Source organism: Bacillus sp. N3378-2at (assembly GCF_033412715.1).
Classification (GTDB): domain Bacteria; phylum Bacillota; class Bacilli; order Bacillales; family Bacillaceae; genus Bacillus; species Bacillus subtilis.
Genome location: NZ_CP117986.1, coordinates 1,714,115 through 1,771,785 on the forward strand (window position 1 = coordinate 1,714,115; position 57,671 = coordinate 1,771,785).

Below are 57,671 nucleotides of genomic sequence, written 5' to 3' on the forward strand. Positions count from 1 at the left end.
TATTTTAAAGAAAAATAAAGGCTGTCGAGATTTTCTCGACAGCCTGAGCTTAGCCTAAACGGCTAAGCTTTTTTTGCTTTCTCAAGATTTACCACACAATTCTCCGCATGAGTTTCCGGCCATTTTAACATAATACGTAGTAACAAGCCGGCAAAGCATTGGGTTACGCCGAGGCGGCAGTGACACCCGAGAAGGGTTCACAGATTGGTGCAACTCCAGTTAACCCAACCATACTAAATAAAAAGGAGATTTTACACATGGCTAACCAAAACTCTTCAAATGACTTGCTAGTTCCTGGCGCAGCTCAGGCTATCGATCAAATGAAACTTGAAATCGCTTCTGAATTCGGCGTTAACCTTGGAGCGGACACAACTTCTCGCGCTAACGGTTCTGTCGGAGGAGAAATCACAAAACGTTTAGTATCTTTCGCTCAGCAGCAAATGGGCGGCAGAGTTCAATAACAATTCAATATATGGCTATAGAGGGCGCGGTTTCCGCGCTCTCTTTATTTTGTCACCCTTTTTTCCTACTCCACATATCCTAGAAAAAAAGGGAGGGAATCGGGGTGTCATTCATCACCATTGTGAATTGGGAGCTGGTTCAGTTCGTAAGTGTATCCATGATTCATGAATATGTTTCCCATCGTTCTGTTTATTTGTACAGGTATTCTTTCCCGCGCTGTTCAAACTGAGAACATCCTTTTATAATGAAAGGCGAGGAGGTTTTTTGATGAAAATCGCTTTATTAGGAGCCAGCGGCCGCGTCGGACAAGCCTTTTTAACACAAGCTGCAGCAGATGAAAGATTTGATATTTTCGCTCTGATCAGATCTCAACATGCTGATTTTCCCCTTTCAAAAGACAGAACCATCATGGGGAACGCCCGCCGCTTAGAAGATGTGAAAAAAATAATGGAGAATGCTGAAATCGTGATCAGCTGTCTAGGCACAGATGGTGATGATACCTTGTCAACTGCTATGGCACACATTCTCTCCGCTATGGAGGAACAGCATATCAAACGGCTTATTACGATCGGCACCGCAGGGATCCTAGATTCCCGATATGAACCGGGGAAATACCGGTTTGAAACAAATGAATCGAAACGAAAGCAGACCCGCGCAGCCAAGGAGCATGCAAAAGTATACGAAATGCTTAAAGAATCATCATTAGACTGGACAATCATCTGCCCCACTTACCTCCCGGACGGAACAGCAACCGGCGTTTATCGTACGGAGCGTAACGTTTTGCCTGAGGGCGGCACAAGCATTTCGGTCGGCGATACTGCGGACTTTTTATATCGTGAGCTCGTTACAGGTGAGTATGTCGGATACCGTGTCGGACTGGCTTATTGACTACATAAACCAAAAACCCAAAACCCGATTGTTTTGGGTTTTTTGAGCGTTATGCAATGGAATGTTTCTGTCCCTTTTGCAGTTCATACATTTGATAATATCGGCCTTCTAATGCCATCAATTCCTCGTGGTTCCCTCTCTCAACAATTTCTCCTTTATCAAGAACCAAAATCTGATCAGCATTTCTGATTGTTGAAAGCCGGTGAGCGATGACGAAGGTGGTGCGTCCTTGTTTGACGACATCAAGCGCCTTCTGGATCACGGCCTCTGTCTCTGTATCAATATGCGCCGTTGCCTCATCTAAAATCAAGATCGCGGGATCAAACGCCAAAGCTCTAGCGAAAGAAATTAACTGCCGCTCTCCAGAGGATAGCGTGCTGCCTTTTTCAATCACGGGCTCATTAATGCCCTTCGGAAGCTTCTTAAGAAGAGGCTCAGCACCGACTTGCCGCAGTGCATTTTTTATTTCTTCTTCAGTCATTCTTTCGTCATCCAGACTTACGTTAGATCCGATTGTACCCGAGAATAAGTACGGGTCCTGAAGCACAATGCCCATATGGGATCTGAGTTCCTGTCTTGACATGTTGTAAATGCTTTTTCCATCAATTAAGACATCACCTTTTTGCGCATCATAAAAACGAAACAGCAGATTCAAAATCGAGCTTTTTCCTGATCCGGTATGGCCGACGAGCGCTACGGTTTCGCCTTTTTGCGCAGTAAAGGAAATACGCTTTAATACCTCTTCACCTTCTTGATACGCAAATGACACATCACGAAATTCAACCCGCCCCAGCGCGCGCTCCTTCGCCGGTTCACCCGGTTCTTCCGTATTCTTTTCTTCAAGCAGTTCAAAAACACGCCCGGCGGAGACCCTTGCAAGCTCCAGCTTTGAAAACTGATTGACGATGCCTGTGATCGGCTGAAATAACCGGTTCAAATAATCGACAAACGCGTACAGCACACCGATAGAAACAATCCCGGCCGCATTCAGGCTCGCACCGCCAAAATGCCAGATCAGACAGACGAACGCAAGATTGCGGATGACATTGACCAAATTATGGGACATTAAGGAGTTTAAATTCAGCATCCTGTTTTGGAAATAAAAATGTGATTCATTTAATTCCTCAAATTCTCTCATTGTTTCCTTTTGATGGCGGAAAGCCTGAATAATGGTCATGCCTTGAATTGACTCATTCATTTTTGCGTTAATGTCACTGTTGATCGAGCGGATTTTTTGGTTGTAATATGACGCATATCTCCGGTATATGACAGACCACAGCCAGATAATCGGCACAATTGCCAGACATACAAACGCAAGCTTCACATCAAGCAGAAACAAAGCCGTGAATATCCCGAACATATAGATTCCGCTTGTCACAAATGTTGAAAGCACTGTGACATATAAATCCCTGATAGCCTCCGTATCATTGGTAATCCGCGCAACGACTTTTCCGGCCGGAAGGTTGTCAAAATAGCGAATCGGCATACTCTGTATGTGCGAAAACACGTCCTGCCTCATCTTTTGAATAATCCGATTGGCGCTCATCTGCAGCAGATAATGCTGTCCGTATTGAAAGAATACCGAAAACACAAGCAAGCCCCCATACAGGCAGATCAGTAACACCATTCCCTTTATTTCCGGCTGATAGAACTGGAAAAGTTCCTGCTTAGTCAGCTTTTCGGCAGCATATGCCCGGCTCTTGTCTCCTTTTGTGATCGTCAGCTTCCCGTCAGAAACCGTTCTATTCCCGTCGAAGCTGACAGCCTGATCAACAAAATAGAACGCCATTCCCACTTGATAAATATGCGCTTCTTTTGCTTTTGAAACAGGCTCCTGCAATCGGTCCTCTCTGACATATGAGACGCCGTGAAACTGAACGGCATTTTTATCTTTTTCCGCAGCTTCATACCATGTTTTCTCAATGCCGAGGATATGGTCGTCTATCATTTTTTTGCCAATAAAGGGCCCAGTCAGTTCTGCACCGACGGCAACAGTTAGCAAAAGGACGGCTGTGATCAGCAATTTTCGATAAAGAAGTGCGTATCTCCATAACGTTTTTCCTATTTTCATGCCCCTGCTCCCCCTTCTTCCGCAGTGAACAGCTGCTGTCTTTCATATTGTTCCCGGTACCACCCATTATTGGCCAGCAGTTCTTGATGCGTGCCTCTCTCAACAATGACGCCGCCGTCCATCACAAGGATCAGGTCAGCGTGCTCAACCGCGGATAATCGGTGCGTCAAAATAAATGTCGTTTTTCCTTTGCGGTTTTCTCTGATGTTCTTGATAATTGCAGCCTCTGTTTTGGCATCTACAGCGGAAAGTGAATCATCCAGAATCAAGATTTCCGGATTCGCCATGAGTGCTCTCGCAATCGAAATTCTTTGTTTCTGTCCGCCTGACAGTGCCACGCCTTTTTCACCGACCATTGTCTCCAGACCGGACGGAAGCATGTGCAAATCTTTTTCAAAATGTGCTTCGGCAATGGCTTGCTGAACCTCTTTATCAGTTGCATCCTGTTTTCCGTATAAAATATTTTCTTTTACAGTCCGTGAAAACAGTAAATGATCCTGAGGCACATATCCGATCCATCCGCGGAGACGGTCAAGAGGGATTTGCTGAATCGGTACACCTGAAAATGTAATGCTCCCTTCACCTAGAGGATACTGGCGCAAAAGCTGCTTAATAATTGTCGTTTTTCCGCTCCCGGTTTTACCTGCAATCCCGACAGTCTGCCCTTTTCGCACCGTAAATGAAATATCCTGAAGATTGTCACTTGTTGAGCTTGGATATGTAAAGCTGACATGACTGAAAACGATATCTCCAGGCTCTTTAAGATCAGCGGGCTGTTTTGGATCTGTCACATCCGTTTCATAAGAAAGAGTTTCATTTACCCGGTCTAATGACGCATTGCCGCGCTGCATCACGTTAATGAGTTCACCGATTGCAAACATCGGCCAAATCATCATGCCGAGATAAACGTTAAAGGACACTAACTCTCCAAGCGTCAGCTCGTTCCGGAATACAAGAAACGCTCCGTAGCCGAGCCCAATCAGATAGCTTGCGCCGACAAGCAGTTTCACCGTCGGCTCAAACAGTGAATCAATAAAAGCCACTTTCATATTTTTCTGATAAACATCAGCGGTCATTTCATTAAACCGGCGAACATCGTTTGTTTCCTGAACATACGCGCGAATCACCCGCACGCCTGAAACAGATTCCAGCACTCTGTCATTCAGCGCCCCGAACGCGTTTTGGGCCTCAGTAAACCGCTCATGAATTTTACTTCCATATAGACTGATTGCAATCGCCATGACTGGAAGCGGGATAATGGCGGCAAAGGTCAGCTTCCAGCTGATCAAAAACCCCATTGTCAAAAAGATCGTCATCATAAACATCGTAGAATCAACTAACGTCAAGATGCCAAACCCTGTGGTTAAACTGACGGCCTGAAGATCATTTGTCCCTCGTGCCATTAAATCGCCTGTTCGGTTTTTTTCATAAAACGGCGGCGACATAGTCAGCAAATGCCCCATCAGCTTCGTACGAAGAATTTTCTCCATCAGATTCGCTCCGCCAAACAGCTGATGCATCCAAAAATAAGACATGATATACACGGCCGCCGTCAGCACAAAAAAGATACCGATATAAAACAGCAGCCCTTCCGCAGTAAATGCCCCTGCTTTCATATCATCTATGGCGTTCCCCAAGAGCTTAGGCGGAAACATTTCAATGACATTGACTGCTAATAAAAGGACAATCGCAATCGTATAGCGCAGCCAGTACGCCTTAAAAAACCAGCCAAGCTTTTTCAAAACTGAAAACATCTATCCCCATCTCCTCATCAGCCGCCTTCTATTTTTTCCTTGCAGCTTTTTTCATCCAATTTGGCACGAACAGCCCTCGCCTCTGTATTGGTCTTCACATCCCATACACCTGTCTTTCCTTAGATTTTGTATATAAAAAAGGCATGAAGCGTCAGCTCCATGCCTTTTTTAACCGATATGTTACGCACAGCGCTTTTCAGCGCGCGGTCCGACCTAAAAAACCGTTCACGAAAACAGAACAAAAGGTTTGCCGCGCCAATATGAAACTGTTTGATAAACACGCAAATTCCTTGGCATAGCAAACCCTCCTTCCATTCTGATTTCATCTTTTTATCATCATATAAACAAAACCTTTTATTGTCAATCATTACTTGAATAGGAAAAGGTTAATGGTGCTCAAATTCGGGTAGTAGTGTTGTAAGACGCTTTGAAAGGGTGAGAAGGATGTTCCATGCTGACCGTATCATTGTTGCGTTTGACGGAAGTGAAAATAGTAAGAAAGCGCTTCAGACAGCCATTGATCTTGCTAAAACCGTAAATGCCGCTATTACCGTCGCCCATTCACATGATATGAAAGACAATCAGACCGTCATCGACCCGCCCAGACCCGCAGCTGAGGCAAGCTATATCAGCGGAGGCATGACAAGTGTTCCTGATCCGCTGATATCGGATGTAACATCACCTGAGCCAATGATCTATGAAGACCGTACGGAAGAAGTCATCGCCGAAGCAAGAATGATGCTGAATGAACAGCAGGCAGATGGAGATATCGATATATTAGAAGGCGATCCGGCTGAATCAATTATCGAGCATGCAAACCGCATTTCTGCCGATATGATCGTAACCGGAAGCAGAGACCAAAACAGGCTGAAAAAGCTAATATTCGGAAGTGTAAGTGAAAAGCTTTCAGCGAAATCGGATATACCCGTCCTGATTGTAAAGTGAGCACGCCCTGTGCTCACTTCTTTTATATTCATAATTGTGAAAAAACATAGATTTTCGTTTTTTTCTGTTATAATGCTTTCGTGCCCAAAAGCACAAAAGCATTAAAGATAAATATGGGGTGTTATTTTGGATTCTCAAAAAAAGCTGACGTTTCCGTTAGCCGTCGGTTTATTTATATTGATGTTATGCATTATTATTTCTTGCTTATTCTTGCTTCATGTAGAACCTCATATCCCGCTGTTTTTAAGTGTTGTCATGCTTTCAGCAGCAGCTTTATGGTTTGGATTTTCCTGGAAGAGTATTGAAAAAGGGATTGTAGACGGGATCAAAAACGGCGTACAGCCAATTATTGTTCTAGCGCTGATCGGCATCTTAATCGGCGCCTGGATGTACAGCGGCGCAATACCGACTGTGACAGTTTATGCCCTATCCTTTATTGAACCAAGCCACCTTCTGTTGACTGCTTTGTTTTCATGTATGATCATCAGCACACTTGTTGGCTCAAGCCTGACAACTGTAAGCACAATCGGGGTAGCGCTGATCGGCGTATCGAGCGCGGCTAGCGTTCCGCTTGAATGGACAGCAGGCGCAGTCATATGCGGCGCTTGTTTTGGGGATAAAATGTCGCCGATGTCGGACACAACCAACTTTGCAGCCGGAATAGGCGAAATACCGATCTTTGAACACATTCGCCATATGATGGGCACAACCATTCCAGCTTTGCTCATCACTGTCGTTCTGTTTTACTTTCTCGGTTCATCAGTGTCAGCGGACGCTGCTTCAACCGAGAATATTCAGCAGGTCATAACCGGAATAAAAGATGCCGCAAACGTGACACCGTGGGCCCTTCTTTCTCCGCTCTTAGTCGTTTTGCTGGCAATAAAACGGGTATCAGTAATCCCCGTTCTGACTGCCGGAATTATTTCCTCGGGAATTTTGACTGCTATTTTTGTACCCGACAGCAGCCTGCAGGCGTTTATGACAGCTTTACAAAATGGCACAACTTTCGAAACTGACAATGAGGCAGCCGCTAAAATTATTAACAGAGGCGGACTGCAATCCATGATGGGCTCTGTCTCTCTCATTATGATTGCTTTTGCACTCGGCGGATTGATGGAGAAAATCGGATTGATTTCTGCACTATTGGAAGGCGTCATGAAAGGCATCCGCTCAAAAGGCCGTCTTGTTGCAGCAACTGTCTGCTCAAGCATCGGCGTCAACTTGGCAACGGGCGAACAGTATTTATCGATATTAATACCGGGACAATCATTTAAATCTTTATATGACAAACGAAACATCCAGCGAAAATTTCTGACAAGATCATTAGAGGACGGCGGAACATTAATTAACCCATTGATTCCTTGGGGCGTCAGCGGCGCATTTATGGCGAGCGCACTTGGTGTTCCAGTCATAGACTACATCCCGTTTACGTTCTTCCTCTATATATCGCCAATGATCTCCATTTTGATTGGATTTGTTAAAAAATAAAAAGAGCCCCGCTGTAAAAAGCGGGCTCTTTTCTTCGTTCATTTATGAAATGCTAGCAGCCTGTTGAATGCTTTCTTGAAAAGCAGCCTGAAGCTGTTTGGTCACCGGTCCGGGTTTCCCGCTTCCGACCGATTGTCCATCGAGCGTCACAACCGGAATAATTTCTGCCGTCGTTGACGAAATAAAGATCTCTTCCGCCTGTTTCAACTCTTCTTCACTGACAGGAGTCTCATCCAGTTTAATCCCATTCTTCTCAATCAGTCCTAAAATATTCATCCGTGTAATTCCATTGAGAATGAGCCGGTTAGCCGGATGTGTTCGCACCGTGCCGTTGATAACGGCATAAACGTTAGAGGATGTACCCTCCGTAACAACGCCGTCCCTAAGTAAAATGGCTTCAAATGCTCCCGCTTCATAGGCCTTTTGCTTCGTCATGACATTATACAGTAAATTCAGACTTTTGATATCACATCTTAACCAGCGAAGATCCTCATCTGTAATGGCCGCCACTCCGTATGCCTGCTCTTGCTCCGGTTTTTTCACCGTAAACGTATAGGCAGTAGTCTGCGGCTCGAGGCCGGCTTCATACTGGTGTTTTCGCGGGGCCACACCTCTTGTTGTCTGAATGTATACCGCTCCCTCACTGACCGCATTTTCCTGTACAAGCTTTTGCAGGTCCCACTCGAGATCTTCTATACTGAATGGCAGTGAAATTCCGATTTCAGCAGCACTTCTGAAAAAACGCTCTACATGCTCACGTAAACCGAACAATACTCCTTTGTACACCCTGATCACTTCATAGATGCCGTCACCAAACTGATAACCGCGATCTTCCAAATCGATTGATGCTTCACTGCGCCCAATCAGCCGGCCATTGACTAAAACCTTCATAAAAGCCCTCCCTTTTCGAGATGTCCTTGATGTCATTCAAGCTGTCATTGTCACTAATTCTACCATATTGGACAAGCTGAAAAACAGAAAGATCAAGAGATCTATAGCGGAAAGGAGTTTATTTTTTCCTTAAAATCTGACATTTCGACAACTTTTCTATGTGCTTTCCAGTTTTATTCCTGTATACTTGACTGGTAATACATAGGTTGTAAACATAAGGCATCTTCATAAGCTGCCTGCTGTACAGCATTATGTAGAGATTTTATGCCAATGGAGAGATTGTTATGCGACAAACGAGAGGAGAAGCTTCTCCTTCTGCAGTTTCGCTTGCTTTTAAATTTGCAAGTTTAGCAGTTTTATGTGTGCTGCTTTTGCTTATGGTGATTTTGGGTTATTCCAACAGTTCAACGAAAGCAAAGGAAGTCACTGTCACAACTAACGGACAGCTTCGAGATGAGAAGGAAAGCCTTAAGCTGAAAAACGACTCCCCCGATCTGCTGATAAAACATCTGCAGACAAAGCAGGACATGGGAGATAAAACGGTTTACTTAACCTTCGATGACGGCCCGTCAGCCTTTACAACCCGCTTGCTCGATGTACTGAAAAGCGCTGATGTAAAAGCGACGTTTTTTATGCTGTCACCGCGGATGAACGAATTCAAGCAGGCTGTGAAAAGAGCAGAAAAGGAAGGCCACGCACTCGGTTTACATGGCGTTACCCACAATAACAGATTGTTCTATCAAACACCTACATCTCCGCTAAAAGAAATGCAGGAGGCGCGTGACACGCTGCAGGACATTACAGGTTATAAAACCGCTCTTGTCAGAACGCCCTACGGAAGCAAGCCGTCACTAACCCCCTCACAAATCCGCAATCTTGAGAAAGACGGTTTTGTGTACTGGGATTGGACGATTGACAGCATGGACTGGAAATACCGAAATTCAAAGTATGTGACGGCCGTGTTAGAGCAGCTTGAAAATATGGAACAAAGCTCTTCAGGCCGCCCGAATGTGATTCTCATGCATGATCTTCCCGCCACCGTAAACGCGCTGCCGGTACTAATCAATAAATTAAAAGAAAAAGGCTATTCCTTCGGAGTGTTAGAGGACACAATGGTTCCTGTTCATGAATAAAAAAGTGAGGCGCATAAGGCGGCTCACTTTTTTATGCCCAAACTTCGGGCAAACTCGCCGATTTTTTGATGGATGACCATGTCAAACAAGCTGTCGCAATACGTTGGTTCAAGGTTTATGATGACTTTCTTCATGCCGGGAATCAGACTTGCATCCTCAGGCACAAATCTAGCCGGAGCCACTTCGAGAGACGTGCCGATAACCAATAAAAGATCTGCTTGATCCAGCTTTTCATAAAGGGTGTCAAAGTGCATGACGGCGTCGCCAAAGAGAACAACATCGGTTTTTAATACCGTTCCGCAAATGTCCCCATTGTTTCCGGCCGCCGTGCACTCCGGCACCTCCCGCTCCAGCAAATGGGGAAGATCATATCGGGCGCCGCATGCCGGACAAGCTGCTGTCTGGATAGAACCATGCAGTTCGTATACATGCCTGCTCCCCGCTTTTTTATGAAGACCGTCAATGTTTTGCGTAAAAATATTGACCTGCTTCCCTTGCTTCTCCAGCTCAGCTAAAAACAAATGGCCTTCATTCGGTTCAAAGCTGCCGCTCATTTTCATCTGGAACAATTCTTTGAATTTGGGCCAAAACAGCCGCGGATGACTTAAAAAATAATCAAGGCTCATTGCTTCCATTCTTGAGGCATCTTCCGTCCAAATGCCCCCTGCTGAACGAAAGTCTGGAATCCCTGATTCTGTGCTCATTCCCGCTCCTGTCAGCACAACAATTCTCTGTGCTTCATGTAGAATACTTTTGAATGTTTCCAACTCAACACCGCCTTTTTCTCTTATTTTACCATGAAAAAGACTCCGCCTCTGTCAGACGAAGTCTCTCTTTTAAGCCCGTTCCTTTTCCTCTTTATTTAGATTCACCTGGAATGGGTCGCTTTCGTGCTTTTGCTTGACAACAACCATTTGGCCGGGATATGCAAACTGGACACCTTCTGCACCTAAAATCTCAATAATTTTATAGTTGATATCCTCTCTAATATTAAGGTTTTCAGCCCAAACTGTCGTTTTTGTATAGAAGTTAAAAAATAAATTGTAGTAGCTGTCGGCAAACGTATCAAAGTTGACCATGATTGTTTCATTATCAACGCCCTCATGCTCTAAGAGCATTGTTCTGAGAGAATGAATGGAGCGTTCAAGGTTCTCAATCGGCGTAGCGTAGGACACATGGATGGAAAACGTAATCTGGCGTTTAGTCATTCTTGTCCAGTTCGTGATCGCTTCCATCGACAGCGTAGAGTTCGGGACCGTTACAAGCGCCCCCTGTGCTGTTCTGAATCTCGTGCTCCTAAAGGTAATATCCTCGACTGATCCTGTTACTGTCGACGTCTCCACCCAGTCACCAATTGTAAACGGCTTTTCAGTAATAATGATAATACCGCCAAAGAAGTTGCTGATGGTATCCTTCGCGGCAAGCGCAAAAGCCAGTCCGCCAAGACCAAGGCCCGCTACAAATCCGTTGACATCATAATTGAATTCCTGAGCGATCACACTGACACTGAGCGCAATGATCACAAAACGGAGCAATTTGGATAAAAACGGGGCCAGAATGTCATCCATGTCAAGCTCGAAGCGCTGATTCACCTTATGGAAGATAAACGACGATGTTGCGGTCAAATTACAAAGACCCCAGCACAAGAGCGCCACAATCAGTGAGCGGTATATTTTGCTGATGACCGGTATTTGCTCATCTAAAAACGGTGAATACCGGATCGCTAAAAACAGCCCAAGGGCAACAAAAAACCATCTGGCCGGCTTATCAAACGCCAGAACCACCTGTTTAAAAATTTCTGTTTTCGGCCGGTTTGTCAAATTAAAAAGCAAGTTAAAGAAATATCTTGTGAATAATTTTCTCAGTATAAGAAACACCAGCAAAATCGCCAAGCTGATGCCGATTTGTATGATGTTATCAAGCGTAAAATACTGCTGCAGATAATCCGGCATGACTGTCTCCCCTCTATCCCAATCAATTGTTTATTATACTAAAATATTCGTAAGGATGTTCATTTAAATGTCTTTTGCAGCACAAAACCCCGGCGAAACGCCGGGGTCATTTCTCATTCATCTATCAGCCAGATTCAATAGGGACAGTCACTTACCTTTTTTCGTTTGTGTCTGATCAAGGAGAGTTGCTTTTTGCATTTCAGCATCCGTTTCGGCTTTAATTCTTTCCTCCACTCTGATTCTCCCTTTTCCCATGATCTCGCCTCCTTTTTTGCTATTATAAAGGATCATATTTTGTTGTGAACATGTCGAAAGACCTAATTTTCTGACGAAATGTGTTCTGATACGCTGAGTGTCTTTTTTTAGTTATACGCATTCCTCAGCCCGGACCATTCCGATATGGCAGAAAAAATTCACCAGTTTGTATCGCGGTGCATATATGGATTTGATACAATAACAGAAATGCCCATACGAGGAGCTGACTTAGCTTGTACATCATTGCCCATCGCGGAGCATCCGGCTACGCTCCGGAAAATACGATTGCCGCATTTGACCTTGCGGTGAAAATGAATGCAGATATGATCGAACTGGATGTCCAGCTTACAAAAGACAGGCAGATTGTTGTGATACACGATGACAGGGTTGACCGAACAACAAACGGATCGGGCTTTGTTAAGGATTTTACCTTGGAGGAATTGCAAAAACTCGATGCAGGAAGCTGGTACGGTCCCGCTTTTCAAGGAGAGCGTATTCCGACCCTGGAAGCGGTGCTCAAGCGCTACCACAAAAAAATCGGCCTTTTAATTGAACTAAAAGGCCATCCGTCTCAAGTCGGAATTGAAGAAGAGGTGGGACAGCTATTAGGGCAATTTTCTTTTTCTATCAATAATATTGTTCAATCCTTTCAGTTCCGCTCCGTCCAAAGGTTCCGCGAGCTTTATCCTTCGATTCCGACAGCGGTCATTACAAGGCCCAACTTTGGCATGCTGTCCAGAAATCAGATGAAGGCCTTCCGCTCTTTTGCAAACTATGTCAATATAAAATACACACGGCTCAACCGTCTGATGATCGGCTCCGTCCATAAAAATGGCTTAAACATATTTGCATGGACTGTCAACAATCAAAAGACAGCGGCAAAATTACAAGCCATGGGCGTGGACGGCATCGTTACAGATTACCCGGATTTCATCATAAAGGATGGCAAACATGAAAATATATAGCGCGGTTTTTATCGGAGGCGCGCTTGGCGCCTGCCTCCGATACGGATTAAACTTATGGATACACACCGGTCAGTTCCCGGCGGCAACCTGGCTGGAAAATGCGGCAGGCAGCCTTCTATTAGGCATTTTGACCGGATTTTTTATGATCGGGGCAAAACGGCCTCTGCTGTCGGCTTTTTTAGGCACCGGCTTTTGCGGAGGCTTCACAACAATGTCCACGTTTTCTAAGGAAACGGTGATGCTTTTGCAAGGACAACCCTCATTGGCTCTTTTATATGTGGCAGCCTCATTGATATCAGGGATCATATTTGCACTGATTGGTGTTTTTGCGGGACGGCGCATAGCAGGCATTCAGCAAAGAAAGGGGCTGCAGGAAAGATGACACTAGCGGGTATTTTCATAGGGGGCGGACTTGGCGCAATGCTTCGGTTCTGGCTTGGCAATGTCATAACCGCCAAAACCAAAGGTCTGAGCCTGCCCATTGGCATACTGACAGTCAATATTCTCGGAGCTCTCGGGCTCGGAATATTTACAGGACTTCACGTTGCAAATGCTTCGGTCTCGCTTATCATCGGCACGGGGTTTTTTGGCGCCTTTACGACCTTTTCCACCTTCAGCGTTGAAAGTATTCAACTCCTTATGGCCAAACGTGTAATAGAAAGCATCTTGTACATCGCCCTGACACTTTGCGGGTCGCTTTTGGCATTTTGGTGCGGCTGGACAATCACAATATAAAAAAACCTTGAGCTTATTTCTCGCTCAAGGTTGCACTGTTCAGCATCACAGGCTCAGGCAGCGGCAGCTTGTGGTGCGCCGTAATCCCGGTTGTGTTGCTGGCTTCTTCTTTTATATCGATTTGCTTGATTAATCGGCCGTCCATCTTCAGCACCTTTATCGTATATGAACCGATGCGAATGGATTCACCAGCCTCAATATCGATGTTTTCTTTTAATATCAGCCCGCCGATCGTATCGACGTCTTCTTGAATCGATGCGCCAAGAAGGCTGTTCACCTGATCGATCCGAACCTTTCCATCCATCACATAATGGCCGTCGCCAAGCTTTTGGATCAGCGGCTGTTCATCTTCATCAAATTCATCTCTGATCTCTCCGACAATTTCCTCAAGAATATCCTCTGTCGTCACAAGTCCCGAGGTTCCTCCGTATTCATCCGACAATATAGCCATATGAATGCGCTCGCGCTGCATTTTAATCAGCAAGTCATGAACCGGGATCGTTTCAATCACTTCGATGACCGGCCTCACATACGGATGGATCGTCATCTTCATTCGTTCTTCTTCTGTCATAAACAGCAAATCAGAAAACAAATGCTTCGTATTGACCAAACCGATCACACTGTCTTTGTCTCCATCTGTGACTGGCCAGCGCGTGTATTTTTCCTTCAGCATGACTTCAAGCATCTCGGCCATCGTCATCTCAGTTGACACAGCAGCCATTTCCTTCCGCGGTATCATAATTTCTTTGGCGATCCGATTATCAAATTCAAAAATCTTATTCACATATTTATATTCAGACGGATTAATCTCTCCGTTTTTTAAACTCTCAGATAACAGCATCCTGAGTTCTTCCTCAGAATGGGAACCATCATGTTCTGACGCAGGCTTCAAACCGAACATCCCGCATAAAAGCCGCGCCGATCCATTGAGGATCCAAATAAACGGAAACAGGAGCAAATAAAATAAACGCAAAGGGCCCGCTATCAGTAAAGTCAGCTGTTCTGCCTTTTGAATCGCGACCGTTTTCGGGGCCAGTTCACCTACAACAACGTGCAGGAACGTGATCAAGCCGTACGCGACTGCAAAAGAGGCTGCATGTGAAACCGAGTCTGGCAAGCCGAGCGGTTCAAACAGTGGATGCAGCAGCCGTTCAAAGGCCGGCTCACCCAGTACGCCAAGCCCGATTGATGTCAATGTAATGCCCAGCTGGGATGCGGATAAATATTCATCCAAATCTGTAATGACACGCCTTGCGAGTATCGCCCGTTTGTTTCCTTCTGTGATAAGCTGATCTATTCTGGATCTCCTCACTCTAACAATCGCAAACTCGCTTGCAACGAAAAACGCGGTTAAAGCAATGAGCACGCCAATTAAAATCAGACTGTCAATATCGTCCATTTAACCCTATCCTCTCAACAAAGGATAAGGAGTCACCTCCTGATATAATCATTTTTCCTTAACATTGAGGTACGCGGTGTATTGTTGCCTAAGCAGAGGGCCCCATCATACCACCTCCAAAAGTCAAAGTTTGATTATAAATTGTATATTTTATTGTAACACAACTCATTCCAAAAATGATTTTTAATTTTTAGACTTTTATCATGAAGAAAGCCTTAACTGCATGCCTGCTTGTCAATTCTGCGCCTGTCTGGATTGGAAGAGGAAGGATTTTGTGGATATAAAAAGAAAACAGCCTTGAAAACTGTTTTCTTTTCTTTGCCTTCTTAAGCAAAATCTTTATATAAAGAAATGAAAATGTCCCGTGAGTTTTTAATCTGCTCGATCGGCACACTGAAGGATAATCGGAAATGCCCGCTCATTCCAAAACCGCTGCTCGGCACAATTAATAATTTGTATTTTTGGGCGGCATGCACGCAAAATGCAACTTCATCTTCAATCGGCGATTTCGGAAAAACAAAGAAACCTCCCTTTGGCATTTCAAATTCAAAACCGGCTTCTTTTAAAATGTCTACCATTAAATCCCGGCGCTCTTTATAAGCGCTCGCGTCTACTCTTAAATCATCCATTCGTGCCACAGCCCGCTGCATCATGACAGGGGCATTCACAAATCCAAGCGTTCGATTACAATACACAAAAGCGTTGATCAAAAGGTCCGCATCCGGCATTCGGCTGTCCAATCCGATATACCCGAGCCGCTCTCCGGCTATGCCGAGATCTTTACTGAATGAGCTGGCCAATATCACACGATGGTACGATTGAAACGGATTTGCCAGCTCTTCATCATAGATTAATTGACTGTACGGTTCATCAAACAGCACATAAATCGTCTGGCCGCTCTTCTCTTCTATTTCTTTTAATAAAGCGCCTAAATCGTCTATATTTTTCTGGCTGAGAACAGTGCCTGTGGGGTTATGCGGTGTATTGAGAATCAGCCCTTTCGTCTGTGGAGTGATCGATTGCCTTACCGCTTCAATGTCGATCTCAAACCGGCTTGTCAACGGGCAGCTGACGGCCTTTCCCCGTAGTTCTCAATATACAACTTATATTCGGCAAAATAAGGTGCGAGAATAATGACCTCTTCCCCAGGGTTTACGATGCTTTTTAACGCAACATTCAAAGCGCCTCCCGCACCCACCGTCATGACGATACGCTCCGCTGAGAAATCAGCTTCAAAACGTGACCCCAGAAATTGCGCGACTTTTTCTCTCGCTGCAGGAAGCCCTTGATTTTGTATGTATCCGTGGCTGCCTTTTTCAGCTTCCTCTATTAACGCTCTCTTAAAAGCTTCAGGCGGTTCAACAATCGGGTTGCCGAGTGAAAAATCAAATACCTGGTCTTCCCCGAACTCCTTCTTCAGCCTTGCACCTTCATCAAACAGCTTGCGAATCCATGATCCTTTATTTAAATTTTCTTCAACTTCCCGGGATAACCCAGCCAATTTCATCTGTCCCTTCCGCATATAAAAATTTGAAAATTCTATCTTCCTATGTTACTTCAATCAGATGATGAATTCCACAACTTCCAATTCCGGTCTGAAAAAAACAATAAACTTGTGCAAGACACCGTTCATATATTAAACTATTCTCATAACTATAACGTGATGGTTGGGAGGGATATAGATGGGGCTGAGACTTATCGCATCAGTGAACTAGCGGCACTCGCCGGAGTAACGAAACGGACAGTTGATTATTATACGAATCTCGGTCTGCTTACGCCGGCCAGATCCTGTTCAAATTACCGTTACTACGACGAAAATGCACTCAAACGACTTATATTTATTGTAGATTGCAAGAAGCAGCGATTGGCCCTGTCCGATATTAAAGATCGACTGGAGAACCAGTTTCCCTCTTCAGCTAAACTTGATGATGAAATTGGAAATCTGGCATTAGAAATTGATCATATGAATCAAAACATCTCCGGAATCTTGCATCGGTTTGAACGGCTGAAGCCCGAGGATCGTGACAAGCTGAAAAGCAAACTCCCGCCTGAAAAGCTCGCCGTGTTCCAATCATTTATGCTGCTGTTAAGTTAAAACCATTTTATCTAACAGGAGGTGTTACCTTCATTCTCATTGCTAGAGTGAAGGTTCTAATTGGACATAGTGAATTTGATTTTAGTTGCTGTTTTAATCGCCCTGACGGCATTTTTCGTGGCATCTGAGTTTGCCATTATCAGAATCAGAGGCTCACGGATCGATCAGCTGATCGCGGAAGGAAATAAAGCAGCAATAGCCGTAAAAAAAGTGACCACGCATCTTGATGAATATTTATCTGCGTGTCAGCTCGGAATTACATTGACTTCCATCGGATTAGGGGTTTTAGGTGAATCAACGATCGAAAGGCTGCTTCACCCGCTTTTCGTCCAAATGAACGTTCCAGGTTCCCTTTCACATGTCATATCGTTTATTTTTGCGTATGCCATTATCACGTTCTTACACGTTGTTGTCGGAGAACTTGCACCTAAGACAGTCGCTATCCAAAAGGCGGAAGCAGTGTCTATGCTGTTTGCGAAACCGCTGATTTGGTTTTACCGCATCGCGTTCCCATTCATTTGGCTTTTGAACAATTCCGCACGGTTATTGACCAAAGCATTTGGCCTGGAGACCGTTTCAGAAAACGAACTGGCTCACTCAGAAGAAGAGCTGCGAATCATTTTGTCTGAAAGCTATAAAAGCGGTGAAATCAACCAATCAGAGTTTAAATATGTGAATAAAATCTTTGAATTTGACGACAGGCTCGCGAAAGAAATTATGATTCCGCGGACCGAAATTGTCAGCCTTCCGCATGATATCAAGATTTCTGAAATGATGGACATCATTCAGATTGAAAAATATACCCGCTACCCTGTGGAAGAGGGCGATAAAGATAACATTATCGGGGTTATTAACATTAAAGAAGTGCTGACAGCCTGCATAAGCGGTGAGGTATCTGTTGATTCCACCATTTCTCAATTCGTCAACCCGATCATTCATGTCATTGAATCTGCGCCGATCCAAGACCTGCTTGTCAAAATGCAAAAAGAGAGGGTCCACATGGCCATTTTGTCTGATGAATACGGCGGTACTGCCGGGCTTGTGACGGTTGAGGACATCATTGAGGAAATTGTCGGTGAAATCCGCGACGAATTTGATATTGATGAAATTAGCGAAATCCGCAAAATCGGCGAAGGCCATTATATTCTTGACGGAAAAGTGTTAATTGACCAAGTAAACGACCTGCTAGGCATTCATTTAGAGAACGAAGAAGTCGACACAATCGGCGGCTGGTTCCTTACTCAAAAATACGATGTTGAAAAAGATGATTCCATCATCGAAGAGGGCTGCGAATTCATCATTAATGAAATTGACGGCCACCACGTGGCATATATTGAAGTGAAAAAGCTTCAAGAAGAAGAACTTCTGGAGACAGCTAACCAGCAGGAAGCATAATAAGAAAAGCACCTTGTATAAGGTGCTTTTCTTATTTTCACAGTTCAGGGCAATCTCTCAGAACGCCTTATAGCTGATCAAGTTTATTCTCTAGTTCTTTAATCCGCTGATTCAAAGCCTCTGTCATTGCTGCAAGTCTTTCCTTTGAAGGCAGGTGGGCAAAATCAGCCTGGTGAAGAGGCTCACCGATAATCAGCTTCATTTTTCCTTTTTTGAATAATTCTTTTCCGCTTGAAGGGCCCTGATATGCAGCGGGGACAAGCGGCGCTTTCCCCATTTGCGCAATCGTCACCGCACCTCTTTTCAAAGGCACATCCTCAGAGGTTCTTGTTCCGCTTGGGAAGATACCGACGATCTCTCCTTCTTTCAGCAGCTTAATCGGCGTTTTAATACTGCTTGGCCCGGGATTTTCCCGATCTACCGGAAAAGCATGAATTTTCTTCAGAAACGAACCGATCCATTTATTTTGAAAAAGCTCTTTTTTCGCCATGTAGTGTATTTGATAAGGAAGAATCCCGACTCCGAGTGTAATCACATCAACCCAGCCGGAATGTGTACACGCGATGACAAAACCTGAATCGGCCGGAAGGTTTTCTTTGTTATACACCTTCACTCCTCCGCGAAGAGAAAGAATAACTTTTAAAGCATTTGCACAAAACTTATACATATCGCACTTCCTTTGTCGTAATCAATGATTCTTTCTGTCATCTATTATAACAACATTTTTTATTACCTGGTACTAATTTTTAAGATTTCTCCCGTTAAAACGCCAAAAAGCTGAGGATTCGCCCTCAGCTTTTGTTATATTTCCTCTCTGGTCGGCGGGGCCATAAACTCCGGTCCGACAGGGTCTGATATCGTATTTTCCAATATAGTATTGATATCTTTCTGATCTTCACTGTTCAGCGTCCAGCCTGTAATCTCAGATAGGGCCTCAAGTTGCCCAGGCTTTCTTGCTCCCCAAAGAGCGATATCCGCTCCCGGCTGATCTAAGATCCATCTGACAGCCAAGTGAATAACTGATTTTCCATAACGTGTCTTCGCCAGCTTATCCAATTGATTGACAGCAGAAAGATACTCTTTAAAGCGGGGCTTCTGGAATTTTGGATCGTGATTACGCAGATCATCGCCCTCAAATGTATATTCTTCAGTCATTTTGCCTGTTAACAGCCCTCTGCATAAACTGCCGTATAATAATGTTGTTATCTTGTTATCTTTCGCATAAGGAAGGACACTCTCTTCCATCTCTCTTTCAAACAGATTATATGGAGGCTGAATCGTATGGAGAGGTGCGACGGCGCGAAATGTATCCATTTGCTCAATTGAAAAATTGCTGACGCCAATCGCCTGGATTTTTCCCGCATCATATAATTCCTTCATGACTTCAGCCGTTTCTTCAATTGGCACAAGCGGATCGGGCCAATGCACCTGATAAAGATCAATATAGTCTGTTTGAAGCCGCTTCAAAGAATTCTCAACTTCCTCTACAATCCTCGCTCTGTTCGCATGGCGGAACAGCTGGTTGTTCTTCCAGTCCAGAGCCGTTTTCGTTGCGAGAATCACCTGGTCTCTTTTGCCGTACTCTTTGATTGCCTTTCCGACGATTTCCTCGGACTGCCCGAAGCCGTAAGCCGGCGCGGTGTCAATCAGTGTAATCCCCTGATCAAGAGCGGCGCGGATTGTTTCAATCGATGTTTTTTCGTCAGTGCCTCCCCACATCGTTCCGCCAATGGCCCATGTGCCGAGGCCGATTCTGGAGGCTTCTATTCCTGTATCTGCTATACTGGTATATTCCATTGTGCCACTCCTTCACTTTTTCACTATCTTTTCCCCTCTGGAAAAAATGTTAAACATTTCTCCGCACTATCTTTTGGGGCCATTTTTGGGTACTATATAGTAATGGTGTTTGATTAGGTATAAAAAAGCCGTTTGCATGTAATGTGCAACTTTAAACCTTTCTTATGCGTGTATAACATAGAGGGGAGAAAAGGCAGTGACGATCGATGAAATTTACCAAATGTACATGAATGATGTTTACAGGTTCCTGCTCTCCATGACAAAAGACAAGCATCTTGCTGAAGACTTGCTGCAGGAAACCTTTATGCGGGCATACATACACATTCACTCCTATGATCACAGCAAAGTAAAGCCCTGGCTTTTTCAAGTGGCGCGAAACGCCTTCATTGATTACGTCAGAAAGCATAAGAAAGAAGTAACCATTTCTGATGACTTAATCGGAAGCCTCTTTCAAAATGCTGTTCAAAGTCCTGCCCATCAGGTAGAGATAAAGGAAGTGCTGACTGGTTATATGTCCGAGCTCCCCGATAATTATCGGGAGGCCTTAACGCTATATTATTTAAAAGAGTTAAACTACAAAGAAGCATCCCATATTATGAATATTTCAGAGGCGAATTTTAAAAGTGTTTTATTTCGTGCCAGACAGCGGCTGAAAGCACTTTATAATAGAGGTGTTAATGATGAATGAAGAATTTAAAAAGCGTTTTGATCAATATAAAAATGGGGAAATGAGCGACCAGGAAATGACTGCATTTGAGGAAGAACTTGAGAAGCTCGAAGTATATCAGGAACTGATTGACAGCGAACTAGAGGACGATAACGATTGGGATCTCAGCATCAGTCCTGAAAAACAAAAAGCGATTTTAGCCTACGGCAAACGCAAGTCTTATTTGCGAATTTCTGTGCTTGCCGTCATTTCGACATTGATGATTTTGCCGCTTTGTACGCTGGGAAGCTACCTCTATTACGGAATGGGTGGGAAACACAGCACCGGCAATGAGTTTATGGAAACTGCCGCAGTCACTGTAGCCCTGACCATGCCGAATGTTCTTGTTGATACTTCCGGACTGAAAAGCCAAGTGAAGCTATTTGGAATGAATACGGAATTCCCGCTGCAAAAGCAGATTGGCACGAAGACGGCTGCCGTAGGGAATGAACGGGTTGAAATGTTTTATAACAAAGTAAAAGCGCCGGCAGTAAACTACTATGACTTAGAAGTGAATATAACCGGCCATTACTTTACACATCCTTCAAACAAGTCTGAACAAACGACCGCAAAAGCAGAAAAAACGTTAAGCACATTGCCTGAAGGAACGGTATCAGAGGTCTACCTTTCATATGACCGTGCATATCCGACAAAAGACGTGTATAACAAATTCAAAGGCTATGATGTGAGCTTTTTGTGGAACGCAATCGAAACAGAGAAAAACACAAATAAGACAGCTTCCACAGAACCTCTTGGCTATCCTGGAAAGGATTCAAAGTTCTTGGCCGCCCTTAATACAAAAGGCAAGTCGAATGGCGATCAGTTTATCAACGCCCTAAAATTCATGTCCAAACACGAAAAATGGGCTCAGGTCATTTCAAAACGGAAAGACCTGAATGTAGATAACCGATTAGATTATGTAGAGAAAAACGGTGTCAATGTATACGGTTCGGTCGTTACAGGGCCAACCAAGGAAATCCAGCGCATGCTGAAAAATAAATCTGTAAAATCAGCGAATGTCGGCGAGGTGGAATTATGGAACTGGTAAGAATTTTTAAAGAACACAATGTATTCGGCTGGATCTCTGTCGGGACAGCGGTTCTGTCCCTGCTGTTGCTGAATTTGGCCATTATCAGCAACGTCACGTTTTATTCCTATCAAATGCTTCCGTTCGCCATGGCTGCCGTTCCGTTCGGCGTTGTTGAACTCTTCATCAAGAGAGGGCGCACAGGCCCCGGCCTGCTCGGCGTCATCCTTAATCTCTTTGTGATTATTTGTGTGTATACCATTGTATCTGTAGATACGAATTTACAGTTTGGCTTTTAAAAAAGATGCCTTTTCAGGCGTCTTTTTTCGTTATACCGGTTTTCGGAACAAATAACTTTCTATAGTAAAACCCATTTTATCTGTATAAAATCGATGTGCGTCTTTACGCTGCAGGCCAGATGAAAGACTGACAAAACCGAGTCCGGCTTTTCTCGCCCAGTCTGAGGCATAATCCAAAAGCATTTTGCCGTATCCCTTTGATCGGCAAGGTGCCGTTGTAACAAGATCCGCAATCCACAAGTGCTCTCCTTTATGAATGGAAACTCTCGGCAGAGCCCCGCACAGCGCTCTGATTGCTGTATTTTCATATAAGGCAAACAGCATATACGATTCTTTCTGCACACAGGCTTCAAGCCTTTGTAAATACGTCTCTATATCCAGTTCTGTTCTCAATTCACTCATAATCGGATACGACTCAGCCCATTCTTCTTTCGAGGTTAATTGTTTCATATGGATCATCTTCTCAATCCCCTTTCCTTTCGTTACAATGATCATAGCTAATAAATGGCATTTGCCAAATAGCCAATATCAGAAAAAATGACCATGCCAGCTACAAAGGAGACATGAGATGGATATTACGCCGTTTCTTGATAAAAAGAGCAAAACACCGCTGTATGAACAGCTTTATACCTTTTTTAAACAAGAAATTTCACATGCGCGAATCACAAAGGGAACAAGACTTCCGTCAAAACGCAGGCTCTCCAGCTTGCTCGATGTCAGCACGGCAACTATAGAACGAGCTTATGAGCAATTAACTGCTGAGGGCTATGTCAAAAGCAAGCCGAAAATCGGCTGGTTCGCGGCGGAAGTAGAACCAGGATTCCCGACAGCTCCTGACCATTTTCAGCAGTCTGTACAGCCGGGATTACATGAAAAGAACGCACCTGCTATTGACTTCCATCAGGGCAGCGTTGATCCGACCCTCTTTCCCTTTAACGCATGGAGAAAAAGCATAGTAAAAAGTCTTGAGCGCTATTCCGGATTGTTTCACACCTCTGGCGACCCTCAAGGAGAATACGAACTCAGACACATGATTGCCCGATTCGTCAGGCTGTCTCGGGGAGTAAATTGCGAGCCCGGCCAGATTATCATCGGCGCAGGAACCACCGTGCTTCTGCAAATTCTTTGCCTTTCGCTAAAGCCAGGTACAAAAATCGGTTTTGAAGAACCAGGCTTTCACCGTTCAAGAAGGATGTTTGAAGCAAATCACATGGATGTCACTCCGATTTGTTCTGATGCAGAAGGCGTCCTGCCGGATGAGCTCTACCGTCAGAATCCTTATCTCATGTATACGACTCCTTCGCATCAGTTTCCGATTGGGACCATTATGACGATTACCCGCAGACAGGAGCTGCTGGCATGGGCGGCAGAAACAAATTCATTCATTATAGAAGATGATTACGATGGAGAATTTCGCTACAGCGGCCATCCCATTCCGTCTTTACAGGGTCTTGATCCGAATGGCAGAGTCATATATCTGGGCACTTTTTCAAAGTCACTTCTGCCTTCCTTGCGGCTCAGCTTCATGATTGTGCCCCCTGAACTCATGGAACCGATCCAAAACAATGCTCAGTTAATGAAGCAGACCGTTTCTGCCCACTCGCAATTGGCACTGGCAGACTTCATCGAAACCGGAGAGTGGCAAAAACACATAAATAGAATGAGAAGCTTATACCGAAAAAAACACGCTATCCTGTTAGAAGCCATTCGCTCTGAACTGGGAAACACCGTTGAGATTCTCGGTAAGAACTCGGGGCTTCACATTCTGCTGCGCCTTTTGTTTCCAGCAAGTGAGGAAGAAGCAATACAAGCAGCCGCAGACCACGGTGTAACCATCTATCCCGTGTCTCCCTCATATAAAGAACAGACGCCTTTTGCTTCTGTCTTAATCGGTTATGGCGGTTTGTCAGAAGAGGACATCAGGCTCGGCATCCAAAAACTGAAAACGGCATGGGCACCGTTGATATCATCTTATTAAATAAAAAACAGGCCCCGGAAACGGAGCCTGTTTTTTAAAATGATAAAATTCCGATTAAATTTAAGAACACGATAATAATGGCAAGCGGCACGATAAAACGAAGCAAATAAAACCATGTGTAAAAGAATGCTTTACCTGCATTTGATCCATTTCGCATTTCAGCCAAGAGTTCGCTTTTCGAAATTTTCAGCGGGATAAATAGAGAAATTAACAGAGCGCCTGAAGGCATCAAAACATTGCTGACGGTAAAATCGGCAATATCAAAAAACGTTTTGCCAAATAGGTGCACATCACTCAAAACACCATAAGACAAGCAGCATGGGATTCCGACCAAAAAGATCAAAAGCCCGCTCGTCCATGACAGTTTTTTTCTCTTCTTTTCATCCCCTTTTCCGATTGTGGCAACGATAATTTCAACCATCGAAAATGCTGAGGTTAAGGCTGCAAATAAAAATGCAACGAGAAAGCCGATAAAAAACAACGTGCCGAACGGAAGCTGTTCAAAAACGGCCGGAAGCACTGTAAACAGCAATGTCGGTCCTTCATTTGGCTGAAAACCGAATGAGAAAACCGCCGGAAAAATAGCCAAACCTGCCAAGAGTGTCACAATGATATTCATCAAGACAATGGAGGCTGCCGAACGAGGGATATTTTGTGTTTTCGGCAAATAGGAGCTGTAGGTCACCATCACCGAAACCCCCAGTGTTAACGTAAAGAAGGCCTGTCCCAGCCCGAATAATATGGATTCCGGAGTCAAATCGCCGAAATGAGGCACAAGCAGAAACTTTACGCCTTCCATTGCACCATTAAGCGTAAGAGACCGAAGAACGAGCAGAATAAACAATAAAAACAAAATCGGCATCATCACCGCGCTTACCCGTTCAATCCCTTTTTGAACCCCTCTTGCGACAACGAGTACAGTCAGTGCCATAAAGACAAGCTGAGCCGCGAGCGTCTGCACCGGATTTTGGATAATAGAAGCAAAAAGAGCGCCATACTGTGCTTGAGAAAGCCCGGACAGTGATCCTGACGCTGTTTTTACGATATACAGCAAAATCCATCCCCCGATTACACTGTAAAACGACAGCACTAAGAAACACGCGGCTACGCCGATCCACCCCGTAAGAAACCAAGCTGATCGCGGCGCTTCTTTTTTATATGCATCAATGGCATTCGTCTGGTTCCGTCTTCCAAAAATAAATTCCCCCACCAAAAGCGGATAGCCTAAGAGGATGGTAAATAACACGAAGATAAGAAAAAAGGCTCCTCCCCCATTGGTCCCCGCTACGTAAGGGAACTTCCAAATCGCGCCCAAGCCGATAGCCGAGCCGGCCGCTGCCATGACGAAACCAATTTTCGAAGCCCATTGGACTGTTTTTTGCTCAGACAATAAACGTCACTTCCTTTCCAGCCTATATTATCTCTTATTTTTGTCTTCATTTCTATAGATTCATTTGCCAAGAACAGAAAAGAGAGCGGCCTGTATGGCCGCTCTCCTTATCAAAAGGTTATTTATTGATTTAATTTTGAATGCTTTCTTGAATACAGGAAATAAATTACCAAGCCGATTAACAGCCACACTAGGAAGCGGACAATCGTCACCCATCCCAGATTTAAAATCAAGAACAGGCAGAACAGAATCGCCAGGCCTGGGATAACCGGAACTCCCGGGCATTTAAAGGCTCTCGGAAGATCGGGCTGCTTCTTTCTCAAAACGATAACTGCCACAGAAATCAGGACAAATGCCGACAGTGTCCCGATGTTCACCAGCTTTGCAAGTTCATCCAGCGGAACAAGTGAGCCGAGAAGCGCCGACATCGTTCCGAAAAACCAAGTGGCCACATAAGGTGTTTTGTGCTTTGGATGCACTTTAGAAAGTGAGCCCGGCACAAGTCCGTCACGAGACATGGCAAACATGACGCGTGTCTGCCCGTAAAGCATCACAAGCATAACTGTTGTCATTCCCAGCACGGCGCCAATATCAATGATGCCAGCCACCCAGTTTTGCCCTGCGCTTTGAAGAACTAGAGAAACCGGATGATCCACACCCGCAAATTGAGCAAACGGGATAACCCCAGTCATGATCGCTGATACGGTGACATATAAAATCGTGCAGACCAATAAAGAGAAAATAATGCCTTTAGGCAGATCCTTCGCGGGATTTTTCGTTTCTTCCGCAGCAGAGGATACAGCGTCAAATCCGATAAAAGCAAAGAATACGAGCGCCGCTGCACTGAACACGCCGCCAAAGCCCATTGGCATAAACGGCTGCCAGTTGTGCGGCTTCACGTAAACGGCTGCCACCGCGATAAACAGCAGAACAACCAGTATCTTCAAGATAACCATGATATTGTTGACTCTTTTTGATTCTTTGATGCCTAAATAAAGCAAATATGTGATCGCCATTACAATGACGAATGCAGGAAGATTAAACAGGGTAAAGGTGCCTTTCACTGCGCCCGGTGCCGCTGTTAAAGCAACCGGAAGATGAATGCCGAGCCCTGATAAAAACGATTGGAAATAACCAGACCAGCCGACCGACACTGCACTTACCGCCAGCATGTATTCTAAAATTAAATCCCACCCGATAATAAAGGCCATAAGCTCTCCCAATGTCGCATAAGTGAATGTATACACCGAACCTGAAACAGGCACACTTGACGCAAATTCCGCGTAAGACAGGGCGGCGAATAAACAAGCCAGCGCCGCCACAACAAATGAAATCGTCAGCCCGGGACCGGCCGTGACTGCACCTGTTCCCGTCAGAACAAAAATCCCTGTGCCAATAATGGCGCCGATTCCAAGCAATGTTAAATCAAATGCCCCTAATTCTCTTTTTAAAGACTTTTCACCGCTCGTCGCAGCGATTAAATCCTGAATGCTCTTCTTCCTAAAAACGCTCCCTTTCATTCCCCTTCAACTCCCGATCATCTATTTTTATATATTTTATTTGAATTTTCTGAATTCATGAGCAACAATGGTCATTTTTCTTTTTTTCTACTATATTTGTACTGGTCGCGAATCATTCCTTTCTCCTACTCAATATTATATATAAAATTGCAAAAATGAAAACAAAATTGTTAGAAAAATCGACAATTTTTTTATTTTGAAATTTTTCACCACACAAAAAAACCAGCTCTGGAGCTGGTTTTTCGTTGATCACGTTGAAATAAAACGTCCGCCATTCACATGAATGGTCTGCCCTGTCATATAGGAAGATTCGTCAGACGCCAGCAGAACATAGGCGCCTGCATGCTCAACCGGCTGTCCCGGTCTTCCCATTGGGGTATCCAAGCCGTGCTGTTTCACTTTTTCCTTAGGGAATGTCGCCGGAATAAGCGGTGTCCAAATCGGACCGGGCGCCACCGCATTCACTCTGATGCCTTTATCTGCGAGCGACTTCGCCATGGAACGCGTAAAGGAAACAATCGCACCCTTTGTGCTGGAATAATCAATTAACGCCGTATCCCCTTCATAAGCGGTAATCGATGTCGTATTAATAATGGCACTCCCCTCTTGCAGGTGAGGCAAAGCTTTCTTCGTCATATGAAACATGGAAAAAATATTTGTGCGATAGGTTTTTTCCAGCTGTTCTGTTGAAATATTGAGAATGCTGTCCTGGGGATGCTGTTCAGCGGCGTTGTTCACTAAGATATCGAGTTTACCAAAATGGTCGACTGTTTGCTGCACAGCTTGTTCACAATGGTTTTCGTCCCCGACATCTCCCGCGATAAGCAGGCAGCGGACATTCTCCTTTTCGATCCGTTTACGTGTTTCCTCTGCGTCCGAATGCTCGTCTAAGTATAGAATGGAGATATCAGCCCCCTCTTTAGCAAAGGCAATAGCTGCTGCTCTCCCTATTCCGCTGTCGCCTCCAGTAATGATCGCGACTTTTCCTTTCAGTTTTCCGCTTCCTCGATAATCCTCGTCCTCTGACAGCGGCAGCGGATTCATTTTTGACTCAATGCCCGGCTGTCTGTCCTGATGCTGCGGTTCTTGTCCTTCTGTTTGTCTGTCCATTGGGTTCACATTCATCACTCCTAGACATGTGGTTGATACTGAACGTTACCACATGAAAGAAATGAATAAACGCCAAAATATGTTATGAAAGAACTTCCTCGGGAATGGCACCGGTATATTTCGCTGACGGGCGGAAAATCATGTTGTTTTCTGCCTGTTCCAGCACATGGGCGCACCACCCTACCATTCGGCTTGCTGAAAAGGTCGGAGTAAACAACTCATCGTCAAAATCGATGGCCTTCATCACTGCAGCCGCGTAAAATTCAACATTTGTGTACAGCTTTCGTCCCGGTTTGTAGATTTCTAGTAAACGAATCGCTTCTGCTTCTACATGCAGCGCAAGATCAAGATCACGGTCATTGCCGGCCACCTGTTCTGCTTTCTGTCTCAAAGCTTCTGCCCGCGGGTCTTTTGTTTTGTACACCCTGTGGCCGAATCCCATCAAGCGCTCTCCTTTTTCGAGTTTTTCTTTCAGATATGCTTCAGCATGTTCTTTTTCTCCAATGTCTTCAAGCATTTTTGTCACCGCAGAAGGAGCGCCTCCGTGAAGCGGACCTTTCATCGTGCCGAGAGCAGCCGTGACGGCTGACACTAAATCACTCTCTGTTGATAACGTGACTCGTGCCGAAAAAGTCGATGCGTTCATGCCGTGCTCCATGGCCAGAATCATATAGGTTTCAAGCGCTTTCTTTTTTGCCTCTGAAGGCTGTTCGCCTGTGAGCATATAATAGTAGTTTTCGACATGTCCGTACTGGGAAGAAGGTGCAATTGCTTGTTCACCGCGCGTCCATCTTTTTCTGTATGCAATGATGGAAGCCGTGATTGCAATCAGCCGGATTGCTTCTTCTGTTTTCGGATGGAATGTGTACGTATTTTCCCCCAATGCTGAAACAACCGTTCTCAGCACCGACATATCGTCCATGTTGTTTGGCAGTGATTGAATCAAGCGCTCAATATGTTCCGGAAGATTCCGTTCCGCAGCCAGCTTATCTTTAAATACCTGCAATTCTTCAGTTGAAGGCCGTTTTCCAAATAAAATCAAATAAGCCGCTTCTTCAAAGCTATGATTCAGTGCGATGTCTTTTGCATGATGTCCTCTGTAAATCAGACGCCCTTTTTCACCATCAATATGGCTGATGGATGTTTCTACACATGTAATTCCCTTTAATCCGTAATGTACCATTTGTATTCCCCCTATCCTTTTCTGTTATTATAGTAAATATAATATTTAAAAAATAATGAATATTTTAAAGGGAATTAATTAAAAATATTAATCAGAGGGAGAATAGAAATGGATTTCAAATGGCTTCACACCTTTGTGACCGCTGCAAAATATGAGAACTTCCGAAAAACGGCGGAAACGCTTTTCTTATCTCAGCCTACTGTGACCGTACATATCAAGCAATTAGAAAAAGAAATCAGCTGCAAGCTGTTCGAACGTAAAGGCAGGCAAATCCAGCTGACTGATGAAGGCAGGGCGTATTTGCCGTATGCGCTCAGGCTTCTTGATGATTATGAAAACAGCATGGCAGAGCTTCACAGAGTGAGACAAGGCTACTCTCAAACCTTACAGCTCGCGGTTTCTCCGCTTATTGCAGATACTGTGCTTCCTTCTGTCATGAAACGGTACACAGCAATGAATACGGAAACAGAAATGGCGGTTACGATTTTCGAATCAGCGGAAATCGCGTCACTGATTAAAGCCGGGGAAGCAGATATCGGACTAAGCTGTTTAAAGGTACAATCTTCTTCTTTAAGCTGCCACTGCTTATACAAAGACCCTGTCGTCCTTGTTGCCCCGCCCGATAAGCGTTTCATAGAAGACAACGAAATTGATGCCAAAGAGGTGCTCGAACAATACCTGCTTTTGACCCACAATCATCCTGATTACTGGGACGACTTGCTCCGTCAAGTCAGAATGACATTTCCATTTGTGAGAACAATGAAGGTCACTCAAACACATATAACGAAACGGTTTATCAAGGAAGGACTCGGAGTTTCATTTCTGCCTTTATCTACAGTAAAGCGTGAGTTAGCAGAGAAACAGATGATCAGAATTCCTTATCAGTCTGTACAGCTGCCCTATGCAGGCGCTTACGCGATTGCCCTTTATGAAAATAAGAAAGAAAAAAAATTCTTGGATTTTTTATCACATTTTCATTTTTAGGAGCAACCAAAACGCCTGTGCTCCGTCTAATGAAAAAAACCCGTTCCAATGAACGGGTTTTCTCTAAAAATTAGAATCTTTTCGCACCGAGGTAACGAGGCTTCCAGTAGCTGTTGTTCAGGCTGCTGATTTGTACGCCGTCAGATCCTGCATGAATGAAACTGTTGTTTCCAATGTAAATCCCCATGTGAGAAGGGCCGGATTTATATGTTGTGAAGAAGACGAAATCACCAACAGACGGGCTGGCAATGCTCTTCATAGAACTCCAGTATCCTGCAGTGCTTGTTCTGCCCACACTTGTTTGTTTATTCAGTACGTACCAAATGAATCCGCTGCAGTCAAAGCCGGAAGTTGTCGTTCCGCCCCATTTGTATGGCGTTCCGACTAACGCTTTTGCATCAGAAACCAGCTTGCTCACATTAAGTGATGTAGATGACGTTTTGCTGCTTGAAGACGATGAAGATGAAGCAGGTTTTGAGCTGCTTGTGCTTGTTCCTTTCACCTTCAATACTTGGTTGACATAGATTACATCTGATTTTAAGCCGTTTAAGCTTTTTAATTTGCTAACCGTAGTGCCGTATTTGCTCGCAATTTTAGAAAGGCTGTCTCCGCTCTTCACTTTATAAGTAGAAGTTGAAGACGATGACACTTTTGATGAGCTGGAGCTGCTTGAACTAGTTGAACCTTTCAGTTTCAGGACTTGTCCAACACGAAGCAAATCTGATTTTAAGCCATTCAGCTTCTTCAGTTCATTGATTGTCATGCCGTATTTTTTTGAAATTTTCCAAAGGCTGTCCCCGCTCTTTACTTTGTATGTAGAAGAAGAGGAAGAAGAACTGCTGCTTTTTGAACTTGTAGATTTGCCGTTAATCGATAAAGTTTGTCCCACATAAATAATATCTGAACGAAGGTGGTTCTCTGATTTAATTTTACTGATCGTTGTGTCGTATTTTCTTGAAAGATCCCATAACGTGTCGCCTTTTTTCACCTTAATGCTTTGTGCAGATGCCGCTCCTGCAAATAACGTCGATCCTAAAACAACTGCTGTCGTAGCTGTAATGATTTGCTTTTTCATATTTTCCTCCCCAAATGTTAACTCTCTATATATGTATCTCTTTTTTAATTAATCTTATTGATTTCTATTATAAGGATAGATTCCCATCAGAAATAGTCTTGACTTCATGTGACAAATTTCTTAATTATTCGTTCTAAAAAAAAGTTTTTAAGGGTATTAAATATTTCATTTTCGTTGCAAAGGTGACAAAAAACGAGTGCTTTTGTCATGTTTTATGGGATGTTTTTCAACATAAAGGAAATAAATGAAAAACTTTCGGGGTCGGCTCACATACCGGAAAAATGAGTGATAAAGAATATTCGAGGAGAGTTGCGGTTATCCGCAGTTTTTTTATTTAAACAAACATATCATGCAAAGACAGAGAGGTAAAGATTTTTCTGAAAAATGAATGCTTTACATCAAATAAGGCAAGATAACGAAAAGCGTTTTTTCATTTCCTTACAAGACTTTACTTATTGTTTACATGATCAACAGCCGCATTTAACAAAATTTCCCTAACATGATAAACGGAATACATTAAAGGAGGCATGAAAAAAATGAGTTTGTTTCAAAATATGAAATCAAAACTTCTGCCAATCGCCGCTGTTTCTGTCCTTACAGCTGGAGTCTTTGCCGGAGCTGAGCTGCAGCAAACAGAAAAGGCCAGCGCCAAAAAACAAGACAAAGCTGAGATCAGAAATGTCATTGTGATGATAGGCGACGGCATGGGGACGCCTTACATAAGAGCCTACCGTTCCATGAAAAATAACGGTGACACACCGAATAACCCGAAGTTAACAGAATTTGACCGGAACCTGACAGGCATGATGATGACGCATCCGGATGACCCTGACTATAATATTACAGATTCAGCAGCAGCCGGAACAGCATTAGCGACAGGCGTTAAGACATATAACAATGCAATTGGCGTCGATAAAAACGGGAAAAAAGTGAAATCTGTACTTGAAGAGGCCAAACAGCAAGGCAAGTCAACAGGGCTTGTCGCCACGTCTGAAATTAACCACGCCACTCCAGCCGCATATGGCGCCCACAATGAATCACGGAAAAACATGGACCAAATCGCCAACAGCTATATGGATGACAAAATAAAAGGCAAACATAAAATAGACGTGCTGCTCGGCGGCGGAAAATCTTATTTTAACCGCAAGGACAGAAACTTGACAAAGGAATTCAAACAAGCCGGCTACAGCTATGTGACAACTAAACAAGCATTGAAGAAAAATAAAGATCAGCAGGTGCTCGGGCTTTTCGCAGAGGGAGGGCTTGCTAAGGCGCTCGACCGTGACAGCAAAACACCGTCTCTCAAAGACATGACGGTTTCAGCAATTGATCGCCTGAACCAAAATAAAAAAGGATTTTTCTTGATGGTCGAAGGGAGCCAGATTGACTGGGCGGCCCATGACAATGATACAGTAGGAGCCATGAGCGAGGTTAAAGATTTTGAACAGGCCTATAAAGCCGCGATTGAATTTGCGAAAAAAGACAAACATACACTTGTGATTGCAACTGCTGACCATACAACCGGCGGCTTTACCATTGGCGCAAACGGGGAAAAAAATTGGCACGCAGAACCGATTCTCTCCGCTAAGAAAACACCTGAATTCATGGCCAAAAAAATCAGTGAAGGCAAGCCGGTTAAAGATGTGCTCGCCCGCTATGGCAATCTGAAAGTCACATCTGAAGAAATCAAAAGCGTTGAAGCAGCTGCACAGGCTGACAAAAGCAAAGGGGCCTACAAAGCCATCATCAAGATTTTTAATACTCGCTCCAACAGCGGATGGACGAGTACCGATCATACCGGCGAAGAAGTACCGGTATACGCGTACGGCCCCGGAAAAGAAAAATTCCGCGGATTGATTAACAATACGGACCAGGCAAACATCATATTTAAGATTTTAAAAACTGGAAAATAAAAAGGATGCAGAACGCTGCATCCTCTTTTTTATAAATATCTGCGGTGAACACCTTTTCCGTCGTACGAAAACATGACTTCCTTATCCTCAAGCACAGACTCAATGTGCACGCTTCTTCCCCAAAGCTGGAATAAATAAGGGAGCACTTTCTCCAAATATTTCAAATCTAACTCTATTCCTTCATACCAATGCTTAATATAGAGCTCGTTATTTTTCATATAATCGCCATCGTTTACTGTCAAATATGGAAAACCGCCATTTACCCGCATGCTTACGAGCTGGTCGCGCACCGACTTCCACTGTTTATCGATGATTTTATAATCTCGGCCCTGTTTTTGAAACAAATAAAGATCCTCGCGCATGACTAATTCTTTGGTTAAATAATTGCGGATGAAAGAGATATCGGATTCAATCTCCCTGACCTCAAACATTTTCTCCCGGCCGGAGTCAGGCTGCACGCCCATTTTCTTCATTTCCTCCGTCGGGTTGTTGTACCTCTCCTCAATGTCTTCAAATATTTTTAGCCCTAAATAATAAGGATTAATGCCTGTTTTGGACGGCTGAACGACACCTGCATTCAGCTTGGCGAACTCGATCGCTTCATCAGAGGTTAAATCAAGCTCACGTATAATTCGCTGGTGCCAATAGGAAGCCCAGCCCTCATTCATAATCTTGGTTTCCAGCTGAGGCCAGAAATAAAGCATTTCCTCTCTCATCATCGTTAATATATCACGCTGCCATGGCTCCAGCTCCCGGGAATGCTCCTCGATAAAAAGCAGGATATCTTTTTCAGGCCGCGGCGGGAACGGTTTTTTCGATTTTTTCACTTGTTTTTTCGGTTTCTTTTCATCCAATGACCATAGATCATCGTAAGGCGTGGCTGCCTCTTCAATCTCCTCTTCCTCATCATCCACACTCCATTGGAGCTTTGGTCGGACCAACGACGGATCGATATGCTCCTGAATCGAAAGGATTGCATCTAAAAAAGATTCGACTTCTTTTATCCCGTGAACCTGTTCATAGTGTTTTATCCGTTCAGCTGTTGCCGCCATGCTTTCCACCATATCGCGCTTCGTGTTTTGGAAACGGCAGTTGTTTTTGAAGAAATCGCAATGAGCAAGAACGTGTGCGACAATCAATTTATTTTGGATCAGTGAGTTGCTGTCCAGCAAAAAAGCGTAGCATGGATCTGAGTTAATGACCAGCTCATAGATCTTACTTAACCCTAGATCATAGTGCAGCTTCATCTTGTGAAACTGCTTGCCGAAGCTCCAGTGGCTGAATCTTGTCGGCATCCCGTACGCGCCAAATGTATAAATAATTTCAGCCGGGCAGATTTCATATCTCATCGGGTAGAAATCAAGGCCGAATCCTTTTGCAATTTCGGTAATTTCCTCAATTGCCCGCTGTAATCCCTTCTTCTCCTCCGCGTTCAACCGAATCCCCCCTACTTGGACTTATCTATAATGTATGAGCCCGCCAGACAAAAGATGATAGTCTCACTCGGGCAAGAAAAAATTCCCCCGGCACATTCATCTGTTTGCTTATTGGATAAGTGGGTAAACACACACCATACTACGAAAAAGGAGCGATACCAATTGAATGTAGCAGACGTGTTTTCTTCTTATCTCAGTAAGCTGCCAAACGTAATCATTGCTTTACTCGTCTTATTAATCGGCTGGGCTATTGCTAAAATCATTGAAAAAGCGGTATACAAAGGACTCAGCAAAACAAAAATCGACGACAAGCTCTTTGCTGGGAAAAAGCCTTCACGCTATTCCTCGGAAAAAGTCATAAGCAAGGTCGTTTATTTTATCGCACTGATCATCGTCTTTATTTTATTCTTTAACATTTTGCACCTGACAACAGTGGCATCGCCGTTTGTCAGTATGCTTTCGGCGATTGCAGCCGCGATCCCAAGCGTGCTGAAAGCTGGACTCATTCTGCTGTTAGGATGGGCTGCAGCCTCTGTTTTAAGCTTCCTTGTCAAAAAAATCGGGATGAAGCTGAACACGAGTGACAAACTGCGCAAGTGGAATTTGGTGTCTGAAGGAAAAGATATTCACCAGGCTGTCAATACCGCTTCACAAATTGTCTTTTATCTCGTGCTGCTTGTTTTTCTGCCAGGGGTCTTATCTTCTTTGAAAATCAGCGGCATTTCAGGTCCTTTTACAAATATGATGGAAAGCGTGCTCGCTTTTCTGCCGAAATTATTTGCAGCGGCGCTTATCGTATTAATCGGCTGGCTTGTTGCCCGCCTTGTCCGTGATATCATTACGAATTTCCTTGCAAGCATCGGCACGGAAAGATTCGCGGCACGTATGGGTTTATCAATTTACTTAAAAGACACAAGCCTTTCAGCAGTCATCGGAACAATCGCTTATGTGCTGATTATGATTCCGGTGGTCATTTCAGCGCTTGATCAGCTGGATGTCGCCGGCATTTCAAAACCAGCTGTCTCTATGCTGAATACGATTTTAAACATGCTTCCGAACATCATGATTGCCATCGTGCTTGTATTAGCGGGTATCTGGGCAGGAAAATGGGTGAAATCCATGGTGTCCGGACTGCTCCATCGCGCAGGCTTTGATTCTGTCTTAGGGAAAATGGGCATGGAAGCCGGAACGCCTGCAAAGCTGTCCTTGTCTCAAGTTGTCGGTATGATTGCGCAAATCATTGTCATTCTGCTCTTTACAGCTGAGGCGCTTCAAATTGTTCGGCTGCACTTCCTCGTAGAAATTGCCACTGGCATCATCGCGTATCTGCCGAATGTCCTTGTCGCCGTATTCATTCTCGGACTCGGCCTTTACGCAGGAGAATTGGTGAGAAAAGTGCTCTCAAGCATGATAAAAGGCCAGGAATTCAAGTCTTTAGCGCCTATTGCTAAATATACGATTATCGCACTTGCTTTCTTTATGGCCCTGGATCAGCTTGGTGTCGCTGCGACAATCGTCAATTCCGCGTTTATCATCGTTCTTAGCGGCTTCGCACTCGCTTTCGGTTTATCCTTCGGCCTTGGCGGTAAGGATTTTGCATCACGTTATCTGTCTACATTTGAACGCAAAATGCAAAACACAGAAATCGAAAAAAACCGTAAAAACCAAAATCCGCCGAATGACATGTAAGCAAAAAACATGCACCCAGCTGGGTGCATGTTTTTTTAATTCCTTTTTTTCATTTTTCAATCGATTATGATAAGATATAGAAAATGTCTTATTCTGAGGTCTTATTATGAAGTTAACCAATTATACAGATTATTCATTAAGAGTGTTGATTTTTCTGGCTGCAGAGCGTCCCGGAGAACTTTCAAATATAAAACAGATTGCCGAAACGTATTCTATTTCAAAAAATCATCTCATGAAAGTCATATACAGGCTCGGCCAGCTCGGCTACGTAGAAACGATACGCGGACGGGGCGGCGGCATACGATTAGGCATGGAACCTGAAGACATCAACATCGGTGAGGTTGTCAGAAAAACGGAGGACGATTTTAATATTGTTGAATGTTTTGATGCGAATAAGAATCTCTGTGTTATTTCCCCGGTTTGCGGCTTAAAACATGTGCTGAATGAAGCGCTTTTGGCCTACCTCGCAGTTTTAGACAAATACACACTGCGCGACCTCGTCAAAAACAAAGAAGATATCATGAAGCTTTTAAAAATGAAGGAATAGATCCATGATTCCTTCTTTTTTTATGCCCTTTTTCCCCCTTATTGTTAAGATAATTTGGCTATTTTTATAAAAAGGCAAAACGATGAGACAAATGTGCCGATATAAAAAAGAAACAGCAAATGCAAAATCATTGGGGGAAAAAGGAGAGCTAAGATGAAAAAGAAATTAGCAGCAGGGCTGACAGCATCTGCGATTGTCGGCACAACTTTAGCAGTGACACCAGCTGAAGCAGCAACGATTAAGGTCAAAAGCGGAGATTCTTTATGGAAACTGGCCCAAACCTATAACACAAGTGTGGCGGCCCTCACATCCGCCAATCATCTTTCGACTACTGTTCTGTCGATCGGCCAGACGCTTACTATTCCAGGCAGCAAATCCAGCACTTCTTCATCTACTTCAAGCTCAACAACCAAGAAGAGCGGAAGTTCTGTTTACACAGTGAAAAGCGGAGATTCACTTTGGCTGATCGCAAATGAGTTTAAAATGACGGTGCAGGAACTGAAAAAATTAAACGGACTAAGCAGCGATTTAATTCGTGCTGGGCAGAAATTAAAGGTGTCCGGTACTGTTTCTTCAAGTTCCAGTACAAAAAGCAGTTCCAATAAGAGTTCAAGCTCCAGTTCAAAAAGCAGTTCTAATAAGAGTTCAAGTTCCTCATCTTCTACGGGAACATATAAGGTGCAGCTTGGAGATTCACTCTGGAAAATTGCAAACAAAGTCAATATGTCCATCGCTGAATTGAAGGTCTTGAACAACTTAAAATCAGACACCATTTACGTGAATCAGGTGTTGAAAACAAAATCAAGCGGCTCTGATACGTCTTCTAAAGACACTTCATCCAAATCGAACCAAACTTCAGCAACAACTAAATATACCGTTAAAAGCGGTGATTCACTTTGGAAAATCGCAAACAACTATAACCTGTCTGTACAGCAAATCCGAAATATCAACAATCTGAAATCAGATGTGCTGTACGTTGGACAAGTATTGAAGCTGACAGGTAAAGCATCTTCAGGCTCTTCATCATCGTCGTCTTCTTCGTCAAATGCAAGCTCAGGCACGACGACTACATACACAGTGAAAAGCGGTGATTCCTTATGGGTGATTGCTCAAAAATTTAATGTAACAGCTCAGCAGATTCGTGAGAAAAACAATTTAAAAACGGATGTCTTGCAGGTTGGCCAAAAGCTGGTCATTTCCGGAAAAGCTTCATCATCGTCTTCATCCGGTTCTTCAAACACCACCAGCTCAACGAGTGCGAAGATTAACACAATGATTTCGGCCGCTAAAGCGCAGCTTGGGGTTCCGTATCGCTGGGGAGGCACGACACCGTCCGGGTTTGACTGCAGCGGATTCATTTACTATGTACTGAACAAAGTCACATCCGTATCTAGATTAACGGCAGCGGGATATTGGAACACAATGAAATCAGTTAGCCAGCCTGCTGTCGGAGATTTCGTTTTCTTTACAACATATAAAGCCGGCCCTTCCCACGTCGGAATTTACCTAGGCAACGGGGAATTCATAAATGCCAACGATTCCGGAGTTGTCATTTCCAATATGAACAACTCTTACTGGAAACAGCGCTATCTCGGTGCAAAACGATATTTCTAAAAACAGAAACTGTGCGGCCTTAACGGCTGTACAGTTTTTTATTAGAGCCTAAAGACGTTGATGCTGATCATATGATTTGTCACCGGATGAAAATAGACTTCGGCCCGAACAGAAAAAGTGTCATCTTTCTGTCTGACTGTCACCCGAAAGACATCTTTCGTCTGCTGATCATTCACCTCTGTACGCCCCATATAAGCATAATCAGAAAATGAAGCGCCCTTATATTCATCCTGAATTTTGCTCCAGGCAAGCTGTTCCCACTTTTGAACGGACTCGTTTGTGTCCGTTGAATGACCTTTTGCAGCCATTGACACGATAATCAATCCGCAAAAAAGAAGCGCAATGGTATACGGCAGAGATTTCATTTTTTCAGTCTCCTGTACCCAGAATATGTTCCCTCATAGGTTTACCAAAAGCGATATCTTCATTCAGGCATTTTGATTTTATGTCTCCCTCATATTGCTACCCCTTTACTGACGCAGACGGCAAGTTTTGCCCCGTCAATAACAGAAGATGCGGCATAAACTAATCATGAACTTCTCACCCAAGAAAGGAGAAGCGATTCATGGATTATGCCGATTACGATAAAGCGCTTTATTACACCCATCGTTCTCAATGGGATAATTTATTAATTTTAATGGTGCGTACAGAGGACGATTTGTTATCAAAACGAATTGAGCATTTTCTGCATGCGTATCATTTTGAACAGGATTACGCCGTTTTAGAAAAGATGCTGTATTCCCTTCTCCGTTATATTGATCATGCCACAGAGCTGACTTATGAAGATCAAATAGCCCTTCTCACATAAACAAATCCCGGCGTTTAGACGCCGGGATTTCCTGTTTTTGCGAACATGCTGAGTTCTTCGACAAGCTCTTTTATGCTTTCCTTAATGTTTTCAGCCACTGTAGCATTTTCAACATCAATATGCACCGGATCAAGCACCAGCTGCTTCGGAATGACATTGGCGTAGACACCCCGCATCACAGTTCTCATATTGTTCAGCGCATTGATGCCGCCTTTTCCGCCTCCCGCTACTGCCAATAATGCAACGGGCTTATATTTGAATTGTTCGCTGCTTAGAAAATCCAAAGCATTTTTTAAAGCGCCGCTCATGCCGCTGTGATATTCAGGCGATAATAATACAATCGCATCCGCTTTCGTAACGCGTTTCTTAAGCTCCTGTACTTTCAACAGTTCAGATTGATCCGCTTCACCGTTAAAAACGGGCAATACAAACTCGCTTAGATCAATCAAATCCGTGTGATACAGAGCTGCAATATAGGATGCTGCAATTCTTGTTCTGCCATGTTTTCTAGGCGTGCCATTTATGACTAACATGTTCATTTTGAGATCTCTCCATTCAGATTATATTTCACTGCGAAAAGCGCTGCTTGCGTGCGATCGGCCACTTCAAGTTTTGCTAAAAGATTCGATACATGGGTTTTTACTGTTTTTTCTGAAATAAACAAGGCTGCTGCGATTTCTTTATTGCTTTTCCCGTTCGCTATTTCAGTCAGAACGTCTTTTTCCCTTCTAGTTAATTGATAGTATTTTTCTTTTTCCGGGTCGTGCTGATTTTTCATATGTGTTAGCACATGGGGCATAATAGCTGTAGAAAGCTTGTATTCGCCACCATGCACTTGTCTTAGTGTTTTCACCAATTCCTCGGGCTCCGTATCCTTTAATTGATACGCCTTCGCGCCTGCCTGAAGCGCGGGGATGACGTGCTCCTGATCAGAGTAGCTCGTCAGCACAATGATATTCGTATCCGGAAATTGCTGTATTGCTTTTTTAATGGCTTGAATGCCGTCCATCTCGGGCATAGACAGATCCATTAGCACAAGATCCGGCTTTGTCTCTTCGATGACACGGAGAGCTTCTATTCCGGTTGCAGCTTCTCCGACGACTTCAATATCATCCTGGGTGGCAAAGAAAAAACGCAGACCCTTTCTGACAACATGATGATCATCAGCAATGACAATTTTCATACCGCCCCTCCTTTTCGGCTTGTTAGCGGAAGCCTGATGGACAGCTTTGTTCCAGTTCCAAGCGCTGACTCAATCCAAAACTTAGCGCCGGCTTTTTCCGCCCGTTCTTTCATACCCTTGATGCCAAGTGAAGGCAGACCGGCATGCGCTTCATAGCGAAATCCCGCCCCATGATCGATGATATCCAGCTCCGCATGGCACAAAGAAGCAGTCAGACTAACATACGCCGTATCCGTTCCGGCATGCTTTTTGCAGTTATTTAAAGCTTCCTGGACGACACGCCATAGCATATGCTCCTGCTCATCAGTCAGAACAGGACAGCCTTTTTGTGTAAAAATGATCTTCAATCCAATGAGCGCACCATAGCTTTTAATGGCTTCAGCCAGCCCTTTTTCCAATCCTCCGGGACGAAGCTGCCAAATTAACGCTTTCATTTCTGCGAGCGCGTCCTGTGATAGGTTTTGGATGAATTCAATCATCTGCTGTAAATTCTCATCTTTTGTTAGTGTCTTCGCAGCTTTGGCAGTTAAACTGACGGAAAACAGCATTTGATTGACTGAATCGTGAAGCTCCTGAGCGAGGCGGTTACGCTCCATTAAAAGAGCATTTTTTTGTTGATATTCGGAAAGCCTCATACGCTGGATTGCCGTTCCGATCTGAAAGGCGACAGATTCGAGTAAATGCAGCTCTTCCTCATCAAACATGGTTTTTCCGGCCGCCGCCACATTTAACAATCCGAATCTTCTGTCCCCGTCTTCTAAAGGCACAGTTGCATGATGCGTAATCCCTTCTGTGTCAAAACAATGCAGGTTTTCTGCTGATTCGATGCGTTTGCAGTTCATGATATTTGCAGCCTTTCTAAGCCCTCCGTTATTGAATTTCGTCAGGCAGTAACACTCCCCTTCGCACATCAGCACTTTTTCCTTGCGGCTTAAAGCCGGGGGCAGATAAGCGTCGGCCGCTAACGTATAAGACCCATCTTCTTCGATCAAAAAAATCCATCCGGATTGAAGGTTTGTCAGACTCAGCAACTCTTTTAAAACCTCATCCAGTGTTGCTTTGATATCGTGCCCTTGATTTAAGGTTTCGGCAATCGTTTTCAGCGTTTTTAATTTTTCCATCCTCATTTTGCTCACGTTTCTCACTCCGGCATTGATCTTGTATTTAAGATTATACCAGTTTTTTGTATTTCATTACTTCACTGATGGGATGATTTTCTTTCAGACTTTTGGATGAGAAAAAGAAAAAGCCGGATCATTTACAATGACCCAGCTCATACTTGAATTATTTTGCCGTCGACTCAACAATTTCATCCACCGTCTTCATTACATCTTCAGAAAGGGCGGCAAGACGCTGTTCACTGTCTTCCAAAGATGACCCTTTTACGGCGAAATAAAATTTCACCTTCGGCTCAGTTCCAGAAGGACGAAGACAGAACCAAGACCCGTCTTCCAGGAAGTATTTCAATACATTTGATTTTGGCAAGTCGATGGCTTCTTCTTTGCTTTCAGTCAGAAGCGTCCGTTTGCTTACAGCGTAATCTTCTGCTGTGACAACCTGTTTGCCCGCCATTTTCTGCGGCGGATTTTGTCTGAAGGAAGCAAGAATCGCTTCAATTTGCTCTGCTCCTTGTTTGCCTTTCAGCGTCAGGGATTTCAGCCCTTCACGATAAAAACCATACTCGTTAAAGAGATTGATGAGCGCCTCATACAAAGACATTCCCTGTTTTTTATAGAACGCGCAAACTTCAACTGCCAAAAGCGCAGCCTGAATGGCGTCCTTATCGCGGGCAAAATCCCCGATTAAATAACCGTAGCTCTCTTCATAACCGAATTGGAAGGTATACTGGCCTGATGCCTCGTATTCCTTAATCTTTTCACCGATAAACTTAAAGCCTGTCAGCGTATCAATCGTATCAAGGCCGAATGAAGAAGCTACAGCACGGCCGATTTCACTTGTGACGATCGTTTTGAGAACAACACCGTTATCAGGCAGGATGCCTTGTTTTTTCTTTTCAGAAAGCAGGTAATGAAGCAGCAGCGCTCCGGTTTGGTTTCCTGTCAGCACTGTATATTTGCCTTGATCGTTTTTCACCGCGATGCCGAGGCGGTCAGCATCAGGATCTGTCGCGATGAGAATATCTGCATTCTGCTCCTCCCCAAGCTTAATGGCATATTCGAATGCCGCATGCTCTTCCGGGTTTGGCGATGTAACAGTGGAGAAGTTTGAATCCGGCAGTTCCTGTTCTTTGACAACCGTTACATTTTTGTAGCCGAGTGCTTCAAGACCGCGTCTGACCGGTTTATTTGCAGTTCCATGCAGCGGTGTGAAAACAACCTTTACATCTACTTCTTCCGATAATTCAGGATGTACAGAAATGGACGTCAGTTTTTCTGTATAAACTTTATCAATATCTTCACCGATGATTTTAATTAAGCCTTTTTCTTTTAACTTATTTTCTTCGTCCACTGTGATCGTCAGCTCATTTTCAATCGCGTTTACCTGCTCAATGACGATGTCCGCTTCCTTTGGAGGCAGCTGGCCGCCATCATCCCCGTATACTTTGTAGCCGTTATATTCAGGCGGGTTATGGCTTGCCGTTACCACAATCCCTCCATAAGCGTTCAGCTGTCTGACAGCGAATGACAGCTCTGGCGTCGGGCGAAGCTCATCAAACACGTATGTTTGGATGCCTTGTGTCGCAAGTGTTTTTGCCGCTTCCATCGCGAACTCCGGAGATTTATGGCGGGAATCATAAGCAATGACAACGCCCCGTTTTTTCGCTTCCTCACCTTGCTTCGAGATGTATGCCGCAAACCCGGCCGATGCTTTGCGCACAGTGTAAATATTCATCCGATTTGTCCCGGCGCCGATTTCTCCGCGCATTCCGCCGGTACCGAATTCAAGGTCTTTATAGAAACAGTCCTCAAGGGCCTGTTCATCTCCCTCTAATTCAATAAGGCGCTCTTTTAATTCCGGATCTAAATGTTCTGTCTGTTTCCAGCGTTCATAGCTCTTTCTCCAAGTCATATTCGTCCTCCTATGTATCAGCTTATGCCATTATTTTATATGAAGCGGGTGCCTCTGTCACTTGATAACCTGATATCTGGCACTTTCGGCACGTAAAAAGAAATAACGGGCTGCAGACAGCCCGTTATGATTTATTGCTCAAGCGGTACGACCGCATCGTGTAAAAGCTTGTTGAGGTTTTCTGTATGTTTGTTTTTTGCCTGCTCATCCCATTGGAATCGCTCGTTCATAAAATCAATAACGGCATCTTTATATGTTCTTACCCAATTGATATCAAAAAATAAACGTCCCGTTCTGCGGACAAAGAAGTCAGCAGGGGTTGCAGTCATCTCTTCTTCTATACTGTATTCTGCCTCAGCAAGAATATGAACCGGAATGTTGCGTTTCGCGGCCTCATCTTTCAGCGCTTCTATCCGGTCAAAGACGCGATCTACGTTAGAGCCGTATCTGATCGCCAGCTGTTTTGCGTCTTTTTCTGATAAACCGGCTGCAATTCCTTCTTTTGTTTTCGCGGTAACGAAGGACATGAGATTTTTCGAACCTCCGACGTGCCCGCCTGAGATTGGCATGTTTTTCGTTTTACACGGGCCAAAATCCTTTGCGCCTTCTTCTTTTAAGCGGTCACGTACAAGATCAACGATGTGCTCCGCCATTTTTCTGTATCCAGTCAGTTTTCCGCCGGCAATGGTGATCAAGCCTGAGTCAGATGTCCAAATCTCGTCTTTCCGTGAAATTTCAGAAGGATCTTTGCCTTCTTCATGAATCAGCGGACGCAGCCCTGCCCAGCTGGATTCGATGTCATTCGCAGTGATATTCAGTTCCGGGAACATATAATTGATTGAATTGATGACATAATCACGATCCTCCGTTGTCATCCGCGGATGCTCCAGCGCCTCTTTGTAAACAGTGTCTGTTGTTCCCACGTATGTTTTGCCTTCACGAGGAATCGCAAATACCATCCGGCCATCAGGTGTATCGAAATATACAGCCTGTTTCAGCGGAAAGACAGACTGGTCAAATACAAGGTGAATGCCTTTTGTATGCTGCAAATGCTTTCCGTTTTTCGAATGGTCTTTTTCTCTGAGCTGATCGACCCAAGGGCCTGTAGCATTGACAATTTTTTTCGCATACACTTTATATTCTTTCTTTGTCAGCACATCTTCAATTAATACGCCGACGGCTTTGCCTTTTTCGTAAAGAAGCTCCTTCACTTTGGAGTAATTCACAGGCTCTGCCCCGAATTTCACCGCTTCCTTCATGACTTCGATGGTCAGTCTCGCATCGTCAGTGCGGTATTCCACATAGTACCCGCCGCCTTCTAAGCCGTCTTTTTTTACCAAAGGCTCTTTTTGCAGCGTTTCTTTTGCTGAAAGCATGCTTCTTCGTTCTGACTTTTTCACACCTGCAAGGAAGTCATAAACCCTTAACCCGATAGATGTTGTAAATGAACCAAATGTGCCGCCTTTATGAAATGGAAGCAGCATCCATTCCGGTGTAGTGACATGCGGGCCGTTTTCATACACAATCGCCCGCTCTTTTCCTACCTCAGCGACCATTTTCACTTCAAATTGTTTTAAATAGCGCAAGCCGCCATGTACCAGCTTCGTTGATCGGCTTGATGTTCCCGCCGCAAAGTCCTGCATTTCGCTTAGTGCGACCTTCATTCCCCTTGATGCCGCGTCAAGAGCTGTTCCGGCTCCTGTAATTCCTCCTCCGATAATAAATAGGTCATATGTTTTTTTCGTCATGTCTGTCAGCATGCGATCTCTTTCAAGACTTGAAAATTGATGTTTCATCATTACGTCTCCTCCTTGTTGTCACGGTAAATAGAAAAAGAGACCACAACAGCCAAAGTGCATGCTTACACTTTGGTGCTGTGGTCTCTCCTCATCTCAGGACCGTTCTTATTAACTTGTAACCATTATACCATAGTATTACTTTATTTAAAAGCCATAGCTGCTTTCACGGCTTTTTGCCAGCCTTTATACAGCTCATTTCGTTTTTCTTCTTCTAATTCAGGCTCAAACCGTTTATCCAGATTCCACTGGTTCGCGATTTCAGAACGGTCCTTCCAGAATCCCACAGCGATACCTGCCAAATAAGCCGCGCCAAGCGCAGTCGTTTCATTAATTTCCGGGCGCTCCACAGGAACATTCAACAGGTCTCCTTGGAACTGCATCAGGAAATTGTTTTTCACAGCTCCTCCATCTACACGAAGCGTCTTTAATGAAATGTTTGAATCTGCTTCCATTGCGTCAAGCACATCTTTTGTCTGATAAGCCAATGACTCCAGTGTCGCACGGATAAAGTGCTCTTTTGTTGTCCCTCTTGTCAGGCCGAAAACCGAACCGCGCACATCACTGTCCCAGTAAGGCGTTCCCAGTCCGACAAATGCTGGAACGACATACACGCCGTCAGTTGAATCCACTTTTTCTGCATAAGATTCGCTTAGCGATGAATCCTGGAACATTCTCAAACCGTCTCTAAGCCACTGGATGGCAGAGCCTGCGACAAAAATGCTTCCTTCTAACGCATAGTTCACTTTTCCGTCAATGCCCCAAGCGATTGTTGTCAAAAGCCCATGTTCGGACTTAATTGCTTTTTCCCCGGTATTCATCAGCATGAAACATCCTGTGCCGTATGTGTTTTTCCCCATGCCTTCTTCAAAGCATGCCTGGCCGAACAATGCGGACTGCTGGTCGCCTGCCGCTCCCGCAATCGGGATATTTTTTCCGAAGAAGTGATAATCAACAGTCTCCGCATACACATGAGAGGACGGCTTCACTTCAGGGAGCATGGATTTCGGTACGCCTAGAATGTCGAGCAGTTCATCGTCCCATTTTAAATCGTAAATATTAAACATCAGTGTTCTTGAGGCATTGGAGTAATCGGTCACATGCGCTTTTCCGCCTGACATTTTCCAAATGAGCCACGTATCAATCGTTCCAAACAGCAGCTCGCCTTTTTCCGCTTTTTCTCTCGCGCCTTCCACATTGTCTAAAATCCACTTCACCTTCGTGCCGGAGAAGTATGGATCGATTAAAAGCCCAGTTTTTTTTCTGAATTTATCATTATATCCTTTTTCACGAAGTTCCTCACAAATGCCGGACGTCTGTCTGGACTGCCAAACGATTGCATTATAGACAGGACTTCCTGTATCTTTATCCCACACAACCGTCGTCTCGCGCTGGTTCGTGATGCCGATGCCGGCAATTTGAGAAGCGCTGATTCCTGATTCAGAGATGACTGAGGCGATAACCGCGAGGACAGAGCCCCAAATTTCATTGGCATTATGCTCAACCCAGCCAGGATGCGGGAAGTATTGTGTAAATTCCTTTTGAGCAGAGTGGACAATTTTGCCTTCTTTATTAAACAGAATCGCTCTTGAACTTGTCGTCCCCTGATCTAAGGATAAAATGTACGTTTCCATAAGATGTCTCCCCTTTGATTAAATATATTTAGAATTTGATAATGTTTTAGCAGAATATGATTTCGTATAAACATAGAGTCCTAACAATACCACAACCAATATAACGCTTACAATCCAGAAGCTGCTTGTGATGTGCCCTTTAAATGCAGCGTTGTAAAATACACCGCCGAATGATCCGCCTAAAATCGGGCCGACTACCGGAACCCATGCGTATTTCCAGTTTGATGAGCCCTTCCCCGGAATTGGAAGAAAAGCGTGGGCTATCCGCGGACCTAAGTCACGTGCAGGATTGATAGCATAGCCGGTGGTGCCTCCCAGAGAAATACCGATTGCTACAATGAGGAAACCGACGATTAAAGGATTAAGTCCTTCTGTAAATTGATTTGCCCCAATGGCCAAGATTCCAAGTACAAGGACAAATGTCCCAATCACTTCGCTTAAAACGTTTGCAAATGTATGCGGAATGCTGGGCCCTGTTGAGAAAACACCCAGCTTGGCAGCGGGATCATCCGTTGACTTCCAGTGCGGGAGGTAATGCAGATAAATAATCACCGCACCGATGATCGCTCCGATCATTTGCGCCGCAATATAAACCGGAACCTCTTTCCAAGGAAAATCTCCTACAAATGCAAGCGCTATCGTTAGCGCCGGATTCAAATGGGCACCGCTGATGCCGCCAACCGCGTATGCCGCCATGGCAACACCCAATCCCCATCCAAATACAACAACAATCCAGCCAGACTGGAATGAAAGCGATTTCTTTAAATTGACACCTGCACAAACACCTGCACCAAAAATGATAAGCAGCATCGTACCGATGACTTCTCCCCAAAATGCTGTCATAGCACATTCCTCCTAAAGTCACGATTAAAAAGCATGATAGAGAAGAAGAGAATAAAAAAACCACAACAAACCGCTTTACGGGTGCATAAACATTTGCCGTAAAGAGCTGCTGTGGTCTCCGAGTTCTCCATCACAATGTATTAACCTAGTGCAATTGTATCAATGCATGAAAGCGGTGTCAATCACTTTCTGTCAAAAAGTTTTCATATTTTTTCCACAATTTGGTATTAGATGTTGTGACAGCTACAGCCCCCGCTTTCAATGCCTGCTCTACATCCTCTTCCGTACGGATGAAACCCCCGGCAAAGATGGGAATCCCTGTTTTCTCTTTTATTTCCTGAATGAGTGACGGAACGATGCCGGGAAGCACTTCGATGAAGTCAGGCTTATGCTTGCCGATAAACTCCATGCTTTTCTCCATCGCGCTTGTATCAAGCAAAAACAGGCGCTGAATGGCATAAATTTTCTTCTGCTTCGCTTTGGCAATCACGTTCGATCTTGTGGAAATAATCCCAGCGGGCTTGATATCCTGACATATAAATTCCGCACCGTATTCGTCATGCTTAATCCCTTGAATGAGATCGACGTGCACCATCATGTTCTTTCCGTGCTTTTGCGCTTCTTTGATCACGCCCTTCAGCTGGCCGAGATGAATATCAAGAATAACACCGTAAGAGAACGAACTGTTTAAAAACTCATCAAATTGCTTCATATTGCGAATAGCCGGTAAGATCGGCTGGTTGTGAAAACTCATCATGTGCTCCTTTAATAAATCACTTTTATATTATATCGTTTGAAAGCTTTCTTTCACCGTTTTCACGATAAAGGAAAGGTCCTCTTCTGTCAGGCAAAATGGCGGCGCAAGCTGGATGACGTTGTTGTAGCCGGCGACTGTATCGCCGTTTTTGCCGATGATCAGCCCTTTTTCTTTGCACGCCGCAACCACTTGGTTTACTTTGGCGGCATCAGCCGGCTCTTTAGTCAATTTATCTTTGACGAGTTCGATTCCGATCAGCAGCCCTTTTCCTCTAACATCCCCGACTGCCGGGTGTTCTCTCAGAGCTTGGAGCTCACCTAAAAGCTTTGCTCCAAGATCGCGGGATCGCTGAATCAGCAGTTCGTCCTCCATAATTTGCAGGTTTTTCAACGCCAAGGCACAGGCAGCCGGGCTTCCGCCGAACGTGTTCACGTGGCGGAAACGGTCATAAGGAGCTTCCCCCTGATACGCTTCGAAAATGTCCCGTTTAATAGCAGTCGCTGACAATGGCAGATACGCGCTTGTGATTCCCTTTGCCATCGTAATGATATCAGGCTTCACACCGTAGTGCATAAACCCGAACGGCTCGCCTGTCCGTCCAAACCCGCAGATCACTTCATCGCAAATCAAAAGGGCTCCGTGGCGCCGGCAAATGTCCTCCACCTTTTTCATATATCCGTCCGGCGGCATTAGGATGCCTCCGCCTGTAATGATGGGCTCCATAATGACCCCGGCAATCGTTTCGCTTAATTCCCATGTCATGATGCGGTCGATTTCATTTGCGCTTTCAAGCGTGTCTGCATCATCAGGATTCCGGTATATATCTGGCGGAGCTGCATGCAGGAACCCTTGGCTCAAAGGCTCGTATTTATATTTCCGCTGCGCCTGTCCGGTAGCTGAGAGCGCTCCCAATGTATTGCCGTGGTATGCCCGATATCTTGAGATGAATTTATAACGGCTGTGGTCGCCGTTTTGCAGATGGTACTGGCGGGCAATTTTAAAAGCAGTTTCGTTTGCTTCCGATCCGCTGTTGGAAAAAAAGATAACATAATCGCCGCCAAGCCATTCATTCAGCTTTTCCGCCAGTTGAATTGCGGGTGCGTGACTTTGCGTTAACGGGTAGTAAGGCAGCTCCTTTAGTTGCTCATAGGCAGCCTCCGCAAGCTCCTTTCTGCCGTAACCAATGTTGACGCACCACAAACCGGACATCGCATCCAAATAGCGGCGTCCGTCTATGTCGGTTACCCAGGCCCCCTCGGCCTTCTGGGCTATCAGGCTGTCCGCTTGATGCGCTCCCTTCATGGCATGCCACACAAATTGCTCATCTTTTTGCTTTAATCCCTGATTTTGCTGAATGTTTTCCATCCCCATCATCTCCATTTCATTAGCGTTCCCTATAATGCCAATTCAATTGAAACAGACCTTCTCTTTATGTGATGTCTTGGTGATGATTTCCCTGCCTTCAATATAAAGCCAGACCGGGTCAGAGTCAATAAACCGCGTAAATAATAAAACATCCCCTTTCTCAAGAAGAAAGAGGATGCAGCTTCCAAAGCAAAACAGGCAAAGTGGCAATGCTCAGCATCGTACTGATAAAGGTCGCACTCGAAACAACTTGGACAGCCATTGCAATAGCAATGTGAAGCCTAGCCGTTTTCTGTATGATATAGGAAATGGCGAAAATACAGAAACTCCATAAGGCACCTCCACTATACCTACTTTTATTTTAAAGACAGCACCTAAACAATTCCGCTTTTGTTTTAAAAAACCCGCCAATTCAGGCGGGTTTTTTGGAAATTATTTTTTATATTGAATATGATAAATATCACGCCGTCTGTCTTTTAGCTGGCGCACTGTACCGTTTTGGCGCTGTCTTCTGAGAATTTCCAGGTCAACATCGCCGATGACAACCATTTCAATATTCGGGTTTGTTTCGCCGACAATGCCGTCTCGGGCGAATTCAAAATCAGACGGGGCAAAGATGCCTGACTGGGCGTATTGGATATCCATGTTTTCCGTTTGCGGAAGGTTTCCGACCGTTCCAGAGATAACCGTATAAATTTGATTTTCAACCGCTCTAGCCTGCGAACAGTATCTGACACGCAGATAGCCTTGACGGTCTTCTGTACAAAATGGCGTAAAGATGATTTTGGCTCCTTTATCAGCCGCAATCCGGGCAAGCTCAGGAAATTCAATGTCATAACAGATCTGGATCGCGATTTTCCCGCAGTCCGTATCAAACACGCGAACTTGGTCTCCTGCGCTGATCCCCCACCATTTGCGTTCATTCGGCGTAATATGGAGTTTGTATTGCTTTTCGATTGTTCCGTCCCGTCTGAACAGGTAAGCGATATTATAGATCTTGCCTTCCTCTTCGACGAAATGAGATCCGCCGATAATGTTGACGTTATACTTCACAGCCAAGTCAGTAAACAGGCTGATGTAATCTTCTGTATACTCGGTAATTCTCTGCACCGCCAAGCTCGGTGACCGTTCCTCAAGGAAAGACATCAGCTGGGTTGTGAAAATTTCCGGGAACACCGCAAAATCAGATCTTGCGTCGGAAGCAACATCGACATAGTATTCTACTTGATTCGCAAATTCCTCAAAGGAATAAATTTTCTTCATTTCGTATTGGATCACACAAATTCTAACAGGGAACGCCGATTTATAATAGCGTTTTGTCTGCTGCGGTAGATAATCGACATTATTCCATTCCATCAGCGTCGCATACTTGATCGAAGCTGTATCATCTGGGAGATAATTCGGGTTAATTCGCATAAGGGTAAAGCCGTTCATCAGCTGAAAAGAAAGAACCGGATCGTATATTTGGTGGCGTGTCACCTGTTCAACATACTCTCTCGCTGTCATTTCATCTGCATATTTGTGATAGTTTGGAATCCGTCCGCCTATGATGATGCTTTTCAGGTTTAAGCGTCTGGCTAAGTCCTTTCTCGCCTCGTACAAACGGTGGCCGATCTTCATTCGTCTGTATTTCGGGTGCACCATGACTTCAATTCCGTACATATTCAAGCCGTCAGGATTATGGTTGGTGATATAACCGTCATCTGTAATGTCCTGCCACGTATGGCGGTCATCATATTCATCAAAGTTAATCAGGAGACTTGAGCACGAACCGATAATTTCACCTTCGAATTCTGCACAAAACTGCCCGTCTGGAAAATGCTCCAAATGGCTGATTAAATGCTCTCGCTTCCAAGGTTCCATCCCCGGAAAGCAGTCCTTTTGAAGATCGATAATCTTGTCGATGTCTTTCTCTTCGATATTGCGGATAACCATTTTCTTTTCAAACCGGGTCAAATCTAATTTCTCAGACAACCTACTCGCTCCTTTCTAGTTTTGTGAGTTCAGATGATCAAGCAATAGGGCGAGCTCCATTTCCGCCATTGATTCAAGCCTGTGATCATAGTCTTCAAACATCAAGGTGCCCGTTACTTTATTCGGGACAATGACACACTTCATTCCTGCACGTTTCGCAGCAATCGAACCATTGACAGAATCCTCAAACGCGAGACATTCCGCTGGCGATACCCCGAGGTTCTTTGCCGCCAATAAATAGAGCTCAGGATTCGGCTTCACCTCTTCCACATCATCAGCCGTTTGAATAACTTCAAAATCATCAAACAGGCCGATTTGCTTCAAATGGCCGGACACCCATTTATAATCAGAGCTGGAAGCAAGGCCTATTTTTAAGCCTAAATCCTTTGCCGCATTCAAATACGCTTCGACACCAGGTCTCGCTTTTTCTGTTTCCATGCGTTTGGCGAACCGCTCTCTTCTCAATTGTGTGAGCTCTTCATGGTTCAGCTTTTTCCCGATCTGCTCTTCTAAATATTCAAAAGGCCGGAAACCCGCAGCAGTTCCGATGACCTTTCCCCAGACAGATAGCGGCAGCACTGAGCCGTGCTCTTCAAATATTTCCTGAAGAACCTCATATTCGTGTGTTTCTGTATCTAGAATAAGCCCGTCAAAATCAAAAATTAACGCTTTAATCACTGGGTACAACTCCTTTAATACGAATTGAGACATATGTATACACTCAACTATACCCCGAAACAAGTCTGCTTTCAAAAAGTAAGGTTTTATGTGAAGAAAGAGCCTGCACACTGCAAGCTCTTTCTTATTAATGAATGTTTTGGTGAGAAATGTTTGTCAGCGCTGATCCCGCAGACTCGTTCGACATCTGATTGACTGCCAGGTCTCCAAGCGCAACGATCCCGACTAGATTGTTTTGATCTACAATAGGAAGGCGGCGGATTTGGTGCTGGGCCATCAGCTGCGACGCGTCTTCCAGACTCATATTAGGGTTTCCTGATACGAGTTCTGTTGACATCACTTCTGAAACGGGTGTCTGGCCATCACGGCCCTGAGCTGTAGTTCTTAATGTAATGTCACGGTCAGTCAGCATTCCTTTTAAAACACCTTGCTCTACAACGGGGATCGCCCCGACGTTATGCTGTTTCATTAGAGAAGCCGCTTCCTGAATCGTTTGATTCGGAGAAACGGTTGCCACCTGCGTTGTCATTGTATCTTTAACTGAACTCATTGTCAGCACCCCTTTCAATCATTAGTATGTTCAGACACGAGCCGTTTAAAAAGGGAGTTAGAGGAAAGGTTTTATGATATGATTTCTCTGATACAAAAAGAGCTTTTCTAAAAATAGAAAAGCCCTTGCCGCATGATTATATCAGCCTTCTTTGACCGAAAAAGGCTTTGTTAGTCTTCTTTTGAAAGTCAGAAAAAGCAAACGGAAAATAAATCCCAAAATCATTCAGCATCTTGCTGTTTTTTTCAAAAATCGCCTGATCACTCAAATCAGAGTGCGGCGAAGGCTTGGTCAGGATAATATGTATCATTTGCAGACAAGCCATAATTTGAAATGCTTCTTTTAATGTTCCTTGGTAATAATGGTTATTTAAAGACAGAACGCCTTTCTTTTTAAAGCGCTGAATGTCCAGTTCGGAGAAATAAAGAGGAAATACATCATGGATCAGCTCCATAGACAGCTCCTTGATAAAGCTCTCCTGTTCTGCAGTTGCTGCGTTCACAATTCTCACGTCAATCACCTTTCTTGCCATCGAATATCCTAAGTCTTACTCAAGAATAGCACAGAAAAAAACGCGAAAGCTAAGGTAAGTGTTTCCTATGAGAAACAGCAGCCTTCCGCTTCGAAAAGGAGCCATTTAACATGAACCAAAAAGGCAGAGGGCTTGAGATCCTCATCAATGAAAAACAGGACGGCCAATGGCTGTTTTCCGTACTCAAAACAGCGCTCAAAGCTTCTAAACCAGTGATACAAGACTGGATGTCCCATCAACAGATAAAGGTCAATCACGAATCCGTCTTAAACAATATGATTGTAAAAAAGGGAGACCGCGTGTTCATTGATCTTCAGGAAAGTGAAGCATCTTCGGTCATTCCGGAGTATGGCGAGCTTGATATTTTATTTGAGGACAATCATATGCTCATCATCAATAAACCCGCTGGCATCGCGACGCATCCGAATGAGGATGGGCAAACCGGCACACTGGCTAATTTGATCGCGTATCATTATCAGATAAATGGCGAAACATGTAAGGTGCGCCACGTCCATCGTCTTGATCAGGATACATCTGGCGCTATCGTTTTTGCCAAGCATCGTTTGGCACACGCCATCTTAGACCAGCAGTTAGAGAAAAAGACGCTGAAGCGTACGTATACCGCCATCGCTGAAGGTAAGCTACGGACGAAAAAAGGGACAATTAATTCACCGATCGGCAGAGACCGCTCACACCCGACAAGACGCCGGGTTTCACCAGGCGGGCAAACAGCCGTCACTCATTTCAAGGTAATGGCCAGCAATGCGAAAGAACGGCTGTCGCTCGTTGAATTAGAGCTGGAAACAGGCAGAACACACCAAATCCGTGTTCATCTGGCGAGCCTCGGCCATCCGTTGACAGGAGACTCGCTTTACGGAGGCGGGAGCAAGCTGCTAAACAGGCAGGCACTGCACGCCAATAAAGTACAAGCGGTTCACCCGATAACAGACGAGCTCATAGTTGCTGAAGCCCCTTTCCCTGCTGATATGAAAAACCTTTGCCGCACATATTTTTCATGAAGAAAAGCCGCAGGCACCGCCACGGCTTTTTAAGTCACTCGTTTTCCATATATAATATAGCGCTTCGGGGCATTTCCGACGTATGAAAACGGATAGCAGGTCGTCAGAATCAGCTCTTCCTTTTCATGCTGGAGCGTGATAATAGATGTGTCATCCTTATCGACAATTTTTGTTTTTACAATTTCATATGTGAATTCTCCATATGACAGGAGAATGCGGAGCCGATCCCCCTTTTCCAGCTCTCCCGTCCGGCGAAACACGGTATCCCGATGCCCTGACAGCACAATTTGTCCGTTTTCATCAGGATAATAGCTGTCCTTGTAATGCCCGACACCTTTTTCTAAATCATTAGCATCGGTGCCCTCCACGATCGGAAGCTCTGCATTGATTTTCGGTATTTCTAAAATGCCGCTCGCTTGTCCGGTCTCAGGCTTAAATGATGCTTTGTTCTTTGCTTGATCTGTGCTATTTTTCGTCCCCAAAGGTTCCTGCGGCTTTTCAGCCGCAAGTTTTGCTTCTTTTAGTGTCTGTTCCGTTTTCATATTCGTATCGATCAATTTAAAGCCTCCATAGCCTGCGATCACTAGGCCGGCAGCAATGATGAATAGTGGAATAACTTTTTTCACGTTCTGGAGGCGCTCCTTTTTCTTCTGACATATAGATAAGTTCCTGACAATGTCACCGCCGCACCGATTACCATAAAGTTATAGTAGCCCGCTGACGTATCCGGAAGCTGATGATCAGACCCGCTTTCTGCAGTCTCGGTTTGTAACGGCAATGTGCTGATGCTATTAGCAGTATCAGCGGTTTTTGTGTTGTTGATTGGTATTTCATTGAATCTCGAAATGGCTGAAGGCGGCAGCTGATGAACCGGTGCTGTTCCCGGAGTTTCTTTTATATCAGGCAAATCTTCACCTGGCCTTGGATCCTCTTTAATCGGATCCTCCGTCACCGGATCATCTCCGGGCTTTTCCGTAATCGGGTCTTCTGTTACAGGGTCTTCAATATCACTGGCTTCAGCAAGCTTAATTCTTCCCTCTTTTGTATACGCAATTGGCTCATCAAAACTTTTCACGTACTCAACTGTGGCTTCCAAATCCTCAGGCCCTGTCACCGGATTTTTTCCCAGCAGTCCGATTGGCTGATATTTGGCTCCTGTCGCCGTCGCCATAAAGTTGTTGACGGTCAATGTATATGTGGCATCGGGCTGGATCTCGGTGCCATCTGCCATTTTCAAATCAACTGCTTTTCCGGTTTCTTTATCCCACGTATACGTAAACCCGCTGATGCTGTAGTCAGGCCCAAAAACAGGCGAGATTTGAGCATTGATAATCTCTCTTAAATCTTTTCCTTTAATCTCAAGCTTCGTTAACACATTTCCAAACGGCTGAATATTGTAAAGATCTCCCCACGTAATCGGGCCCTTCTTCAGCGCTTCACGGATGCCGCCGCCATTCATAAGGGCAAAATCCGTTTTCATGGCAGCTCTCATACCATCCGCAATCAGGTTTCCAAGAGGCGTATCGCCATCATTTGAATACCCCCCTTCCATATCAACAGCGGCTTCGCCGACTACCTCGCTGATAATCGGTTCCGCAATTGTTTCGTATTTCTTTAAAATGGCTGACGCGCTGACATCCGGTTCGATTTTACTTTGATCAACATATACGATTTCCGCGGACTTTTTGACAATGTCTTTTGTCGTTTTATCGATCTCTACATCAACGACACCTATCGCTTTTCCATATTCAAACGCTTGAACAATCAGTTTTCCATTCACTTCACCGTTAACAACCTGATGATTATGCGCGGCAAAAATCACGTCAATTTCAGAATCTGTTTTGTTTGCAAGATCAGCAGACTCACCGGTAATGGCGTTGGTGTTTTGTTCAGCTGACATATGTGCGAGAACCGCGATGGCCTTCACGCCTTTTTTCTTGAGCTCATTGGCCGCCTCATTCACCGCTGTCACTTCATCTGTAAACTCGATATTCTTTATCCCTTCAGGCATAACCATGCCAGCTGCCGACTGTGTGACAACTCCGATAAAAGCAACGGGTACGCCCTCCACATTTATGATGTCATAAGCCGGCAAAAAGGGCTCTCCAGTTGATTTCATTTTACAATTGGCACATACAAGGGGAAAGTTCTGTCCATCATATCCGTTTGTGCCTTTCGGATGATCACCGCCATTTAAGATCCTCAGAAGTTCATCCGTGCCTTCATCAAATTCGTGGTTTCCCACGGTTCCGACATCAAATCCGATGTCCTCCATCAGTTCTACAGTCGGTTCATCCTGAAGAAGAGAGGAAACTGGAGAGCTTCCGCCGATCATATCTCCCGCGTGCACAATCAGCGAGTTTTTCTTTTCAGCCTTTTTTTCTTTTAAATATGCGGCGGCATAATCCATGCGTCCAAACGTGCCGTCTGCAATTCCATTTCCATCAAGATCAAGCTCATATTGCTGATCGATTTTGCCATGCAAATCATTCATGCTGAGAATTCTAAGCGGCACATGTTCTTGAGGTGCCGTTTGCGTTTTTTTATATCCCGCGCTCTCCGCTTCACTTGCTGAGGCGAAGAAAATTCTGTTTTCCACAGCTATCTTCTTCCAGTCAGCTGGCTGCACATATGTTTTATTCGACGAATCCCCTACATATCTTGTCAAGCCTTTCCCTTGCTCTCTGGCTCTGAATTCAAACGGCATTTCCATGAGGGGATCGTTTTCATTCCAAATTCCTTTTTGATCTTTTTTTGCAGCGGCTACTGCGGCCTGAAATTGCTGATAATCCTCTTCATTGTCAAC

The 57,671-nt window shown here is 44.5% G+C and carries 55 protein-coding genes and 2 pseudogenes (1 of these 57 cut by a window edge); 22 read left to right on the top strand and 35 right to left on the bottom strand.

Going from position 1 to position 57,671, the window contains the following annotated elements; translation table 11 throughout:
• The first annotated feature begins 257 nt into the window (after positions 1-257).
• The 3 genes from sspB to PUN35_RS09420 all read left to right on the top strand — a co-directional run bounded on the left by sspB (position 258) and on the right by PUN35_RS09420 (position 1,350).
• Positions 258-461: a beta type acid-soluble spore protein SspB gene (gene sspB, locus PUN35_RS09410; protein WP_003233287.1), complete on the top strand. Its 204-nt coding sequence runs from the start codon at positions 258-260 to the stop codon at positions 459-461.
• Positions 462-565: 104 nt separating this feature from the next.
• On the top strand, positions 566-691 hold the full coding sequence (locus PUN35_RS09415) for a hypothetical protein (protein WP_003245136.1): 126 nt from the start codon (positions 566-568) through the stop codon (positions 689-691).
• Between the two features lie 38 nt (positions 692-729).
• Positions 730-1,350: an SDR family oxidoreductase gene (locus tag PUN35_RS09420; RefSeq protein WP_014479319.1), complete on the top strand. Its 621-nt coding sequence runs from the start codon at positions 730-732 to the stop codon at positions 1,348-1,350.
• A gap of 49 nt (positions 1,351-1,399) precedes the next feature.
• Here the strand turns inward: PUN35_RS09420 and bmrD are convergent, their stop codons facing one another.
• The 3 genes from bmrD to PUN35_RS09435 all read right to left on the bottom strand — a co-directional run bounded on the left by bmrD (position 1,400) and on the right by PUN35_RS09435 (position 5,456).
• On the bottom strand, positions 1,400-3,421 hold the full coding sequence (gene bmrD / locus PUN35_RS09425; RefSeq protein WP_014479318.1) for a multidrug resistance ABC transporter ATP-binding protein/permease BmrD: 2,022 nt from the start codon (positions 3,419-3,421) through the stop codon (positions 1,400-1,402).
• Positions 3,418-5,175, bottom strand: a complete 1,758-nt coding sequence (bmrC, locus tag PUN35_RS09430; protein ID WP_014479317.1) for a multidrug ABC transporter ATP-binding protein BmrC — start codon at positions 5,173-5,175, stop codon at positions 3,418-3,420. Before bmrC ends, bmrD begins: the two co-directional genes overlap by 4 nt.
• A gap of 119 nt (positions 5,176-5,294) precedes the next feature.
• The gene (locus tag PUN35_RS09435) at positions 5,295-5,456 is read right to left on the bottom strand and encodes a hypothetical protein (RefSeq protein ID WP_010886461.1); all 162 of its coding nucleotides are present in this window, start codon (positions 5,454-5,456) and stop codon (positions 5,295-5,297) included.
• A gap of 163 nt (positions 5,457-5,619) precedes the next feature.
• Between PUN35_RS09435 and PUN35_RS09440 the strand changes: the two genes are divergently transcribed.
• Complete coding sequence (locus PUN35_RS09440) at positions 5,620-6,120, top strand: universal stress protein (protein ID WP_015252456.1); 501 nt, start codon at positions 5,620-5,622, stop codon at positions 6,118-6,120.
• 126 nt (positions 6,121-6,246) lie between these two features.
• Positions 6,247-7,608, top strand: a complete 1,362-nt coding sequence (nhaC, locus tag PUN35_RS09445; protein WP_014479315.1) for a Na+/H+ antiporter NhaC — start codon at positions 6,247-6,249, stop codon at positions 7,606-7,608.
• 42 nt (positions 7,609-7,650) lie between these two features.
• Here nhaC and dat read toward each other — a convergent pair whose 3' ends face one another.
• Positions 7,651-8,499, bottom strand: coding sequence for a D-amino-acid transaminase (dat, locus tag PUN35_RS09450; protein ID WP_014479314.1), 849 nt, complete (start codon positions 8,497-8,499; stop codon positions 7,651-7,653).
• A gap of 284 nt (positions 8,500-8,783) precedes the next feature.
• Here dat and PUN35_RS09455 point away from each other — a divergent pair, with 284 nt between their 5' ends.
• Complete coding sequence (locus PUN35_RS09455) at positions 8,784-9,632, top strand: polysaccharide deacetylase family protein (RefSeq protein WP_014479312.1); 849 nt, start codon at positions 8,784-8,786, stop codon at positions 9,630-9,632.
• Positions 9,633-9,655: 23 nt separating this feature from the next.
• Here PUN35_RS09455 and srtN read toward each other — a convergent pair whose 3' ends face one another.
• The 3 genes from srtN to PUN35_RS09470 form a co-directional block, all read right to left on the bottom strand.
• A complete protein-coding gene (srtN, locus tag PUN35_RS09460; protein WP_014479311.1) occupies positions 9,656-10,399 on the bottom strand; it encodes a sirtuin NAD-dependent deacetylase in 744 nt (247 codons plus the stop codon).
• A 69-nt stretch (positions 10,400-10,468) separates the two neighbouring features.
• On the bottom strand, positions 10,469-11,584 hold the full coding sequence (mscY, locus tag PUN35_RS09465; protein WP_014479310.1) for a small-conductance mechanosensitive channel protein MscY: 1,116 nt from the start codon (positions 11,582-11,584) through the stop codon (positions 10,469-10,471).
• A 147-nt stretch (positions 11,585-11,731) separates the two neighbouring features.
• Complete coding sequence (locus PUN35_RS09470; RefSeq protein ID WP_009966908.1) at positions 11,732-11,839, bottom strand: YhdX family protein; 108 nt, start codon at positions 11,837-11,839, stop codon at positions 11,732-11,734.
• A gap of 233 nt (positions 11,840-12,072) precedes the next feature.
• On the opposite strand from PUN35_RS09470, the gene PUN35_RS09475 reads away from it, so the two are divergent.
• From PUN35_RS09475 to crcB, 3 genes are read left to right on the top strand one after another with little or no spacing between them, the layout of a single operon-like run.
• Positions 12,073-12,804 carry a glycerophosphodiester phosphodiesterase gene (locus PUN35_RS09475; RefSeq protein WP_014479309.1) on the top strand — a complete coding sequence of 244 codons (732 nt, stop codon included), beginning with the start codon at positions 12,073-12,075 and terminating at the stop codon, positions 12,802-12,804.
• Positions 12,791-13,186 carry a fluoride efflux transporter FluC gene (locus tag PUN35_RS09480; protein WP_014479308.1) on the top strand — a complete coding sequence of 132 codons (396 nt, stop codon included), beginning with the start codon at positions 12,791-12,793 and terminating at the stop codon, positions 13,184-13,186. The genes PUN35_RS09475 and PUN35_RS09480 overlap by 14 nt, the downstream gene beginning before the upstream one ends.
• Positions 13,183-13,539 carry a fluoride efflux transporter CrcB gene (crcB, locus tag PUN35_RS09485; RefSeq protein ID WP_003233320.1) on the top strand — a complete coding sequence of 119 codons (357 nt, stop codon included), beginning with the start codon at positions 13,183-13,185 and terminating at the stop codon, positions 13,537-13,539. Before PUN35_RS09480 ends, crcB begins: the two co-directional genes overlap by 4 nt.
• Positions 13,540-13,552: 13 nt before the next feature.
• Here the strand turns inward: crcB and PUN35_RS09490 are convergent, their stop codons facing one another.
• Entirely contained in the window at positions 13,553-14,938 is a 1,386-nt protein-coding gene (locus PUN35_RS09490) for a hemolysin family protein (RefSeq protein WP_014479307.1), read from the bottom strand.
• A 326-nt stretch (positions 14,939-15,264) separates the two neighbouring features.
• A pseudogene (locus PUN35_RS09495) lies at positions 15,265-16,445 on the bottom strand (pyridoxal phosphate-dependent aminotransferase).
• A gap of 156 nt (positions 16,446-16,601) precedes the next feature.
• On the opposite strand from PUN35_RS09495, the gene cueR reads away from it, so the two are divergent.
• Both cueR and PUN35_RS09505 read left to right on the top strand, forming a co-directional pair.
• A complete protein-coding gene (gene cueR / locus PUN35_RS09500; protein WP_010886460.1) occupies positions 16,602-17,033 on the top strand; it encodes a Cu(I)-responsive transcriptional regulator in 432 nt (143 codons plus the stop codon).
• Positions 17,034-17,093: 60 nt separating this feature from the next.
• Positions 17,094-18,428, top strand: coding sequence for a hemolysin family protein (locus tag PUN35_RS09505; protein ID WP_009966903.1), 1,335 nt, complete (start codon positions 17,094-17,096; stop codon positions 18,426-18,428).
• Positions 18,429-18,495: 67 nt separating this feature from the next.
• Here PUN35_RS09505 and PUN35_RS09510 read toward each other — a convergent pair whose 3' ends face one another.
• Together PUN35_RS09510 and akrN are read right to left on the bottom strand one after the other, a co-directional pair.
• Complete coding sequence (locus tag PUN35_RS09510; RefSeq protein WP_003233335.1) at positions 18,496-19,095, bottom strand: 1-acylglycerol-3-phosphate O-acyltransferase; 600 nt, start codon at positions 19,093-19,095, stop codon at positions 18,496-18,498.
• Positions 19,096-19,229: 134 nt separating this feature from the next.
• On the bottom strand, positions 19,230-20,225 hold the full coding sequence (akrN, locus tag PUN35_RS09515; protein ID WP_014479303.1) for an aldo/keto reductase AkrN: 996 nt from the start codon (positions 20,223-20,225) through the stop codon (positions 19,230-19,232).
• Between the two features lie 196 nt (positions 20,226-20,421).
• Here akrN and sigM point away from each other — a divergent pair, with 196 nt between their 5' ends.
• The 3 genes from sigM to PUN35_RS09530 are packed head-to-tail and all read left to right on the top strand — an operon-like array spanning position 20,422 to position 22,257.
• Positions 20,422-20,913 carry an RNA polymerase sigma factor SigM gene (gene sigM, locus PUN35_RS09520; protein WP_003224177.1) on the top strand — a complete coding sequence of 164 codons (492 nt, stop codon included), beginning with the start codon at positions 20,422-20,424 and terminating at the stop codon, positions 20,911-20,913.
• On the top strand, positions 20,903-21,979 hold the full coding sequence (locus PUN35_RS09525; protein ID WP_072592520.1) for an anti-sigma factor: 1,077 nt from the start codon (positions 20,903-20,905) through the stop codon (positions 21,977-21,979). Before sigM ends, PUN35_RS09525 begins: the two co-directional genes overlap by 11 nt.
• Positions 21,967-22,257 carry an anti-sigma-M factor gene (locus PUN35_RS09530; RefSeq protein ID WP_003233341.1) on the top strand — a complete coding sequence of 97 codons (291 nt, stop codon included), beginning with the start codon at positions 21,967-21,969 and terminating at the stop codon, positions 22,255-22,257. Before PUN35_RS09525 ends, PUN35_RS09530 begins: the two co-directional genes overlap by 13 nt.
• A 30-nt stretch (positions 22,258-22,287) precedes the next feature.
• On the opposite strand, the gene PUN35_RS09535 is transcribed toward PUN35_RS09530, so the two are convergent.
• Entirely contained in the window at positions 22,288-22,716 is a 429-nt protein-coding gene (locus PUN35_RS09535; RefSeq protein ID WP_009966899.1) for a GNAT family N-acetyltransferase, read from the bottom strand.
• 109 nt (positions 22,717-22,825) lie between these two features.
• On the opposite strand from PUN35_RS09535, the gene PUN35_RS09540 reads away from it, so the two are divergent.
• Entirely contained in the window at positions 22,826-24,235 is a 1,410-nt protein-coding gene (locus tag PUN35_RS09540; RefSeq protein WP_014479301.1) for a MocR-like pyridoxine biosynthesis transcription factor PdxR, read from the top strand.
• Between the two features lie 34 nt (positions 24,236-24,269).
• Here the strand turns inward: PUN35_RS09540 and PUN35_RS09545 are convergent, their stop codons facing one another.
• The 4 genes from PUN35_RS09545 to citA all read right to left on the bottom strand — a co-directional run bounded on the left by PUN35_RS09545 (position 24,270) and on the right by citA (position 29,438).
• On the bottom strand, positions 24,270-25,625 hold the full coding sequence (locus PUN35_RS09545) for a sodium-dependent transporter (RefSeq protein WP_014479300.1): 1,356 nt from the start codon (positions 25,623-25,625) through the stop codon (positions 24,270-24,272).
• A gap of 122 nt (positions 25,626-25,747) precedes the next feature.
• A complete protein-coding gene (gene bcaP, locus PUN35_RS09550; protein WP_003245791.1) occupies positions 25,748-27,145 on the bottom strand; it encodes a branched-chain amino acid transporter BcaP in 1,398 nt (465 codons plus the stop codon).
• A 249-nt stretch (positions 27,146-27,394) separates the two neighbouring features.
• Positions 27,395-28,264: an SDR family oxidoreductase gene (locus tag PUN35_RS09555; protein WP_014479298.1), complete on the bottom strand. Its 870-nt coding sequence runs from the start codon at positions 28,262-28,264 to the stop codon at positions 27,395-27,397.
• A 73-nt stretch (positions 28,265-28,337) separates the two neighbouring features.
• A complete protein-coding gene (gene citA / locus PUN35_RS09560; RefSeq protein WP_014479297.1) occupies positions 28,338-29,438 on the bottom strand; it encodes a citrate synthase CitA in 1,101 nt (366 codons plus the stop codon).
• Between the two features lie 108 nt (positions 29,439-29,546).
• On the opposite strand from citA, the gene citR reads away from it, so the two are divergent.
• Positions 29,547-30,422 (top strand): transcriptional regulator CitR, encoded by an 876-nt coding sequence (gene citR / locus PUN35_RS09565; RefSeq protein ID WP_003233357.1) that lies wholly within the window; start codon positions 29,547-29,549, stop codon positions 30,420-30,422.
• A gap of 70 nt (positions 30,423-30,492) precedes the next feature.
• Here the strand turns inward: citR and lytE are convergent, their stop codons facing one another.
• Entirely contained in the window at positions 30,493-31,497 is a 1,005-nt protein-coding gene (lytE, locus tag PUN35_RS09570) for a peptidoglycan endopeptidase LytE (protein ID WP_003244816.1), read from the bottom strand.
• Between the two features lie 527 nt (positions 31,498-32,024).
• Here lytE and phoA point away from each other — a divergent pair.
• Positions 32,025-33,410 carry an alkaline phosphatase PhoA gene (gene phoA, locus PUN35_RS09575; RefSeq protein ID WP_031600328.1) on the top strand — a complete coding sequence of 462 codons (1,386 nt, stop codon included), beginning with the start codon at positions 32,025-32,027 and terminating at the stop codon, positions 33,408-33,410.
• 29 nt (positions 33,411-33,439) lie between these two features.
• Here the strand turns inward: phoA and spoVR are convergent, their stop codons facing one another.
• Positions 33,440-34,846 carry a stage V sporulation protein SpoVR gene (gene spoVR, locus PUN35_RS09580; protein WP_014479295.1) on the bottom strand — a complete coding sequence of 469 codons (1,407 nt, stop codon included), beginning with the start codon at positions 34,844-34,846 and terminating at the stop codon, positions 33,440-33,442.
• Positions 34,847-35,008: 162 nt separating this feature from the next.
• On the opposite strand from spoVR, the gene PUN35_RS09585 reads away from it, so the two are divergent.
• The 3 genes from PUN35_RS09585 (at position 35,009) to lytF (ending at position 38,696) form a co-directional block, all read left to right on the top strand.
• Positions 35,009-36,535 (top strand): mechanosensitive ion channel, encoded by a 1,527-nt coding sequence (locus tag PUN35_RS09585; RefSeq protein WP_014479294.1) that lies wholly within the window; start codon positions 35,009-35,011, stop codon positions 36,533-36,535.
• 106 nt (positions 36,536-36,641) lie between these two features.
• Positions 36,642-37,082: a nitric oxide-sensing transcriptional repressor NsrR gene (gene nsrR, locus PUN35_RS09590; protein ID WP_014479293.1), complete on the top strand. Its 441-nt coding sequence runs from the start codon at positions 36,642-36,644 to the stop codon at positions 37,080-37,082.
• A gap of 153 nt (positions 37,083-37,235) precedes the next feature.
• Positions 37,236-38,696, top strand: coding sequence for a peptidoglycan endopeptidase LytF (gene lytF / locus PUN35_RS09595; protein ID WP_014479292.1), 1,461 nt, complete (start codon positions 37,236-37,238; stop codon positions 38,694-38,696).
• A gap of 41 nt (positions 38,697-38,737) precedes the next feature.
• Here the strand turns inward: lytF and PUN35_RS09600 are convergent, their stop codons facing one another.
• Positions 38,738-39,061 carry a YqzG/YhdC family protein gene (locus tag PUN35_RS09600; RefSeq protein ID WP_014476269.1) on the bottom strand — a complete coding sequence of 108 codons (324 nt, stop codon included), beginning with the start codon at positions 39,059-39,061 and terminating at the stop codon, positions 38,738-38,740.
• A gap of 200 nt (positions 39,062-39,261) precedes the next feature.
• Between PUN35_RS09600 and PUN35_RS09605 the strand changes: the two genes are divergently transcribed.
• Positions 39,262-39,504, top strand: coding sequence for a YhdB family protein (locus PUN35_RS09605; protein WP_003233373.1), 243 nt, complete (start codon positions 39,262-39,264; stop codon positions 39,502-39,504).
• 14 nt (positions 39,505-39,518) lie between these two features.
• Here the strand turns inward: PUN35_RS09605 and yhdA are convergent, their stop codons facing one another.
• The 14 genes and pseudogenes from yhdA to PUN35_RS09670 form a co-directional block, all read right to left on the bottom strand.
• Complete coding sequence (gene yhdA, locus PUN35_RS09610; protein WP_014479291.1) at positions 39,519-40,043, bottom strand: FMN-dependent NADPH-azoreductase; 525 nt, start codon at positions 40,041-40,043, stop codon at positions 39,519-39,521.
• A complete protein-coding gene (yhcZ, locus tag PUN35_RS09615) occupies positions 40,040-40,687 on the bottom strand; it encodes a two-component system response regulator YhcZ (RefSeq protein WP_014479290.1) in 648 nt (215 codons plus the stop codon). The genes yhdA and yhcZ overlap by 4 nt, the downstream gene beginning before the upstream one ends.
• Positions 40,684-41,823 (bottom strand): two-component system sensor histidine kinase YhcY, encoded by a 1,140-nt coding sequence (gene yhcY, locus PUN35_RS09620; RefSeq protein ID WP_014479289.1) that lies wholly within the window; start codon positions 41,821-41,823, stop codon positions 40,684-40,686. Before yhcY ends, yhcZ begins: the two co-directional genes overlap by 4 nt.
• Before the next feature lie 148 nt (positions 41,824-41,971).
• Positions 41,972-43,717, bottom strand: a complete 1,746-nt coding sequence (gene pgcA, locus PUN35_RS09625; RefSeq protein ID WP_014479288.1) for a phospho-sugar mutase — start codon at positions 43,715-43,717, stop codon at positions 41,972-41,974.
• Positions 43,718-43,848: 131 nt separating this feature from the next.
• Positions 43,849-45,516, bottom strand: coding sequence for a glycerol-3-phosphate dehydrogenase (gene glpD, locus PUN35_RS09630; RefSeq protein ID WP_014479287.1), 1,668 nt, complete (start codon positions 45,514-45,516; stop codon positions 43,849-43,851).
• 140 nt (positions 45,517-45,656) lie between these two features.
• Complete coding sequence (gene glpK, locus PUN35_RS09635) at positions 45,657-47,147, bottom strand: glycerol kinase GlpK (RefSeq protein WP_014479286.1); 1,491 nt, start codon at positions 47,145-47,147, stop codon at positions 45,657-45,659.
• An 18-nt stretch (positions 47,148-47,165) separates the two neighbouring features.
• Positions 47,166-47,990, bottom strand: coding sequence for a glycerol uptake facilitator protein GlpF (glpF, locus tag PUN35_RS09640; RefSeq protein ID WP_014479285.1), 825 nt, complete (start codon positions 47,988-47,990; stop codon positions 47,166-47,168).
• A 178-nt stretch (positions 47,991-48,168) separates the two neighbouring features.
• Complete coding sequence (glpP, locus tag PUN35_RS09645) at positions 48,169-48,747, bottom strand: glycerol uptake operon antiterminator GlpP (RefSeq protein WP_003233388.1); 579 nt, start codon at positions 48,745-48,747, stop codon at positions 48,169-48,171.
• Positions 48,748-48,774: 27 nt separating this feature from the next.
• A complete protein-coding gene (locus PUN35_RS09650; protein ID WP_031600324.1) occupies positions 48,775-50,127 on the bottom strand; it encodes an aspartate aminotransferase family protein in 1,353 nt (450 codons plus the stop codon).
• A gap of 145 nt (positions 50,128-50,272) precedes the next feature.
• Positions 50,273-50,374, bottom strand: a pseudogene (locus PUN35_RS22485) (AEC family transporter); the annotation flags it as partial.
• 170 nt (positions 50,375-50,544) lie between these two features.
• A complete protein-coding gene (locus tag PUN35_RS09655) occupies positions 50,545-52,086 on the bottom strand; it encodes a bifunctional GNAT family N-acetyltransferase/carbon-nitrogen hydrolase family protein (RefSeq protein WP_014479282.1) in 1,542 nt (513 codons plus the stop codon).
• A 15-nt stretch (positions 52,087-52,101) separates the two neighbouring features.
• Positions 52,102-52,764, bottom strand: coding sequence for an HAD family hydrolase (locus PUN35_RS09660; RefSeq protein ID WP_014479281.1), 663 nt, complete (start codon positions 52,762-52,764; stop codon positions 52,102-52,104).
• Positions 52,765-52,891: 127 nt separating this feature from the next.
• On the bottom strand, positions 52,892-53,314 hold the full coding sequence (locus PUN35_RS09665) for a CBS domain-containing protein (RefSeq protein ID WP_014479280.1): 423 nt from the start codon (positions 53,312-53,314) through the stop codon (positions 52,892-52,894).
• A gap of 136 nt (positions 53,315-53,450) precedes the next feature.
• Positions 53,451-53,846 (bottom strand): YhcU family protein, encoded by a 396-nt coding sequence (locus tag PUN35_RS09670; RefSeq protein WP_003233401.1) that lies wholly within the window; start codon positions 53,844-53,846, stop codon positions 53,451-53,453.
• A gap of 110 nt (positions 53,847-53,956) precedes the next feature.
• On the opposite strand from PUN35_RS09670, the gene PUN35_RS09675 reads away from it, so the two are divergent.
• Positions 53,957-54,865, top strand: coding sequence for an RluA family pseudouridine synthase (locus tag PUN35_RS09675; RefSeq protein ID WP_003244785.1), 909 nt, complete (start codon positions 53,957-53,959; stop codon positions 54,863-54,865).
• Positions 54,866-54,894: 29 nt separating this feature from the next.
• On the opposite strand, the gene srtA is transcribed toward PUN35_RS09675, so the two are convergent.
• A complete protein-coding gene (gene srtA / locus PUN35_RS09680; RefSeq protein WP_014479279.1) occupies positions 54,895-55,491 on the bottom strand; it encodes a sortase SrtA in 597 nt (198 codons plus the stop codon).
• Positions 55,488-57,671, bottom strand: the 3' portion of a protein-coding gene (gene yhcR, locus PUN35_RS09685; protein WP_072592517.1) for a sortase-dependent nonspecific endonuclease YhcR. It continues 1,470 nt past the right edge of the window; only the last 2,184 of its 3,654 coding nucleotides appear in the window; its start codon lies beyond the right edge, outside the window; its stop codon occupies positions 55,488-55,490. Before yhcR ends, srtA begins: the two co-directional genes overlap by 4 nt.

What these genes read in the sequence shown, in the direction of transcription:
- sspB (WP_003233287.1), top strand. Translation starts at nt 258, where the DNA reads ATGGCTAACCAAAACTCTTCAAATGACTTGCTAGTTCCTGGCGCAGCT.
- PUN35_RS09420 (WP_014479319.1), top strand. Translation starts at nt 730, where the DNA reads ATGAAAATCGCTTTATTAGGAGCCAGCGGCCGCGTCGGACAAGCCTTT.
- bmrD (WP_014479318.1), bottom strand. Translation starts at nt 3,421, where the DNA reads ATGAAAATAGGAAAAACGTTATGGAGATACGCACTTCTTTATCGAAAA.
- bmrC (WP_014479317.1), bottom strand. Translation starts at nt 5,175, where the DNA reads ATGTTTTCAGTTTTGAAAAAGCTTGGCTGGTTTTTTAAGGCGTACTGG.
- PUN35_RS09440 (WP_015252456.1), top strand. Translation starts at nt 5,620, where the DNA reads ATGTTCCATGCTGACCGTATCATTGTTGCGTTTGACGGAAGTGAAAAT.
- dat (WP_014479314.1), bottom strand. Translation starts at nt 8,499, where the DNA reads ATGAAGGTTTTAGTCAATGGCCGGCTGATTGGGCGCAGTGAAGCATCA.
- PUN35_RS09455 (WP_014479312.1), top strand. Translation starts at nt 8,784, where the DNA reads ATGCGACAAACGAGAGGAGAAGCTTCTCCTTCTGCAGTTTCGCTTGCT.
- mscY (WP_014479310.1), bottom strand. Translation starts at nt 11,584, where the DNA reads ATGCCGGATTATCTGCAGCAGTATTTTACGCTTGATAACATCATACAA.
- PUN35_RS09470 (WP_009966908.1), bottom strand. Translation starts at nt 11,839, where the DNA reads ATGGGAAAAGGGAGAATCAGAGTGGAGGAAAGAATTAAAGCCGAAACG.
- PUN35_RS09480 (WP_014479308.1), top strand. Translation starts at nt 12,791, where the DNA reads ATGAAAATATATAGCGCGGTTTTTATCGGAGGCGCGCTTGGCGCCTGC.
- crcB (WP_003233320.1), top strand. Translation starts at nt 13,183, where the DNA reads ATGACACTAGCGGGTATTTTCATAGGGGGCGGACTTGGCGCAATGCTT.
- PUN35_RS09490 (WP_014479307.1), bottom strand. Translation starts at nt 14,938, where the DNA reads ATGGACGATATTGACAGTCTGATTTTAATTGGCGTGCTCATTGCTTTA.
- cueR (WP_010886460.1), top strand. Translation starts at nt 16,602, where the DNA reads ATGGTTGGGAGGGATATAGATGGGGCTGAGACTTATCGCATCAGTGAA.
- PUN35_RS09510 (WP_003233335.1), bottom strand. Translation starts at nt 19,095, where the DNA reads ATGTATAAGTTTTGTGCAAATGCTTTAAAAGTTATTCTTTCTCTTCGC.
- akrN (WP_014479303.1), bottom strand. Translation starts at nt 20,225, where the DNA reads ATGGAATATACCAGTATAGCAGATACAGGAATAGAAGCCTCCAGAATC.
- PUN35_RS09525 (WP_072592520.1), top strand. Translation starts at nt 20,903, where the DNA reads ATGATGAATGAAGAATTTAAAAAGCGTTTTGATCAATATAAAAATGGG.
- PUN35_RS09530 (WP_003233341.1), top strand. Translation starts at nt 21,967, where the DNA reads ATGGAACTGGTAAGAATTTTTAAAGAACACAATGTATTCGGCTGGATC.
- PUN35_RS09535 (WP_009966899.1), bottom strand. Translation starts at nt 22,716, where the DNA reads ATGATCCATATGAAACAATTAACCTCGAAAGAAGAATGGGCTGAGTCG.
- PUN35_RS09540 (WP_014479301.1), top strand. Translation starts at nt 22,826, where the DNA reads ATGGATATTACGCCGTTTCTTGATAAAAAGAGCAAAACACCGCTGTAT.
- bcaP (WP_003245791.1), bottom strand. Translation starts at nt 27,145, where the DNA reads ATGAAAGGGAGCGTTTTTAGGAAGAAGAGCATTCAGGATTTAATCGCT.
- citA (WP_014479297.1), bottom strand. Translation starts at nt 29,438, where the DNA reads ATGGTACATTACGGATTAAAGGGAATTACATGTGTAGAAACATCCATC.
- citR (WP_003233357.1), top strand. Translation starts at nt 29,547, where the DNA reads ATGGATTTCAAATGGCTTCACACCTTTGTGACCGCTGCAAAATATGAG.
- lytE (WP_003244816.1), bottom strand. Translation starts at nt 31,497, where the DNA reads ATGAAAAAGCAAATCATTACAGCTACGACAGCAGTTGTTTTAGGATCG.
- phoA (WP_031600328.1), top strand. Translation starts at nt 32,025, where the DNA reads ATGAAAAAAATGAGTTTGTTTCAAAATATGAAATCAAAACTTCTGCCA.
- nsrR (WP_014479293.1), top strand. Translation starts at nt 36,642, where the DNA reads ATGAAGTTAACCAATTATACAGATTATTCATTAAGAGTGTTGATTTTT.
- lytF (WP_014479292.1), top strand. Translation starts at nt 37,236, where the DNA reads ATGAAAAAGAAATTAGCAGCAGGGCTGACAGCATCTGCGATTGTCGGC.
- PUN35_RS09600 (WP_014476269.1), bottom strand. Translation starts at nt 39,061, where the DNA reads ATGAAATCTCTGCCGTATACCATTGCGCTTCTTTTTTGCGGATTGATT.
- PUN35_RS09605 (WP_003233373.1), top strand. Translation starts at nt 39,262, where the DNA reads ATGGATTATGCCGATTACGATAAAGCGCTTTATTACACCCATCGTTCT.
- yhdA (WP_014479291.1), bottom strand. Translation starts at nt 40,043, where the DNA reads ATGAACATGTTAGTCATAAATGGCACGCCTAGAAAACATGGCAGAACA.
- yhcZ (WP_014479290.1), bottom strand. Translation starts at nt 40,687, where the DNA reads ATGAAAATTGTCATTGCTGATGATCATCATGTTGTCAGAAAGGGTCTG.
- pgcA (WP_014479288.1), bottom strand. Translation starts at nt 43,717, where the DNA reads ATGACTTGGAGAAAGAGCTATGAACGCTGGAAACAGACAGAACATTTA.
- glpD (WP_014479287.1), bottom strand. Translation starts at nt 45,516, where the DNA reads ATGATGAAACATCAATTTTCAAGTCTTGAAAGAGATCGCATGCTGACA.
- glpK (WP_014479286.1), bottom strand. Translation starts at nt 47,147, where the DNA reads ATGGAAACGTACATTTTATCCTTAGATCAGGGGACGACAAGTTCAAGA.
- glpF (WP_014479285.1), bottom strand. Translation starts at nt 47,990, where the DNA reads ATGACAGCATTTTGGGGAGAAGTCATCGGTACGATGCTGCTTATCATT.
- glpP (WP_003233388.1), bottom strand. Translation starts at nt 48,747, where the DNA reads ATGATGAGTTTTCACAACCAGCCGATCTTACCGGCTATTCGCAATATG.
- PUN35_RS09650 (WP_031600324.1), bottom strand. Translation starts at nt 50,127, where the DNA reads ATGGAGATGATGGGGATGGAAAACATTCAGCAAAATCAGGGATTAAAG.
- PUN35_RS09665 (WP_014479280.1), bottom strand. Translation starts at nt 53,314, where the DNA reads ATGAGTTCAGTTAAAGATACAATGACAACGCAGGTGGCAACCGTTTCT.
- PUN35_RS09670 (WP_003233401.1), bottom strand. Translation starts at nt 53,846, where the DNA reads ATGGCAAGAAAGGTGATTGACGTGAGAATTGTGAACGCAGCAACTGCA.
- PUN35_RS09675 (WP_003244785.1), top strand. Translation starts at nt 53,957, where the DNA reads ATGAACCAAAAAGGCAGAGGGCTTGAGATCCTCATCAATGAAAAACAG.